At 56.2% G+C, this 57,671-nt stretch carries 54 protein-coding genes (1 of these 54 running past the window's edge); 18 read left to right on the top strand and 36 right to left on the bottom strand.

Annotated elements, in window-relative coordinates:
- The 15 genes from ABFX35_RS04615 to ABFX35_RS04545 form a co-directional block, all read right to left on the bottom strand.
- Positions 1–1,241: the 5' portion of an aminotransferase-like domain-containing protein gene (locus ABFX35_RS04615; protein WP_346079456.1), read on the bottom strand. 166 nt of this gene lie to the left of the window's left edge; the window shows 1,241 of its 1,407 coding nt (coding positions 1–1,241); its start codon is at positions 1,239–1,241; the stop codon falls past the left edge of the window.
- 313 nt (positions 1,242–1,554) lie between these two features.
- Positions 1,555–2,427, bottom strand: coding sequence for a LysR family transcriptional regulator (locus tag ABFX35_RS04610; RefSeq protein ID WP_346079454.1), 873 nt, complete (start codon positions 2,425–2,427; stop codon positions 1,555–1,557).
- A 66-nt stretch (positions 2,428–2,493) separates the two neighbouring features.
- Positions 2,494–3,210 (bottom strand): DUF554 domain-containing protein, encoded by a 717-nt coding sequence (locus tag ABFX35_RS04605; protein ID WP_279026094.1) that lies wholly within the window; start codon positions 3,208–3,210, stop codon positions 2,494–2,496.
- A gap of 20 nt (positions 3,211–3,230) precedes the next feature.
- Positions 3,231–3,809, bottom strand: a complete 579-nt coding sequence (locus ABFX35_RS04600) for a UbiX family flavin prenyltransferase (protein ID WP_121554132.1) — start codon at positions 3,807–3,809, stop codon at positions 3,231–3,233.
- Positions 3,810–3,820: 11 nt separating this feature from the next.
- The gene (locus tag ABFX35_RS04595; RefSeq protein ID WP_279026097.1) at positions 3,821–5,302 is read right to left on the bottom strand and encodes a UbiD family decarboxylase; all 1,482 of its coding nucleotides are present in this window, start codon (positions 5,300–5,302) and stop codon (positions 3,821–3,823) included.
- A gap of 199 nt (positions 5,303–5,501) precedes the next feature.
- Entirely contained in the window at positions 5,502–6,044 is a 543-nt protein-coding gene (locus ABFX35_RS04590; RefSeq protein WP_279026099.1) for a PadR family transcriptional regulator, read from the bottom strand.
- A 78-nt stretch (positions 6,045–6,122) separates the two neighbouring features.
- Entirely contained in the window at positions 6,123–6,917 is a 795-nt protein-coding gene (locus ABFX35_RS04585; RefSeq protein WP_346079451.1) for a siderophore-interacting protein, read from the bottom strand.
- A gap of 23 nt (positions 6,918–6,940) precedes the next feature.
- A complete protein-coding gene (locus tag ABFX35_RS04580) occupies positions 6,941–7,669 on the bottom strand; it encodes an SDR family oxidoreductase (protein ID WP_346079449.1) in 729 nt (242 codons plus the stop codon).
- A 14-nt stretch (positions 7,670–7,683) separates the two neighbouring features.
- A complete protein-coding gene (locus ABFX35_RS04575; protein WP_121554136.1) occupies positions 7,684–8,127 on the bottom strand; it encodes a GlcG/HbpS family heme-binding protein in 444 nt (147 codons plus the stop codon).
- A 122-nt stretch (positions 8,128–8,249) separates the two neighbouring features.
- Positions 8,250–8,489, bottom strand: a complete 240-nt coding sequence (locus ABFX35_RS04570) for a hypothetical protein (RefSeq protein WP_346079447.1) — start codon at positions 8,487–8,489, stop codon at positions 8,250–8,252.
- Between the two features lie 61 nt (positions 8,490–8,550).
- On the bottom strand, positions 8,551–9,669 hold the full coding sequence (locus ABFX35_RS04565) for a succinylglutamate desuccinylase/aspartoacylase family protein (RefSeq protein ID WP_346079445.1): 1,119 nt from the start codon (positions 9,667–9,669) through the stop codon (positions 8,551–8,553).
- Positions 9,670–9,743: 74 nt separating this feature from the next.
- Positions 9,744–10,541 carry an ABC transporter substrate-binding protein gene (locus ABFX35_RS04560; RefSeq protein ID WP_095845069.1) on the bottom strand — a complete coding sequence of 266 codons (798 nt, stop codon included), beginning with the start codon at positions 10,539–10,541 and terminating at the stop codon, positions 9,744–9,746.
- 117 nt (positions 10,542–10,658) lie between these two features.
- A complete protein-coding gene (locus ABFX35_RS04555) occupies positions 10,659–11,600 on the bottom strand; it encodes a diguanylate cyclase domain-containing protein (RefSeq protein WP_346079442.1) in 942 nt (313 codons plus the stop codon).
- 603 nt (positions 11,601–12,203) lie between these two features.
- Positions 12,204–13,232, bottom strand: a complete 1,029-nt coding sequence (locus tag ABFX35_RS04550) for a hemin-degrading factor (RefSeq protein WP_279026113.1) — start codon at positions 13,230–13,232, stop codon at positions 12,204–12,206.
- Between the two features lie 64 nt (positions 13,233–13,296).
- On the bottom strand, positions 13,297–15,684 hold the full coding sequence (locus tag ABFX35_RS04545) for a TonB-dependent receptor domain-containing protein (protein WP_346079440.1): 2,388 nt from the start codon (positions 15,682–15,684) through the stop codon (positions 13,297–13,299).
- Between the two features lie 735 nt (positions 15,685–16,419).
- Between ABFX35_RS04545 and ABFX35_RS04540 the strand changes: the two genes are divergently transcribed.
- Positions 16,420–17,742, top strand: coding sequence for an APC family permease (locus tag ABFX35_RS04540; RefSeq protein ID WP_346079438.1), 1,323 nt, complete (start codon positions 16,420–16,422; stop codon positions 17,740–17,742).
- A 143-nt stretch (positions 17,743–17,885) separates the two neighbouring features.
- Here the strand turns inward: ABFX35_RS04540 and ygjG are convergent, their stop codons facing one another.
- The 3 genes from ygjG to ABFX35_RS04525 form a co-directional block, all read right to left on the bottom strand.
- Positions 17,886–19,304 (bottom strand): putrescine aminotransferase, encoded by a 1,419-nt coding sequence (gene ygjG, locus ABFX35_RS04535; RefSeq protein ID WP_346079436.1) that lies wholly within the window; start codon positions 19,302–19,304, stop codon positions 17,886–17,888.
- Between the two features lie 397 nt (positions 19,305–19,701).
- Complete coding sequence (locus ABFX35_RS04530) at positions 19,702–20,307, bottom strand: response regulator transcription factor (RefSeq protein WP_346079434.1); 606 nt, start codon at positions 20,305–20,307, stop codon at positions 19,702–19,704.
- Positions 20,308–20,310: 3 nt separating this feature from the next.
- Entirely contained in the window at positions 20,311–20,700 is a 390-nt protein-coding gene (locus ABFX35_RS04525; RefSeq protein WP_346079432.1) for a winged helix-turn-helix domain-containing protein, read from the bottom strand.
- A 703-nt stretch (positions 20,701–21,403) separates the two neighbouring features.
- Here ABFX35_RS04525 and ABFX35_RS24145 point away from each other — a divergent pair.
- Both ABFX35_RS24145 and ABFX35_RS04520 read left to right on the top strand, forming a co-directional pair.
- Entirely contained in the window at positions 21,404–21,592 is a 189-nt protein-coding gene (locus tag ABFX35_RS24145; RefSeq protein ID WP_428832180.1) for a winged helix-turn-helix domain-containing protein, read from the top strand.
- A gap of 78 nt (positions 21,593–21,670) precedes the next feature.
- Positions 21,671–21,970, top strand: coding sequence for a hypothetical protein (locus ABFX35_RS04520; RefSeq protein ID WP_279028655.1), 300 nt, complete (start codon positions 21,671–21,673; stop codon positions 21,968–21,970).
- Between the two features lie 87 nt (positions 21,971–22,057).
- Here the strand turns inward: ABFX35_RS04520 and ABFX35_RS04515 are convergent, their stop codons facing one another.
- The 8 genes from ABFX35_RS04515 to purU all read right to left on the bottom strand — a co-directional run bounded on the left by ABFX35_RS04515 (position 22,058) and on the right by purU (position 30,575).
- A complete protein-coding gene (locus ABFX35_RS04515) occupies positions 22,058–22,672 on the bottom strand; it encodes a helix-turn-helix domain-containing protein (protein ID WP_279028654.1) in 615 nt (204 codons plus the stop codon).
- 5 nt (positions 22,673–22,677) lie between these two features.
- Complete coding sequence (locus tag ABFX35_RS04510; protein WP_346079429.1) at positions 22,678–23,472, bottom strand: IclR family transcriptional regulator; 795 nt, start codon at positions 23,470–23,472, stop codon at positions 22,678–22,680.
- Between the two features lie 152 nt (positions 23,473–23,624).
- Positions 23,625–24,239: a sarcosine oxidase subunit gamma gene (locus ABFX35_RS04505; RefSeq protein ID WP_279028650.1), complete on the bottom strand. Its 615-nt coding sequence runs from the start codon at positions 24,237–24,239 to the stop codon at positions 23,625–23,627.
- A gap of 1 nt (position 24,240) precedes the next feature.
- The gene (locus tag ABFX35_RS04500) at positions 24,241–27,195 is read right to left on the bottom strand and encodes a glycine cleavage T C-terminal barrel domain-containing protein (protein WP_279028647.1); all 2,955 of its coding nucleotides are present in this window, start codon (positions 27,193–27,195) and stop codon (positions 24,241–24,243) included.
- Positions 27,192–27,530 (bottom strand): sarcosine oxidase subunit delta, encoded by a 339-nt coding sequence (locus ABFX35_RS04495; protein WP_346079426.1) that lies wholly within the window; start codon positions 27,528–27,530, stop codon positions 27,192–27,194. Before ABFX35_RS04495 ends, ABFX35_RS04500 begins: the two co-directional genes overlap by 4 nt.
- 12 nt (positions 27,531–27,542) lie before the next feature.
- Entirely contained in the window at positions 27,543–28,784 is a 1,242-nt protein-coding gene (locus ABFX35_RS04490) for an FAD-dependent oxidoreductase (protein WP_279028641.1), read from the bottom strand.
- Positions 28,785–28,800: 16 nt separating this feature from the next.
- Positions 28,801–29,712, bottom strand: a complete 912-nt coding sequence (gene folD, locus ABFX35_RS04485) for a bifunctional methylenetetrahydrofolate dehydrogenase/methenyltetrahydrofolate cyclohydrolase FolD (RefSeq protein ID WP_279028638.1) — start codon at positions 29,710–29,712, stop codon at positions 28,801–28,803.
- Positions 29,709–30,575, bottom strand: a complete 867-nt coding sequence (gene purU / locus ABFX35_RS04480; RefSeq protein ID WP_279028635.1) for a formyltetrahydrofolate deformylase — start codon at positions 30,573–30,575, stop codon at positions 29,709–29,711. The genes folD and purU overlap by 4 nt, the downstream gene beginning before the upstream one ends.
- Before the next feature lie 569 nt (positions 30,576–31,144).
- Between purU and glnT the strand changes: the two genes are divergently transcribed.
- The 5 genes from glnT (at position 31,145) to ABFX35_RS04455 (ending at position 36,839) form a co-directional block, all read left to right on the top strand.
- Positions 31,145–32,479, top strand: coding sequence for a type III glutamate--ammonia ligase (gene glnT / locus ABFX35_RS04475; RefSeq protein WP_279027471.1), 1,335 nt, complete (start codon positions 31,145–31,147; stop codon positions 32,477–32,479).
- Between the two features lie 31 nt (positions 32,480–32,510).
- The gene (locus tag ABFX35_RS04470) at positions 32,511–33,434 is read left to right on the top strand and encodes a class II glutamine amidotransferase (RefSeq protein ID WP_279027469.1); all 924 of its coding nucleotides are present in this window, start codon (positions 32,511–32,513) and stop codon (positions 33,432–33,434) included.
- Complete coding sequence (locus tag ABFX35_RS04465; protein WP_279027466.1) at positions 33,431–34,114, top strand: protein glxC; 684 nt, start codon at positions 33,431–33,433, stop codon at positions 34,112–34,114. Before ABFX35_RS04470 ends, ABFX35_RS04465 begins: the two co-directional genes overlap by 4 nt.
- A gap of 12 nt (positions 34,115–34,126) precedes the next feature.
- Positions 34,127–35,449: an FMN-binding glutamate synthase family protein gene (locus ABFX35_RS04460; RefSeq protein WP_279027464.1), complete on the top strand. Its 1,323-nt coding sequence runs from the start codon at positions 34,127–34,129 to the stop codon at positions 35,447–35,449.
- A 70-nt stretch (positions 35,450–35,519) separates the two neighbouring features.
- Positions 35,520–36,839 (top strand): ammonium transporter, encoded by a 1,320-nt coding sequence (locus ABFX35_RS04455; RefSeq protein ID WP_279027463.1) that lies wholly within the window; start codon positions 35,520–35,522, stop codon positions 36,837–36,839.
- 31 nt (positions 36,840–36,870) lie between these two features.
- Here the strand turns inward: ABFX35_RS04455 and ABFX35_RS04450 are convergent, their stop codons facing one another.
- The 5 genes from ABFX35_RS04450 to ABFX35_RS04430 form a co-directional block, all read right to left on the bottom strand.
- Positions 36,871–37,611 (bottom strand): GntR family transcriptional regulator, encoded by a 741-nt coding sequence (locus ABFX35_RS04450; RefSeq protein WP_346079422.1) that lies wholly within the window; start codon positions 37,609–37,611, stop codon positions 36,871–36,873.
- A 240-nt stretch (positions 37,612–37,851) separates the two neighbouring features.
- Positions 37,852–39,333, bottom strand: coding sequence for an aldehyde dehydrogenase (locus ABFX35_RS04445; protein ID WP_279027460.1), 1,482 nt, complete (start codon positions 39,331–39,333; stop codon positions 37,852–37,854).
- The gene (locus ABFX35_RS04440) at positions 39,330–40,184 is read right to left on the bottom strand and encodes an alpha/beta fold hydrolase (RefSeq protein WP_346079420.1); all 855 of its coding nucleotides are present in this window, start codon (positions 40,182–40,184) and stop codon (positions 39,330–39,332) included. Before ABFX35_RS04440 ends, ABFX35_RS04445 begins: the two co-directional genes overlap by 4 nt.
- Positions 40,184–40,780, bottom strand: a complete 597-nt coding sequence (locus ABFX35_RS04435; protein WP_346079418.1) for an amino acid synthesis family protein — start codon at positions 40,778–40,780, stop codon at positions 40,184–40,186. Before ABFX35_RS04435 ends, ABFX35_RS04440 begins: the two co-directional genes overlap by 1 nt.
- Before the next feature lie 151 nt (positions 40,781–40,931).
- A complete protein-coding gene (locus ABFX35_RS04430; RefSeq protein WP_279027455.1) occupies positions 40,932–41,219 on the bottom strand; it encodes a DUF1330 domain-containing protein in 288 nt (95 codons plus the stop codon).
- Positions 41,220–41,687: 468 nt separating this feature from the next.
- Here ABFX35_RS04430 and ABFX35_RS04425 point away from each other — a divergent pair, with 468 nt between their 5' ends.
- The 6 genes from ABFX35_RS04425 to ABFX35_RS04400 all read left to right on the top strand — a co-directional run bounded on the left by ABFX35_RS04425 (position 41,688) and on the right by ABFX35_RS04400 (position 47,339).
- Positions 41,688–42,713 (top strand): polyamine ABC transporter substrate-binding protein, encoded by a 1,026-nt coding sequence (locus ABFX35_RS04425; protein ID WP_346079416.1) that lies wholly within the window; start codon positions 41,688–41,690, stop codon positions 42,711–42,713.
- Complete coding sequence (locus ABFX35_RS04420) at positions 42,698–43,621, top strand: ABC transporter permease (RefSeq protein WP_279027453.1); 924 nt, start codon at positions 42,698–42,700, stop codon at positions 43,619–43,621. The genes ABFX35_RS04425 and ABFX35_RS04420 overlap by 16 nt, the downstream gene beginning before the upstream one ends.
- Positions 43,622–43,631: 10 nt before the next feature.
- Positions 43,632–44,441 (top strand): ABC transporter permease, encoded by an 810-nt coding sequence (locus ABFX35_RS04415; protein WP_346079413.1) that lies wholly within the window; start codon positions 43,632–43,634, stop codon positions 44,439–44,441.
- Positions 44,442–44,454: 13 nt separating this feature from the next.
- Positions 44,455–45,612: an ABC transporter ATP-binding protein gene (locus ABFX35_RS04410; protein WP_279027448.1), complete on the top strand. Its 1,158-nt coding sequence runs from the start codon at positions 44,455–44,457 to the stop codon at positions 45,610–45,612.
- A gap of 131 nt (positions 45,613–45,743) precedes the next feature.
- Complete coding sequence (locus ABFX35_RS04405) at positions 45,744–46,229, top strand: flavin reductase family protein (protein WP_346079411.1); 486 nt, start codon at positions 45,744–45,746, stop codon at positions 46,227–46,229.
- 60 nt (positions 46,230–46,289) lie between these two features.
- Positions 46,290–47,339 (top strand): LLM class flavin-dependent oxidoreductase, encoded by a 1,050-nt coding sequence (locus ABFX35_RS04400; protein WP_346079409.1) that lies wholly within the window; start codon positions 46,290–46,292, stop codon positions 47,337–47,339.
- A gap of 87 nt (positions 47,340–47,426) precedes the next feature.
- On the opposite strand, the gene ABFX35_RS04395 is transcribed toward ABFX35_RS04400, so the two are convergent.
- On the bottom strand, positions 47,427–48,818 hold the full coding sequence (locus ABFX35_RS04395) for an NAD-dependent succinate-semialdehyde dehydrogenase (protein WP_121555292.1): 1,392 nt from the start codon (positions 48,816–48,818) through the stop codon (positions 47,427–47,429).
- A gap of 240 nt (positions 48,819–49,058) precedes the next feature.
- Here ABFX35_RS04395 and ABFX35_RS04390 point away from each other — a divergent pair, with 240 nt between their 5' ends.
- Positions 49,059–49,793, top strand: coding sequence for an IclR family transcriptional regulator (locus tag ABFX35_RS04390; RefSeq protein ID WP_346079407.1), 735 nt, complete (start codon positions 49,059–49,061; stop codon positions 49,791–49,793).
- A gap of 86 nt (positions 49,794–49,879) precedes the next feature.
- On the opposite strand, the gene ABFX35_RS04385 is transcribed toward ABFX35_RS04390, so the two are convergent.
- Positions 49,880–50,812, bottom strand: coding sequence for a carbon-nitrogen hydrolase family protein (locus ABFX35_RS04385; protein WP_095845080.1), 933 nt, complete (start codon positions 50,810–50,812; stop codon positions 49,880–49,882).
- A gap of 84 nt (positions 50,813–50,896) precedes the next feature.
- On the opposite strand from ABFX35_RS04385, the gene ABFX35_RS04380 reads away from it, so the two are divergent.
- Complete coding sequence (locus tag ABFX35_RS04380; protein WP_279024935.1) at positions 50,897–51,838, top strand: LysR family transcriptional regulator; 942 nt, start codon at positions 50,897–50,899, stop codon at positions 51,836–51,838.
- Here the strand turns inward: ABFX35_RS04380 and ABFX35_RS04375 are convergent.
- Positions 51,835–52,923 carry an oxidoreductase gene (locus ABFX35_RS04375; RefSeq protein WP_346079405.1) on the bottom strand — a complete coding sequence of 363 codons (1,089 nt, stop codon included), beginning with the start codon at positions 52,921–52,923 and terminating at the stop codon, positions 51,835–51,837. The two genes, ABFX35_RS04380 and ABFX35_RS04375, sit on opposite strands and share 4 nt — an antisense overlap.
- Before the next feature lie 390 nt (positions 52,924–53,313).
- Here ABFX35_RS04375 and ABFX35_RS04370 point away from each other — a divergent pair, with 390 nt between their 5' ends.
- Positions 53,314–54,387: a sugar ABC transporter substrate-binding protein gene (locus ABFX35_RS04370; RefSeq protein WP_346079404.1), complete on the top strand. Its 1,074-nt coding sequence runs from the start codon at positions 53,314–53,316 to the stop codon at positions 54,385–54,387.
- Between the two features lie 9 nt (positions 54,388–54,396).
- The gene (locus tag ABFX35_RS04365; protein WP_279024943.1) at positions 54,397–55,647 is read left to right on the top strand and encodes an LVIVD repeat-containing protein; all 1,251 of its coding nucleotides are present in this window, start codon (positions 54,397–54,399) and stop codon (positions 55,645–55,647) included.
- Between the two features lie 8 nt (positions 55,648–55,655).
- On the opposite strand, the gene cuyB is transcribed toward ABFX35_RS04365, so the two are convergent.
- Entirely contained in the window at positions 55,656–56,399 is a 744-nt protein-coding gene (gene cuyB, locus ABFX35_RS04360; RefSeq protein ID WP_346079401.1) for a cysteate racemase, read from the bottom strand.
- Complete coding sequence (cuyA, locus tag ABFX35_RS04355) at positions 56,396–57,406, bottom strand: D-cysteate sulfo-lyase (protein WP_346079400.1); 1,011 nt, start codon at positions 57,404–57,406, stop codon at positions 56,396–56,398. Before cuyA ends, cuyB begins: the two co-directional genes overlap by 4 nt.
- Positions 57,407–57,671: the final 265 nt, after the last annotated feature.

Raw genomic sequence — 57,671 nt, 5'->3', positions numbered from 1 at the left:
GACAGCTCATGCGCCGGCAGGCAGCCCGCCGGCAGTTCCACCCACAGCACATAGCCCCCCTGCGGCGTTGAAACGCGCGTGCCGGGCGGGAAATGCCGCATCACCCCGGCGCGCAGAGCGGCAACCTGCCGCGCCAGCTCCCGCCGCAGCTTGCGCAGGTGTGCGTCGTAGCCGCCGTTTTTCAGCAGTTCCGCCACCGCGGCCTGCGGCAACAGGCTGGTGCCGAGCGTTGAGGTGTACTTCAGCGCAGCGATTTTTCTGCTCCACTTGCCGCCGCTCAACCAACCCACGCGCAGGCCGGGCGCGATGGTTTTGGAAAAACCGCTGCACAAAATCACATTTTCGCTGAACGCGCGCAGCGGGAAAGGGCGCGCCGCGCTAAAGGCGGTATCGCCAAAGGCATCGTCTTCGATGATGGTGACGCCGTGCTGCTCCGCCGACTGGGCCAAGAAGGCTTTGGTTTCATCCCCCATGGTGGTGCCCACCGGGTTGTTCACATTGGCCAACGCCACCCAGGCGGTGACCACCCGTTGCTGGAACAACGCGGCCAATTGCCCGGCGTCGGTAACGCCATCTTCGCTACGCCCCACTTCCACCACCCGCAGCCCCAAATGGCGCAGCATCTGCAGCAGCACAAAATAACAGGGGGAATCCACCGCCACACTGTCGCCCGGCTGGGTCACCGCGCGCAGCGCCAGCGCCAGCGCTTCAATGCAACCATTGGTCACCATGATCTCGCCGGCTTCCAGGCTGCAACCATAGTCCAGCGCCCGGCGGGCAATTTCGGTTTGCAAAGGCGGGTAGCCCGCTCCCTTGATGGCGTTGCCCAACAGCTGCGGCTTGCGGTAGCTAAGCTGGCGCATCAGCAGGCTGATTTTGCGGATCGGGTATAGGCTGCCGGCGCCGTTCGCCAAATCCAGCCGCACGCGGCAATCGCTGCCCAACATGGCCAGATGCAGTTCCGTTTGCGCATCCAGCGGCGCAATCTCCACCGGCCGCAGCGACGCTGCTGACGCCTGTTCGGGCAACACCGCATAAAAACCGGACTTCGGCCTGGCCTGGGCGTAGTGCTCATCCTCCAGCGTGCGCAAGGCTTTGAGCGTGGTGGTCATGCTGGCGCCGTACTGCGTAGCCAGCTTTCTCACCGAAGGGAGTTTGCGCCCGGCCGGCAGCACACCGTTGATGATTGCCCGTTTTAGCTGCTCCGCGATCTCACGGTAGCGGCATATCTGTTCTGCCATCTGTTCTGCCTTGTATCGCACCGAACTGTGCACATCGCCCGGCCGGTTTTGACGGTACTTTTCCCTGCACGCCACAGGATTAAAGGTAAATAAAGATGAGGATCAATCGATTAACATACACCCTGCCGGCCGCAGAGGGGCAAAGCACGGTGAAAACCAGGCTGATGAGTATGAATCAATAACAACAAAACGGGAATAAAAAAGGAACTTTCAACGCGCGATCCGCAGATTGCGACGCTGACGCTGTGCGCGCGCTTTCTGGTTTATCGGCCGCTGCCCTAGCCTACCTGCGCCAGCGGTAAAGGGCGCGGGGCTACTCTTCCGCCGGCATCGCCCAGAGTTGGCGATCCTGCGTGGTGCTCAGCGTCACCATCGCGGGTTTGTAAATCGCAAAGCTTTCCGCCAGCGGGCAACTGATGTATTTGCCCTGCGGGCTGGGCACGAACTCGGAGCGGGGAATAAATGCGGCGCCGGCAAACCCCTGCTCCATCATTTCAAGAATCAGCTTGGGTTCGGAAACCTTAATACTGATATTCACCTGTTCAATTTTCTCATACAGTTTGTTGCGCAGAATTTCATAGGTGCCTTCCCCGCCGATCCGGTGCAGCAGGATTAACGGCACGCCGCTCAGATCGGTAAAATGCAGCGCCTTGCCGGCAAACATGGCGGCGTAATGCGCAGAAACAACGGCGATAGTGTCGACGGCTTCCAGCTCGCGGATGAACCACGGCTGTTTGTCCGCCGGGGATTGCATCAGAGCGATATCAATCGCCTGGCCAATCAGCATCTCTTCCAGATGGCTGGAGTCAGACACCACCACGTTGATATCCCAGTCCGGCCGGTTGTGGTAATAATCCAGCAGCATTTGGTTGAAATAGCGCAGATAAAGGTAGGAAATGCCGATGTTCACCACGTGTTTTTTACGGGTGGCGATCATGATGGTCTGCCGTTTCAGGCTATTGATTCTGCTCAGGACAGTGCATGCCTGGCGGTAGAGAAAGGTGCCGGCTTCGGTCAGTTGCATTTTTCGCGGCGTGCGGATAAACAGCGGCGAGCCAATCTCTTCTTCCAACTCCTGCAGGCGCTTGCTTAACGGCGGTTGGGCGATGTTCAATAGCTTTGCGGCTTTACTGATCGAGCCCTGTTCCGCTATTGAGCAAAAATACTGCAATCTTTTAAGGTCCATGCTTCCTCCGCTCTGCTTCCACACACCGCGATTGTAACATGGCCCGCCAACCGCCTGTTAAACCCTTTAGTGGATATACAACGTCCACAAATATGATACCGGCAGCACCAGCACCAGCGCCGGCAACATATTGGCCACCGGGAAGGATTTGATCCCCGCAATACGGAAACCGGCGGCCAGCATCACAAACCCACCGGCAGCGGTAAAGTCATTCATCATCGCCGGGGTGGTGTGCGGCATAATCAGCACCGCGGAGAAGGCCAGCAACAGTTGAATAATCAACTGCGGGATGGCAATCACCGCAACGGCATAGCCCAGCACCGTCGCGAAAATCGCGGCGGTAAAGATATCCATGATCGATTTCACGAACAGGATGTTGGGATCGTGCGTCATGCCTTCGGTCATTGCGCCGATGATACCGGTGCCGCTGGCGCAAAACAGTACCAGGATCGCCACGTATTTCTCGGTAAATGCCTTCGGATCCAGCCCGGTATCGTCGGTCTGGAAGCGGCTCACCAGGCCTTTCGCCAGGTTGCCCAGCCGGCCGATCTTCTCTTCCAGGAACACCCATTCCCCCAGCGCCGCACCGATAATCAGCGCCAACACCACCGCCGGCAGGCTATGGATTTTGCCAATCAATACAATGCCCAACCCCATAGAGGAAAGGCCGAAAGTCATCGGCAGAGCAGCCCGCAAGCGCTCCGGAACTTTATTCCCCAGGTATGCGCCAACCAGGCCGCCAATCAGCACGGCGCTCCCGTTGACAAAAGGGCCCACTACCATGGTTTACTCCTTAATGATTGTTATTGTTCGTTGTGTTTCTCACCCCAGCGGTTAAGGCCCCCAACATCCAGCTCAAACAGATCGAGCGCGCGGGCCACGCTGTGGCGGACAATGTCATCAACCGACTGTGGTTGTTGGTAAAAGGCGGGTACGGGCGGATAGATAATCCCGCCCATTTCGGTCACCAGATGCATATTTTTGATATGCGTGAGGTTAAGCGGCGTTTCCCGCACCATCAGTACCAGGCGGCGGCGTTCTTTGAGGATCACGTCCGCCGCCCGGGTGAGCAGGTTGCTGGTCAACCCATGGGCAATGGACGCCAGCGTATTCATTGAGCAGGGGGCGATAATCATGCCAAGGGTCTTGAATGAACCGCTTGAAATCGACGCGCCCAGGTTGGCAACGTTGTGCACCTCATCGGCCAGTACGGTAATATCCTGGCGCTGCCATTGGGTTTCCATCGCGCGCGTCACCTCCGCGCCTTTGGTCACCACCAGGTGCACTTCAATGTCCTGATCGCGCAGCAGCTCCAGCGCCTTCATGCCGTATTGGAAACCGGATGCGCCGCTGATGCCCACGATAATGCGCCTTCTGCTCACAACAACCTCACTTATTCAAAATCGGGAAGAAAACGTTTCACATCGACTTTTTTGAACTTCGAGCGTTCAAAGTCGGCTTTCAGGTGCCACGGCACGGTGCAGTCGAAGATGGTCTTGCAGGTAACCCCCTGCTGCGAAATGCTTGGGCTGTATTCCGGGATTTGCGAAGGATCGAGCGGATGGCAGCGCACGCCGGGAATAAAGACGGTATCGACATCGCCCTGATAGCGGGTCTGCATCGCCCACAGGATGTCGTCGGTATCAAAGATATCCACGTCTTCATCCACCAGGATCACGTGCTTAAGCTCGGAGAACGCAGAGAAGGCAATCAACGCCGCCTGGCGCTGGCGCCCTTCATCCACCGGCGAGGCTTTCCTGAACTGCAGCACCGCCAGCAGCTTGCCGCCGCCGGAAGTGTGTGCATTGACGTTCAGCACACGGCCCGGCATGGCGCGTTCCAGCATGTCGAGGATGCTGGCTTCGGTTGGGATCCCGGCCATGCTGACGTGCTCGCCGCTGGGGCCAAGGGTGGTTTGCAGAATCGGGTTCTTACGGTGCGTGACCGCCTTCACCTTGATGACCGGCAGCGCCGCTTTGGCTTCACCGGTGTAGCCTGGGAATTCCGGCATGGCTTTACCGGTGTTGGTATTCTGATCCTCACGCACACGCACGTTCGGCAGCAGTTCGCCTTCGATCACGATTTCTGCGTGGGCCAGTGCGCGTTCGTTGATGGTCAGGCACTGCGCCAGCTCAACCGGCTGGCCGCGCAGCGCGCCGGCGATGCTGAGTTCATTAAAGCCCAACGGCGTGGTCGGTGGCTCAAAACAAGCGGCGATTTCTATCGCCGGATCGACGCCGATACTGATGGAAATCGGCAACGGTTTGCCGGCTTTCTCTGCTTTTTCGCGGAACGCGTCAATGTGGCGGCCTGGAGTCAGCCACATGGAAAGCTCATCGCGGCTTTGAATGCACAAGCGGTGAATGGTGATGTCGGACTCGTGGGTGTCCGGATCCGAGGCGTAGCACATGCCCATCGTGAAATACGGGCCGGCGTCCTCTTCGGTATTGGTGGGCGCAGGCAGCAGCGTGCGCAAGTCAAAGGCCGGATCGTCCGCATAATGCACCACTTGCTGGCATTCGGGCGCCTGTTCGGCCAACACCGGCGCCACCGCATGGTGTACCGCGTCTTTGAGCAGAAAGCCCAGTTTTTCCGGTGGGCAATCAAGCAAATGGCCCACACGCTCACGGGTAGACATCAGGCCGGTCACCACGCGCACGCCGGGGAACCCTTTGACGTTGTTAAACATCATCGCCGGGCCTTTGCGCGTTGGACGTTCGCAAGTGCCACCAGCACCGACGTAACGATAGACGCCGGAGAGCTCCGCATGGGGATCCACTTCGGTATCGGTGCTGACGAACTCGCCTTTAATATTCTTCAGCAATTCAATGGCTGAACGTAAGTCATGAACAGCGGTAGCTTTTTTCTCTGACATATTCTCTCCGATTAATATCGTAAGACGGACTAACTGTCAGGGAATATAGCGCCGGGAATATTGTAAGTTAAAATACCGTTTATATTACCCACCTATATCTTTTTGGTATAGGCAATAAAATCAACATGATTTACTATAAAAATTAAAACACGTTACACATTAATTAAATGAAACAAGACCAATTAAAAAACGTGTAAAATCAGCTACGTTCTATTTTTTTTGCTGCTTCATCCATCGCATCAATAATTGCATGCAAGGACTGCTGGGAAATATTTTCCTGCGACAGGCGGGAATTGAGCGCCGTTTTCATATTGTGAATGGCGCGCTCAACTTCGGGAATAGAGCGATTGTTAACCAATATCGCCAATGATGTTAAACGCTCAAGAATAACCAGCAAATTATCACGCTGCTCCTGCAGCAATAATCGGCCTTTTTCTTCCAGCGAATAGGCTTTACGCGTTTCCTGATCGTCCATCACCTGGATATAACCCGCCTCTTCCAACTGGGTCAGGTTCGGGTAAATGATGCCGGGGCTGGGCGCGTATTCGCCCTTGGAAAGATCTTCGATCGATTTGATCAGCTCATAGCCGTGCGCCGCCCCCAGCGCCAGAAAGTGCAGGATCAGCAGACGAATATCACTGGCATCCAGCATTTTTTCGCGGCGCTTTTTACGCACCTTGGCGCAGGCGGCGCGCTTGTCTTTGTCTGCTTGCCATGTGGGGAAAGGTTGCTGAGGTTTCATCGCCGGTCTGAGCTAAAAGATAAGGGGGTTGATAGTAGACTGCCGCCTGGCAAAATTCAACACAGGCGGCAGCGGGCGCTATTTCTGGTGCCAGTATGCCACGGCGCGCACGAAAGCGGCGTCCCGTTTACGCTGCTCGATGAAATAGTCGCTCAAGGTCTTAACCGCCGCCCCTTCCCCGGTCAGCCAGATAAAGTAATCGTCGGCTGGCACAGCAAGCTGATCCAGTTCAGCCATCAGCCCGGCCAGGTTTGCCGCTTGCATGTTGCCGCTGCCCAACCAGCATGCCTGCACCCCGTCAAGTTCCCCCAGATAGGCGCGGCCAACCGCTTCATCAGTAAAGGCGAATAGCTTCGCTGTGCTGGCCTGCATATCTTGCAGGCGGCGTTTCACCGCCGGCAGGCCGGTTTCATCGCACACATACAGCTGGAAGGCGTAATCGGCCGGGACAATCAGCGAGCCGCGCGGGCCGCCGAACAACAGCGTGTCGCCAGGCACGGCGCGCGCCGCCCAATCGCTGGCGATGCCGCCCGGGTGGATGTAGAAATCGATTGTCAGGCGGTTTTGCTGCGCATCAAACGCCAGCGGCGTGTAATCACGCCCCGCTGGGCGCACGCCTTCAGGCCAAACGATACCCTGCTCGGTTATTTCCGGCAGATGCAGCTCACCGCCGGCAGGATCGGGAAAGAACACTTTGATATGGTCGTCAAACCCCTGTGAGCTAAAGCCCGCCAGCGCTGCGCCGCCAAACTCGATACGGTAAAAACTGCCGGCAATCTGCTGCTTGGCGATCACTTCAACCTGGCGAAAACGCAGTTCATTGCGCACCCGCTGCGGCGCACGGCCGTTATCTTGTTGCTTACTGTTATGCAAAATCGTTCTCCTTGGATCAAGGCTTAGCCCAGCATGATGCCGCCGTCCACCGCCAGTTGCTGCCCGGTAATAAAATCGTTTTTCATTAAAAATACATAGGCGGAAGCCAGTTCATCCAGCGTCGCCGTACGCCCCAACGGAATAACCTCGGCAAAATGCCGGCGCGTCTGTTCTACGTTTTCCGGCGCTTGATGGCGCCAGAACGGGGTGACGGTCCAGGTGGGCGCCACGGTGTTTACGCGGATGTTTGGCGCCAGTTCGGCGGCCAGCCCTTCTGCCAGCGCTTTAATGCCCAGATTGCCGACATAGCTGGCGCAGGCATGCTGCGGTTTGCCGCCGGTGCCGGAGGTAAACAGGATGCTGCCGCCGCGGCGCACCTTATCGGCCGCCAGCTTGCCGATCAGCACATTGGTGAGGAATTTGGAATACATCACTTGCTCAATCACCGCCATTTCGGCGCTCACAAAGCCGCCGCCCATGGCATCCCCCACCATCGAAACCAGGTGATCGCAGGGTTCAATCTGTGCAAACAGCGCCGTGAGCGCCGCATGGTCGTGCGCATCCACCTGCAGGGTAGCCTTAACCTGCCCCCCCTGCGCGGCCAGCTTTTCTTTCGCCGCCGCCAGGCGTTGTGGATCGCGGCCAACGAGTGTTAAAACCGCGCCTTCGGCCGCCGCCTGCTGCGCAATGGTGAAACCAATGCCAGAACTGCCGCCGATGATCACCAGATGTTTGTTGTTTAATGCAGCCATCGCCAACTCCTCACTCACGCACTGACCGCCGCCGCGGCGGTTTCAGCAACCAAAGAATCATTGGCGCCGTGGGCGCCGCTCACGCCAACCGCACCAATCACCACCCCGTCCAGCAACACAGGCACCCCGCCTTCCAGCGGCGTCACGCCGGGCGTGGCGAGAAAACTGGGCTGGCCGCCGTTGATAAAGGTTTCGAATGCTTTTGACGGCGCTTCCAGTAAGGCCGCCGTGCGCGCCTTACCCAGGGCAACATTGGGGCTGATGCCGATCGCCGTATCGCAACGCTCCAGCGCCACCAGTTCACCCGCGCGATCGACCACCGCAACACTGATGTGCCAACCATTTTCTGCCGCTACCTGTTGCGCGGCGGCGATTGCCTTGCGCGCGCCCACCAGGGTAATCGTCAGTTTTTTCTGCGCGACGGCCAGGACGGCACGCTCATCGGTTTGTCTGTCCATATACTCTCCTCACCACAGGGGATAACAAGGCACCGCCGCCGAAACGGCAAGCGTACCCAGCAATGTGGCGCGCAACGCGCCGCCGAACGCCCATTGTTGACGCCAGGCGCCGACAAAGCCAATCAGTAATCATTCTCATCGGCCTGTGAAAATATATTCATGATATATCTTGGTTGCAAGTGAAGAATCATGCGCCAGCGCGCGAAAGGCCGCACAAGACTCACAAAAAAGAGATCGGGAAAAGGGGCTACAGGCAGGCGGCGCAAGGGTGAAAGGCTCTGCGGCGGGTTACGTGGATTTACATATTTACTTACATTCACGCGCTCAATCATCACATTGGCGCGGCGGCGCGCTAAACCCACCGGGTTATCCCTTAAGCGGCAGACAACCCGGTGCGTTTGCGCGTTAACCTTTCCCGCAGCGTCAGGGAACCAACAACGCCCCTTCCCGACCAGCATCTTCCCCGGCCAGGCGGGTGATCAGCATGCCGGCGGTAGCATAACGCATCCAGTGGCGGGCATAGAGCAGCCCGCCGTATTGCGCCACCAGCGGCGTCAGCCGATCGGTCAACGGATCGAGAATTTCAGCCACCGCTTCGCCGGGATGAATCCATTCCCCCAGTTCGCGCAGGTGCAATATCACCCCGGCGTGTGGGCAGGTGATGTATTCACACCCGGCCAGCGGCGTGGCGGGGTGGCGCAATGCAGGCAACGGCGGCGCTTCGCCACGGATATAGCCGGCGTGGATCAGGGCATGAATAATGGCGTCGGCATCCTGCTCGGCCTGCGGCAGCGAAACATCACGCACACCACGCAGTTCCAGCGTCACCGGCTGCGGCCCTTCCGGCATCGGGAAGCGATCGCCAAAGGCCTGCTGCAAATAGCGCCACGGCTCGCCGCAGGATTCGTCGAAAGGCTCCCCGCCCGAGACATCGGCCAGCAGTTGCACGTCGCTGCCCAAATAGCGCGCCAGCGGTTCGATATCCGGCCAGGCGCGGGGGGTGGTGTAAAGATGCGCCACTGCTTCCCAGTCGCAGTGCAGATCCAGCATCAGATCGGCCTGACAGGCCATGCGCATCAGCACCAGGCGCTGCGACTCCAGCTCTGTTTGGGGCTGCTGCTGGTCAAAATAGCGCGCCAGCGCCCGGCGGATAACCCGGCGGTTGGCCGCACAGTCCGCCCCTAAATCAGGCGCCACCATCGGCGCCACCGCCGCGCCGGGCGACGGGAAGCGGCGATTAAAATCCTGCCCGGAATCGGTCTCGAAGCGGCCAAGATGGCTGCCATGCCAGTGCTGATTCAGGGCGATCGGGTTGGCGACGGGCACCAGCGTAATCTGCGCCTGCAGGAAGCCATGTTGCTCCAACTGCTGCAGTTTGTGCTTAAGCACCCATGCCGCCACCATGCCGGGCAGTTCATCGCCGTGCAGGCTGGCCTGGATATAGACCTGGCGTTCGGCGTTGGCGGGGCCGTAGTGGTAACTGATAATCTCGCGCTGTGTCCCCAGAGAGGGGGAAAATAAAGGATGGCGTTGTTGTTGCATAAGCGATCACTGTCCAAAAGAAAACATGCCGGGCAAAGCCCGGCATCAGGTTAGGCTGAGCGGCCAAATCCCTCTTATTGCTTGATGGAAATATCCGTCTCGAAATATTTCTTCTGCAAGGTATCGAAGGTGCCGTTTTTCTTCAGTTCGGCAAAAGCGGTATCCAAGGCGTTTTTCAGTTCGGTGTCGCCTTTGCGCAGGCCAATCGCCGTGCCAGGGCCAATAATAGGATCTTCCACCATCGGGCCGGCCAGTTCAAAATCCTGCCCCTGCGGCTGTTTCAGGAAGCCGATAGCAGCCTGTGCGGCGTCGGTAAATGAGGCGTCAAGGCGGCCGGAAACCAGATCGCTTTCCACCTGGCTCTGATCGGCATACGAGATCACGTTAACACCAAAAGGCTGCCACTTGGCATGAGCATAGCGTTCCTGCACCGTGCCCTGCGCCACCCCGATGTTTTTCCCTTTCAGGGATTCCGCCGTCGGCAGCAGGTTCATGCCCTTGCGCGCCAAAAGCTGGGTCTTGGTGTCGTACAGCGGCACGGTGAAGTCGATCTGTTTCAGGCGCTCTTCGGTGATGCCCATATCGGAAAGAATAGCGTCGAATTTACGCGCCTTCAGGCCGGGGATCATGCCATCAAACTGGCCTTCCACCCAGGTGCATTTCACCTGCATCTGCGCACAAAGCGCGTTGCCCAAATCGATATCAAAACCCACCAGTTGGCCCTGTGGGTTTTTGGATTCAAACGGCGGATAGGTTGGATCGACCACAAAGCGGACGTGATCGATTTTGGCCTGGGCGCTAAAAGCCAACCCGGCGACCAGGCTAAACAGAATTCCCTTGCGAAGGCGTGATGCGAACGTTGTGTTTTTCATGAATTATCGTCTTATTGTGTTGTGGGATTTAAAAGACTAACCACTTCACCGCCGGATGTGAAGCCGGAAGCGAAACAACGCGCCATCGCCGCCATGCAGAGCCTGCCAAAACCAGCGTTATTTCGGCGGGGCAAACCAGGCCCAGCCGCCTTTTCGCGAACGTTTAAGGCGGTACAGAGCCTGATCGGCTTTTTTGAACAGCTCGCGCAGGCTGGAGGCCTGTTCGGGATACAGGCTGATGCCGATGCTGGCGCCAAGCGAAAGGCTATGCTCACCGACGATGAACGGCGTGGTGAACGCCGCTTCAATATCGCGGCAGATTTTTTCCACCTCGGCCGTATCGCTGAAGTCCGAGAGCAAAATCAGAAACTCATCGCCGCCCAGGCGGCAGACGAAATCCTGTTGGCGACAGCACCGCTTTAACTCCTCGGCGACAATAATCAGCAAGCCATCGCCCACATCGTGGCCATAGCGATCGTTAACCTGTTTAAACCCGTCCAGATCGAACAGCAACAGCGCCTGCCGTTTGGGCGGCTCGGCCACCTTACCCGCATGCATGGCGTCCCAATGCATTTGCAACGCATGGCGGTTAGCCAACCCGGTTAGCGCGTCTTCATAGGCGATGCGCTGCAGATAACTCTCGGCAAGCTTGCGGGCGGTAATGTCTTCAAAGATCGCAATGCCGATGTTGATATCATGCAGGATAATCCCGCGGTGCTGAACGGACAGCACCGTGCCATAGGCGGTTTTCACCTGAATGTCGAACGGCGCGACTTCAGATACCCCGGTTGATTGCGGTATCCACAGTTTTTTCCAATGGTTGATGGCAAGCCGGCGCTCGTTTTCATTAATATAAGTGCTTTCAACCCAATCAGTCACTTCAGTGAATTGATTGTCTGCATAACCGAATATTTTTTTGAAAGCGCGGTTGGTGAATTGTATTTTTCCATCCGGTAGGGTAGCCCATGAAATGGGCAGCGGTAGGGCATCCAGGATGATAAGCAGATCTTGATGAGATTGGATCCCCCCGTCTTTCTCCCGCTCAAATAATTCTTTCATCCATCACACTCCCTGGGGTTAAATTTGCCGTTGATAAACCACCTCAACCACAAAAATGTCTAACGCAATTATAAACACTTACCTTGCGGCAGTGCGCCGCCCGCCGTCTGCTAATTTTTATTTATGATATTCTGCCTCACGATCCAATTAAGCAAAAGCGTTACTGTATTTTATTCTGGCGAAACCCCGGTGACACAGGGATGACGAAGCCGGCGCCAGCACAGGCGCAGTGCGGTTGTTGGCATCAGCGCTTCCCTTCGCAAGGAACCGTTGCCAATAAGGATAGGTGAAAAGCATTCGCTATGGAGAATAACACCGCACAGTATGAATCTATTCAATAGATTCGAATATAAAAACCACGTGTAATTACCGTGCTACATAACTTGCGGATGACAAAGGGAAATTTTCGAGGTTGTGCAAATACATACGCTAATAATGCAGATGACGCCATGGACGTGAAGCCTCTGGACGGGCTGGGAAACACAGCCAAAACACATGCGGGCTGATATATGAAAGGTATTTATTGATTTAAATAGGCGCCAAATAATATATCTGGCGCACTGTTCTTACACCGTTTTATCGCTTGCAGAGGGATAAAACGGCTTAGGCGGCACCCACTGCGCGGAGTGCGGTAACCTGCTTACGCCACTTCTCTTGTTCCGGCTGCCCTTCGCTACGCTGGCCGTACAGCTGGGCAATTTGCGTGCCGTCGGCGGCAAACAGCTCCAGGCTGGTGACAAAACCGTCCGCGGTCGGTTTACGCGTGATCCAGCTTTCAACAATGCAATCTTCACGCAGGTGCAGGGTAAACTGTGGATTAAACACGTTAATCCATTGCTCCATCGTCACCACTTTCTCAATCACGCCGGTGAAAATCTGCACGCAGCCGCGGTTGCCGACAAAGACCATCATTTCATTGCCTTCCTGCTGTGCGCTTTCCAGCACCTGGCGCAACGCCTGGTTGCTTACCTGCCAGGCCAGATCGCTGCTCACGGCGCGGAACGCCTGCTGACGCGAAATATTATGCTGCTTGAGCAACACAAAGAACTGGTGCACATCGGTCATTGCCCGCCACTGTTGCTCAATCGCGGCGGCATCGGGCTGGGCCTGATACTGCGGTGCTGCCACTGGCGCCAGCGCCAGGCTTTCTGGTGCGGATTGGGTGAAACGTGCAATCAACGCGGCCCAGGCGGCCATATCGGTATTTTCCGTGGCGTAGACTTTCAGCACGGCATCGCCGTGGCGATCAAAGAATTGCAGGCTCTGGCGTTCACCGCGGGCAGTCTGCTCGGTGAGTGCAAATGCGCTGTGCCACAGGTGCGGGAACAGGCGCAAATCCAGTGCACGCGGGTTCAGCACCAGGCCGGCATGCTGGCCCAGCTTCAGATTGCTGTATGCGCCAACCTGCTCGTGCACCGCATACTCATTGCGGGTAATGTTTTTGGTTTCCCCCACGCTTTCCAGCGCATGCAGGATGTCACTGAAATCCGGCTTCAGGGCGATGGCGTCGGCGGCGGTGCGCGCCAACGTCAGTTCGGCTTCACTGATCCCCATCAGCGCAGCCAGATCTCGGGCGTATTTTTTAGGGTGTTCGGCTTTTAATGCCAAATAATGTTGGTAACGGCTGCTCATTTATTTTTTACTCATGAAAATGCCCTGGGCAATGCCCAGGGCGGGTTGTTATTGACGATCAAAATCAGAAATCAACGTTCACGCCTAACTGGAAGGTGCGGCCTGGTTGTACCGCCAGAGCCTGATCGTTCAGATCCTGGTTGGTTGAGGTTTCGATATCACGGCTGCTGAGATAATCCCAGTATTTACGGTCGGTAATGTTGTAAACGCCGCCGCTAACCTTCACGTTTTTGGTCACGCGGTAGTAAGCGGTGAAGTCAAGCAGGCCATAGCCAGGCACTTTCATGTATTCCGTGGTGGAATCAGTGATTGCCGTACCGGTGTTGTTGTAACTTTCACGGTTGGTGGCCGTCGCGCGTTTACCCTTGTTGAAGGTTGCGGTCAGCGCAGCGCCGTATACCTGGCCCGGATCGTCATACGCAACGCCCACAATCGCACGCATTGGCGCAACGCTCTCCAGATCAACGTATTTATCGCCCAGGTAGCTGGATTTCGCCGCCCCTTCGGCCATGCCATACGCCAGACGTGCGCTCAGGCCGTCAACCTGTTGGAACCAGGTGCCGAAGTTGAACTTGGCACTGATCTCGCCGCCGTAGATATACGCCTTGTCGCGGTTTTCAGCCTGATAGGCAATATAGATATTGCTTGGGATATTGGTGAACCGCTCTGGATTCGCTGCACGCGTATAGCGCGAGTAATCAATAAAGTTTTTATAGCTGTTGTAGAACGCCGCCGTGCTGATGGTGATCCCTTCAACCGCTTCGCCTTTCAAACCCCATTCGAAGTTGTTGCTGGTTTCCGTTTTCAGATCGGCGTTGCCGATCAGCGCATACTGGCTGCTGCCCGCATAGCTGGAGCTCAGGTTCCATGAGCCATACAACTGGCTGGCGTTCGGGAACTGGGCGCCGCGCTTATATTGAATATAGGTGGTCAGCTTTGGCGTAATATCATACAGGAAACTCAAAGACGGCAGCACCTGCGTATCGCTGGTTGAACCGTACAGCGTTTGCAATTCGGATTCGGTCAGAGAACCGCTGGCCAGCGTGGAAAGATCGTCCGGTTTGGTTTTCTGGTAAGCCACGCGCACCGCCGGCACCACCGAGAAGTTGTGGCCGGCCAAATCCCAAGTCATGGTGTCCTGTGCAAACGCGCCAAGGTTGTAGCTTTCACTGTTGGCTTCAGGTTGCATGATATAGGTGTAGGAGCTCTGTGTCGGATCCTGGTTGAATGGGCGCTCGGTTTTGCTGGTGCGGGCATTCAGGCCCCAACGGAACTGATGAATGCCCCAGTCTTTCGCCATCTTGGTTTCAAAACCATAGGTTTTGGTGTCGTAGTTCGAATAGGTGGTGACCAGGCTGCTGCCGGTAGAGTTGGGCCCGTAGGTGCGGTCATGCGCTTCGGTGCTTTGATAGAAGATTTTGCTGTCGATCACATCAATCCAGCTCGCATCCGGCGTCCAGAGATCCTCCAGGCTGGCGGCCCAGCGGCGGGTTTTGCTGGTCTGCTCGTTGGTGCCAATGGTCGCGCTGCCGGCGGTATTCCAGGCATCGTAATGCGTGTGATTGGTTTTGTTGTAGTAATCGAAAGTACCGGTCAATTGGTGGGCGTCGTTAATCCGCCAGATGCCCGAAGCCAAAAACGCGTCGGAGTGCCAGTTCGCCGGGTTGGCGTCTACCGTGCCGCTGTTATTGCGGGTTTCCTGGCCGTCGCGGCGGCTGTAAGCCACCAGGCCGCGCAACGTTTCATCGCCGCCTGCGGCGGTGAAGCCATTGTGCCAGCTACGATTGGATGAATCATAATCGCTCTGGTAACCAAAGTATGTGGATTTGGTCGGCGACAGGTAATCGTCGGCAGATTTTGGACGGAATGAAACCGCCCCGCCAAGGGCTTGGTTAGCGTTAGCGGCTTCGGTTGCGCCCGGGGCAATATCCACCGAACCGTACATGTACGGATCGATATAGTCACGGCCAATGCCAAAGGTGCCGGTGCCGGCACGGCTAACATAGCTACGCCCGGTGGCGCTGGGCAGTTCAACCCCGTCAACATCGATGGAAACCCGGTTGGCCTCCAGACCGCGGATGTTATAACCGGTATAGCCGCTGCGATCGAAACCACTCTTGCCAGTGCCGGAACCGCCGGCCGCGCCGGTAGCCGTTACCAGCGGCTGGTAACGCATAATGGTGCCGAAGTCGTTACCGCCTTCCTGTTGCATTTGCGCAGCGGTAATCGTTGTTTTGCTGCCTGCCTCTTTTGGCAATGGCGTAGCAGTTACCGTAATATCCGCATCGGTATTAGCGGTTTTTTTTGCTGTGGTAGTTTGGTCTTGTGTATTGCTGCCAGTACTGGCGACAGTTGCGGCATAGCCGCACGCACAGTGAATAGCTGCGGCCAAAACCGCCAATTTCATCAGCCTCTGCTTTGTATATCCCTGATATTTCGTGGATGTGAGCATCTTATAACCCTTGACTCGTTATTAGTATTTGCTCACACATTGCTTCCAAAAAAGACGAACTGTTTAAATAAACTGCACTAGATTAATGTATGTTTTTATAGGGTGTTAGTACGCGGTGGATTTTAATTTGAATGATAAGCTTTATCAACAAAATATCATCCCCAAGATAACAAAGCGCCAAACCCACATTATTTATAATGCTTTACCTCGCATTAAATCGAACACATAAAAATAAATCTTATTAAAACGCTTACAATAAAAACATTATTTTTTCATTATTGTGCTTAAAGACAACGTATTACTGACAATATAATTTTCGTTAATCCGCTTAAGCGCGCCCACAGCGCAACCACTTCCGGCTATCTTTGCATCGCCTGAACAGCCGCATAAAAACCAATAAAAATTTTTATATTTGCAACTTCCCAGCATATTCCTCTTAGGGAAGAATGCGCCGCGATGTGGCAGAAAGGCAATAGCCGCATACGACAAGGGCAATTACCATTACAAACCACATGGATAACCATTCGCTGGCAGTGTTCCACAACCCATTAGAATATCGGCATTTGATGTATAGGCCCACGATGCAAGCCGTGCCCGCTATCACTCAGGGTACCATTTCCGCGGCCAGCGCCGGTTCGTTCGGCAACCCCGTGTTTAATTCTGTTTTTTAACCAGAAGGCACAATTATTGCTTAAAAACTTATGTGCTCGTTTTTTAGATGGGGTGGAGAAAAATATGGCTGAAGAAATAACAGACAAAAGAAAGCTGGGGCTATGGCAGGTGGTGATTATTGGGGTAGCCTATATGACCCCAATGACTGTGTTTGATACGTTTGGCATCGTCTCCGGCATCACCGCCGGGCGGGTGCCGCTGGCCTATCTGCTGGCATTGGTTGCGGTATTGCTGACGGCGCTCAGCTACGGAAGAATGGTCAGGGCGTTTCCCGAAGCGGGCTCCGCCTATACCTATACACGTAAAACCTGCGGCAACCATGCCGGCTTCATGGTTGGCTGGGCTTCCCTGCTGGACTATATGCTATTACCGATGATCAATGCCTTGTTGGCGGGCATCTACCTGAAATCGCTGTTCCCGCAGTTGCCGCCCTGGCTTTGGATCGTGCTGTTTACCACGCTGGTCACCTGGATCAACAGCCGCAATATCAAGCTGCTGGCGAACCTTAACTTCTTATTTGTCGGTGCGCCGGTGCTGCTGATGTGCGTCTTTGTGCTGCTGGTGATCCAGGGCGTCAGCCACCAGGCGGGCAGCGATGCGCTCTGGACGCTGAAGCCACTGTTGAACGGCAATAGCAGTATTATTCCGTTAATCAGCGGCGCCGCCGTGCTGTGCTTTTCTTTCCTGGGGTTTGATGCGGTTACCACGCTTTCCGATGAAACCCATGAGCCACGGCACGTCATTCCCCGCGCGGTATTTTTAACCGCATTGGTCGGCGGCGCCATTTTCTTTATCGCCTCATGGTTTATCCAACTCTATTTCCCTACCAATGCAGCGTTCAAAAACCCTTCGGAAGCCATGCCGGAAATCGTGCTCTATGTGGGCGGCGCCTTCTTCCAATCGGTTTTTCTGGTTGCCATTCTGGTGAATACCTTGGCTTCAGGGCTGGCCTCCCATGCCAGCGCCGCGCGGTTGCTGCATATCATGGGGCGCGACGGTATCTTCCCCGGCGCATTTTTCAGCTATATCCACCCGCGCCTGGGCAGCCCGCTGTATTGCGTACTGTTCGTGGGCGGCCTGGCGATGAGCGCCGTCTTCTTTGGCCTGGATACCGCCGTGTCGCTGATAAGCTTTGGCGCACTGGTGGCCTTTACCGCGGTTAACGTCTCAGTGATTGCGCTGTTTGCCATCAGAAACCGCAAGCTCACCAACGCCAGGGAGTACCTGTACAACCTGCTGTTGCCGCTGCTGGGGATTATCAGCGTGGGAGGGATGTGGATTAATCTGGACAAGGACGCAATGCTCCTGGGCCTGGTATGGTCCGCCATCGGCCTGGGCTGGGTGGTCTGGTTCTGGATCACCAAAAGAGAGCTGGTGTTTTCATAACCACCGGCGGTTCCCCCTTGCCGGCGCCCCTTCGGGCGCTGGCAAGGGCGTCAACGCAGCGCCTCCTCTAGTCAATTCCCACGATAAAAAAAGCCAGCTCGATAATCGAACTGGCTTTTTAAGACGCATTACCGAAGCCTAAATTACAGCATCTCCTCGGTAACGGAAGCCGATGCCTCTTCAACGCCCTTTTCTCGTTGCGCCTGTAGCTTGGCCAACACTTGTTCCACCGTCAACAATACGTGGCCGCATTGCTCACGGGTAATGGTCAGCGGCGGCTCGATGCGCACCGATTTCGCATTGTTCAGCGTGCCGGCCACCAATATCCGCTGGCGGAACAGCTCGCTGGCAAAGGTATAACCGATTTCATTTTCCTGGAACTCGATCGCCTGCAACAGCCCCATGCCGCGGGCCTCTACGATCAGCTCAGGATAATTGGCCGCCAGTTTCTTCAGGCCATTGAGCAAGAAGGTACCGTTTTCGGCGGCCTTTTCGGGCAATTGATCGCGCAACAGAACGTTCACCGTCGCTAACGCCGCTGCACAGGCCAGCGGGTTACCGCCAAAGGTCGTGGTATGCAGGAAGGGGTTTTCAAATAAGACAGAGAACACTTCTTCCGTCGCCACCGTGGCGCCAATAGGCATCACACCACCGCCCAACGCTTTTGCAAGACAAAGAATATCCGGCTGAACCCCATAATGCTCGCAGGCAAACATTTTACCCGTACGCCCCATGCCGGTTTGTACTTCATCCAGAATCAGCAACGCGCCGATTTCGTCACACAGGGCGCGCACTGCCGGCAGATACTGCTCTGGCGGCAGGATCACCCCGCCTTCACCCTGAATAGGTTCCAGGATAACCGCAGCGATGCCCTCACCATTTTTATGGCACTGCTTAACCTTTTTCTTCATTGCTTCGATATCACCAAATGGCACATGGTGGAAACCGGGCAGCAATGGCATAAAAGGCTTACGAAATGCCGGTTTGGCGGTGGCGGAAAGCGCGCCCAAAGACTTGCCGTGGAATGCGCCGTGCGTGGCGATAAAACTGAATTTGCCGCGAGGGAATTGATATGCTTTGGCTAATTTCAGTGCGGCTTCAACCGATTCCGTACCGCTATTACCAAAGAAACTGTATTTCAGCTTGCCGGGTGTAATGGCTGCCAGCGTTTTAGCCAACATGGCGCGCAGCGGATCCAGCAGCTCCTGGCTGTGCAAGGGTTGTTTGCTTAACTGCTTTTCAACCGCTGCCAGCACCGTAGGGTTACGGTGACCAACGCTAAAAATGCCATAACCACCCAGGCAATCAAGATATTCGTTGCCTTGCGTATCCAACAGCGTGTTCGGGCTGTTGGCTCGCCACTCTACGGCGCCGTAACTGCCGCCGGTCGTGACGGATTTTCTGTACTCTAAAAACCCAGGGTTAACATAGTCGCGAAAAGCATCGAGCGTTTCTTTATTTAACGCTGCAACATCTTCCGCAGACAGGGTATCACTCATAATCCATTTTAATGCCTGCTGAGAACACTCTAGCGGGTTGAGATGGTTAGGCTGTCTGGACAAAATGCGCTCCTTGTTTGTTGGCACCACATGATGCCAATTTAAGTAAAGCACAAAGCACGCCAGAAAATTATCAAGGTACTAAATAAAGATCTTCAGCTAAAAATAAAGAATTTTGAAGTATAAAGTAAAATATAACCCTGACAGTTGTGCGAGAAAAATAACCTATGGGCAGCGCCCGACAGCATAGCGCTCCGCCCCACGATGGGGCTGTTTGCCCCATTGTGGGGCATTTGGGCGGCACCTCAGGTTGCGCTGGTTTCGCGAAACTAAGGAAAACGGGTGTTGCCCCGGCCTGGGCGACAACGCGCAGCGATGTTAGCGGGTGGCCATAAGGCCACGCCGTAGTAAAGAAGCACACCGGCGCTAACAACACGCCAGCTCGCCGCCCTTGCCGATACTAAGCACCATGACAATAATCACTGTTCCAATAGTATCTGGAGCAAATCAATACATTGAGCTTGTAAATAATATCATTGCAATAAAACATGGATAACCCATTCATTTTATCCACAATTCCCAGTTTCTTTAACGCATTGGTTTTATGCGTCGAAATCGTTTTTACCGAAATATTTAACCGGCGGGAAATCATGTGCGGCGCATACCCCTTGGCCAATTCGCTGATCACCGCTAACTCCCTGGATGTGAGTGGATATTTTATTATTTCATTCCAATTCACGTATCTTTCCAGCGTCGCCAGCAACGTTTTAACAGACACCTTTTTTGAGATAAAACCGTACGTAGAATCAGGCAGAAAACTCATATTAGACATAAATACAACCCTCACACCTCGAGGTATTTTCTCTATTAACTCATGCAATTTTTCAGGGGTAACCACATCTATAACAACGATATTGTTACGGCCAGATACAGGATGGTACGACAGGCATCCGTTACTGACATGTTGCGCATATAATTTATATTTTTTGGTATCAATAATATGCGAGAGGCCAAAGATAAAATAAAAATCCTCTGATAAAACATACAGATTAATAGTATTATCCATTATTTATTCTTTGTTTGTTTTTTCACAGATGAAATAATATGGTCTGATAAGATCACTCTTTAATGTGTACCCTTTTCCATTAAACCCTTCCACCCGCATAATGAAATCATGCGGAGCGCCTAATGCTATCATTTTTATTTTTAGCTGCTGCATGACTTGCCATAAACGTTGGCTCGATGATTTCAAACCATGCTGATCCCAAACATGGAATAAAATATCCTCGTTGCATACAATCCCTCCATTAGCATTTTTCAAAAGATAAACAAAAAGGCGCATCATGGTGTCGCGCAGTATATATTCTTGCCCTTTAAATTTAATTGAAGATAATTTACGATGTTCTAACTCAAAACGAATATCATGGCCTATATAATAACCGGCTAACACTCTTTCCATTAGAAATAGACTCCTGTCTTATTTAAACCCATAGCTAAATTACACTATGGCTATATCCCGCTAGAAATATAACCTTCAAGAACAGCAAAACCAATACAAATCAATCGCCCCTAAAAAATCAAAAAATCACACAGCATTAACGGCAAAGTAAAGAATAAAACACCAACAAAACAACAAAAACCAACATTACATTTCAAAATAAAAATAAAACGGCATACACAAGCTTAAAACCACACACAAAAAACAATAAAAATAAACAATCATATTTAAACAAAATTCCAGAACTAAACACTAATAACTATAAATACTTACACCAATCGAACAACTCATTACCTATAGATAATAAAAAGCATTTTACTCAATAAAAAGACAAAACAGTTTATTAAGGATTTTTTTCACTTAAGATTCTTAAATTAATTAAATGTCATTTCAATCAACTAGTTATATAAAATAATTAAAGCTTAGTTAATAATACGGTGATACAACCTGCACTTATCGGGCGTCCATTTAACAAAAAAAAACATTCCATAAATGAAAGCAAGATCTTTCTTATCAATTTATTTTTTTATGATAGGATTTCGATAAAATATTTACTTACCAACAGGCCATATACTACTAAATAGGTAATAAGTTATGACTAATAAATTTATTATCAATGACAATGTCATATTCATACCTAACGAAAACAGAATTTTAAGTAAGGATAACCACAGAAAAAATAGCACTAACAACCCCAGCAAGCCGTTGCCTGCAGTTGTTGCTGGAAAAACAAGCACTGGTCTCACAGAAGGAGCTCTATGAGTTTGCATGGGGAATGAAAAGCCAGGAGGTTACCCCTAATAATCTATATCAAAATATATCCATACTTAGAAAAGCCTTTAATGCCGTATAGGCAGATGGTAAAAAAACTGATAATCACTGTTCCCAGGCAAGGCTTTTATTTCGACAAAACGGTAAAAAAAGAAAAGTCATGTTTAAGACAGAAGCAAAGCCAATAACTAGAGGATTAATAACAGGAAAAGTCAGGAAAAGATCCTTCGTCATTTCTGCCTTACTGACGGTGATAATCGCTGTAACGCTCATCACCAATAAAGCCATATCCAGTAATCCATATGATTCACATCATGAATTCGTAGAAAGCGTGGCCGCTCGCCAGGCGGACAGAAAGCCGAGTATTGATATTCCCAATAACAGTAAAGGCCAATACAACACGGTTTATCCTTATGAACATCTCACAGCAATATCGAAAGCGCCTACACTTTCTTACTGAAATCCGTTTTTCGTGAACAATCAGGCATCCGCATTCTATTGTTATAAAGAGTATGAGCTATAAAAACAACGCCGATGCTTGTCCCCTTTATTCTTCATTCTCATCGTAATGAATAATCGAGAGTAAGCGAATTGGCACCTGCAGTAGCTTTTCCGGGCCATGGGGCACCGCCCCGTCAAAGGATAAGCTGTCGCCGGGATCCATGTCATAAAAACGTTCACCGTGGCGATAAATCAGCTTGCCTTCCAGCAAGTAGAGAAACTCATGGCCAGGATGGCAAAAATTGGGGAAGACTTCGCTGGCATCATCCATCGTAACCAGAAATGGCTCATAACGCTTTTTAGGGCCATGCTGATAGCTAAGAAGATGGTAGGTGTGGCCCACTTCAGTACCGGTGCGCACCACCTCCATAGCATCCCCGGCTTTCACCAACTGCGCACCGCGCCCTACCAGATCGTAATCACTAAACAGCTTGGACACCGGCAGGCCGATCGCCGCACAAAGCCGGCTTAGGGTATCCAGACTGGTAGATACCTGTGCATTCTCGACCTTGCTGACCATACCTGGGCTGATACCGGCGATGCGCGCTACGTCAGAAATTTTAAACCCCTGCGACAGACGTTTTTGCTTAATGGCGCGCGCAATATGTTGCTCCAGGCTTAACCGCGTCGCCTGCTTTTCCGTGGTAATGGGCCTGCTCATGCGGGTTATTCCTGATTATTGGCTCGGTGGCTGTTGCCAAGCTCAAATGAGATAGCCTGCGCGGTGTTCAGCAACGCCTCGCGGATCGCCGCTTTCTGCCGTTCTTCCACCATAATAGCATCCGGCCCGGAAACATTAATGGCGGCGACGATCTGATTATGGTGGTTTCGCAGGCCGGTGGCGAACGCGGTGGCAAAATCGGAACGATGCTCAACCCAGCCAGTGAGGCGATCCTGCGCAACAGTTTGTTTCAACTCTGGCAAGGTGCGTGGTGCCGCCACCGCATAGCCATCCAACCGTGCGTGCTGATACAGCGCATCAAGTTCACTCTCATTCAGTTCGGTCAGCAATATCCGCCCCATTGCGCTGCAATGACAAGGGATGCGCGTGCCGATCGGCACGTTCACCGAAAGCCGCTGTGAAGCAAACGAACGGTAGATATAGACCGTATCCTGCCCTTCACGGATCCCCAAATGGCACGACATCGAAATGCGGTTTCGCAGAGCATTGAGGTGCGGCATAGCGATATCCACTACATCACGGCTGGCCAGATAGCTAAAACCATTGGAGATAACCTGCGGCCCAAGTTGATAGGTGTTTTTCGCCACCTTTTCCAGATAGTTCATCTCCGTCAGCGTCGTAATAATACGGTAAATGGCCGAGGTGGTGACCCCAAGCGCGTCGGCGAAATCCTGCACGGTGAGAATGCGCCGCTCGCTGCTAAACATTTCCAGGATTTTCAACCCGCGGAATAAACCGGGGACGGTGTAATCATTCTCCGATGACATTTCTGCTGCCATATCTGCCTTCATCCAAAAGAGGTAACTCGCCCAACACCTGACACGCTGCCGGGCATAATACGAAGTATTAAAAGGGATACAATGCCAATCAGTTAAGCAAAATCAGGCATAACAATAAAGCGAATAGGTAAATCCTGCGCTACGAGGGCAATCTAAAGTATACGCACCGTCTGGCCTGCAAACTCCGCCATAGCATCCTGCAGCACACCCCAAAAATAGCAAGCGGCAGTGCTGTCCATCAGTAGCCAGTACCGTGTTTCGCCTGAGAGGCCGGTGTTAATGATGATCGCGTTGCTGCGCGCCACCGAGGTTTGCGCCACGCAGCCCGGCGCAAAGGCGGCAGGGCTCAGGTTGACGCCACACAGCTTGGCCAACACCGCGTGCGCATGTGGCCCGGCCAGAGCCAACCAGGCGTGAGTATCCTGGCGCGGTAACAGGTAACACGCCTGCTCGCCCAACTGCCAATCGGCTTCTTCCTGGCGCATACGCGCGCCGCCATCAGCCAGCGCGCCCAGCAGCAGGAATTCGCTGGCGGACAAACGCACCACCAGACTGCCATCATCCTGCCAAAGCGTCTGATTCGGGCGATCGGGCAAACGATAGCCACGCGCCGTCAGCCAGACGGGCGCCTGCCGCCCGCGAAACCCCACCCGACCGACTCGCGAGCAATCGGCCAACGTCGTCTGTTCAGCATGCTCTGGGCCCAATAACGGCGGTTCAGGTAGGTGATCGAGCGGCATACGCGCAAAAGCCAGTGCTGATATCATGTCACATCTCCTGTCTGCGATTATCTTTGTCATAAAATGGCAAGGCGACCACCGTGGCCAGAACCTCTGCCCCATTTTCAACGCGAATGGTCACGGTTGCCCCTGCTTCGGCATGCTCAGGCGCCGCATAGGCCAGGCCGATAATCGCCTTAAGGGTTGCTGAATATTCGCACGAGGTGACATTGCCGCAGATCTGTCCGCTTTTCAGCACCAGTTGCCCCTCGAGAGGTTGCGGGCTGCCCGCCGGCAGCGTAAAGGCCACCAGGCGACGCACCGGTGGTTGTGCTTCGAGAATATCAATGGCCCGGCGACCGACAAACCCCGGTTTGCTACGGTTAACCGCCCAGCCTAACCCGACCTCAGCCGGGTGGCTCATACCGTCGGTATCCTGGCCGATAATCACATGGCCCTTCTCCAGCCGCAGCAGGCGCTGTGCCTCAACGCCAAACGGGCGGATCCCTAGTGCCTGACCCGCAGCCATCAGGATTTCCCATAGGGCGGCGCCATAGCGCGCCGGCACATGGATCTCATACCCCAACTCACCGACAAACCCCACCCGCAATACTCGCGCTGGGATGTCGGCGACATGCCCTTGGCGATACCCCAGATAAGGGAAATCCTCTGCGGCAAGATCGATATCGCTGCACAACGCTTGCAGCACCGCGCGCGCCTGCGGCCCAGCCAGGTTGATCGCCGCCCAGCCAGCGGTAACATTGGCAATATCCACATCCAGCCGCCATTGGGTGTTCCACTTCAACATCTCCTGATAGACGCGCGCCACGCCCCCGGTAGTTGCCGTCACATAAAAATGGTTTTCCGCCAGGCGACAAGCCACGCCATCGTCAATCACCACCCCCTGCTCGTTGGTCATCACCGCGTAGCGGGTGCGGCCTACCGGCTGTTTGAGAAAGGCAAAAGTATACATACGGTTCATCAGTTCAGCGGCATCCGGCCCGCGAAGTTCGATGGCCCCCAACGTGGAAACATCAATCAGACCAACATTACTACGTACGTTGAGCGCTTCCTGCTGGACTGTCTCAGCCTTACTGAGGCCTTCCACCGTATAATAACCCGGGCGTAACCAATTACCGGCCGGCATCAGCACGGCCCCCAGCGCCAAATGGTATTGATGCAATGGGGTGATGCGGTAGGGATCAAAACTGCGCCCGGCCAGGTGCGCCAGTGTTTCACCGCTAAACGGCGGCCGGGCGGTTGTTACCCCGGTTTCGCTGACACTGCGGTTGGTCGCCTGAGCCACCAGCCGCGCCGTCGGCAGCGCCGAATGACGCCCCTGCGAAGGCCCCATACCGACGGTGGAAAAACGCTTCACCAGTTGTATATCGCGATAACCATGGCGTGTGGCGTTGATGATGTCTTTGATCTGTAGATCTTCATCAAAATCCACAAATTCTTTGCCTTTCGGGTGCGGGAAGATCGGCCAGGGGTAATTACCCGTAGGCGCCCCTTCGCTCTTCGGCGGTTCGGCGGCAGCCAGACCAAGCTGACGCAACGCGTTAAACGCCGCCCGCCGGCCGTCGCTGAGTACATCAGTCAGCACCTGCCAGCCATTAATCGAGCCGGCAGTCACCACCCCGGCAGGCAGTTTGCCGATGGTGAACGTTGCCGTGTCATCATCATAGTTGAGCTTGCCGCCGGCCTGGCACGGCAACTGCCAGGCCGGCATATAACCGGCGGACATGCACAGCAAATCACAGTGAATACGCTCTCCCTGTGCCGCCACTTGTCCTTTGCCAGTAATCGAACGGATCTCTGCCCCGATCACCCGGTGCAGCGAAGCGTCATGCAGTGCTTCATAGACCGTGGCGCCCATGAATTGGCGGATGCCCAACCCGGCCACGCTGGCCGCCAGCTGCGCATCCGCCGCCTGGGCGCGCAGATCAACCACCGCCGCCACCTCGACGCCCTGTTCATGCAGTTCCAATGCCGCCAGCCAGCCGTCGTCATTGCCGGTCAGCACCACTGCGCGCCGGCCTGGCCGCACCGCATAGTGGCGCATCAACCGCTGGGCGGCACTGGTCAACATCACGCCGGGCAAATCGTTATTACGGAAGATCACCGGCTGATCATAAGCCCCTGTCGCCATCACACAGGCCCGGGCGCGGACTTTATACATCCGTTTTCCCTGGATCACCGGCAGGTAGTTATCCTGGAACCAACCGTTGCAGGTAGCGGAAGCCAACACCCGAATATTCGGGTGTTGGCTAACTCGCTGGCAAAGCTGGTGCAACAGTTGTTCCGCAGGTGCCCTGTCGGTAGCAAAGCGCGCCCAGGTCAGCGCGCCCCCCAACAACGCTAGCTGCTCGACCAGCAGCACATCGGCCCCGGCTTCGGCGGCGCTGAGCGCCGCCTGCAGTCCGGCTGGCCCGGCCCCGACGACCATGACGTCCGTGAACAGATAAGCCTTATCATAATATTCCGCCGTGGCGTGCAGGTTCATCACTCCCAGCCCGGCCTTGCGGCGTATTAGCGGCTCCCAGCGTTTCCACATGCCCTGTGGTTTGTAGAAGGCACGGTAATAAAAACCCACCGGCATAAAGCGCGAAAAGGCGCCCAGTTTCATATCACGATCCTGGTCCAAAGCGCCGTTATAGTTTTGCCCACTAACCGTCAGGCCATCGCTGATGGTTTGCATGTCGGCCAAGACATTCGGTTCATCGGCCAGTTGCACCAACGTATTAGCATCCTGTCCGGCCAGGGTGAGAATGCCGCGCGGACGATGGTATTTGAACGAACGCGACAGCAAATAGCGCCCGCCGGCCGTTAAAGCGCTGGCGATCGAATCCCCCTGCAAACCAACCCAGCGCTGCCCTTCAAAAGTAAACGTTACCGGCCGGGTGCGATCGATCATGACCCCCAATGGTGCCGGCAGGCGGTTTTCCAGCGTGTTAATCGCCGCTGCGGATGCCTTGCCGGCGTTCAGAGTCGTCTCGCTCATTTTATTTCCACCCCCTGCTTAGCCGTGGCCGGAATCGCAAACGCTGTTGTGGGCGCCCCTTCCCGCCCTGGCGGATGGGGGAAGCGTTCGGCTGGATCGTAAGTTCTGATGATTTCATCGGTAACGGTATTGCGCTCAGCCAGAAACCAATAGCTTGAGGCTGCATGCATCCACCATTCGGTCACGATCCCAGCGGTGTTATCGCTGTAGAACACGTAACTGGCCCATTCACGATCGCTGCAGTTGAGCGGATCTGGCATAGGTTTCAATTCACCACCGTAAATAAATTCGCTGATATTTCGCAGCCCATTTAGCGGGCACGGCATTAATTTCATCACGATCCCCTATTAATGGCTGGCGGCGGTGGCGCCCATCTCATTGACCTGCTGGAAATGGGCAAAACGCTCCAGGCGGAACGGTGCAATAAGCGCCGGGGTCTTCCCGCCGCTGGCCACCATTTCCGCCATGGTCTTACCGCAGATAGGCGTTGCCTTGAAGCCCCAGGTGCCCCACCCCGCATCCAGGTAGTAGTTCTGCACCGGGCTTTCCCCCATGATCGGGCTGTAGTCCGGCGTCATATCCGTGATCCCGGCCCACTGCCGCATCAGGCGTGCTTTGGCCAGGAATGGGAACATTTCAATACCGTGAGCAATTAGACTTTCTTTCAGATCAAGCGTGGAACGGGTGTTATACAGCGGGTAAGGATCGGAGCCACCGCCAAATACCACCTCGCCGCGGCTGGTCTGCTGCACGTAGCAATGCAGCGCCGATGAGCTGACCAGTGGATCCAAAAACGGTTTCACCGGTTGCGTTACCATTGCCTGCAACGGGTAACTGACCACCGGCAGCCTGAAGCCAGCCTTTTGCGCCAACAGCGAACTGTGGCCGGCAACCGCCTGCACCGCGCAGCCGCATCCGATGGTGCCGCGGTTGGTTTTCACCGCGCTGATCTTACCGCCGACGATCACCAGATCCTGCACTTCGGTCAGTTGATGAATCTCCACGCCGCGTTTGGCCGCCGTCTTGGCGTAGCCCCACGCCACCGCATCGTGGCGCGCCGTAGCGCCGTCGATATGCCACAGCCCGGCGATGACGGGCAGATGACCGGGATCAAGATTCAATGTGGGGACCAACGCTTTGATCTGCTGACGATCGAGCATTTCCGTGCGGCCACCAAAATGTTTATTCACCTCGGCACGCTGGCGGAAGGCCCGCACCGCAGCGTCAGTGTGCGCCAGCGTCAATTGGCCGCGCTCCGAATACATGATGTTGAAATCAAACTCATTGGATAACCCCTGGAACAGCTTCACCGATTCGCTGTAAAACCGTACCCCTTCCGCGGTCAGGTAGTTGGAACGGATCACCGCAGTGTTGCGTGCGGTGTTGCCGCCCGCCAGGTAACCCTTTTCCAGCACGGCCACGTTGGTAATACCGTGGTATTTCGCCAGATAGTAGGCAATCGCCAGCCCGTGGCCGCCGCCGCCGATAATCACCACGTCATAGTGAGCTTTCAGATCGCGCGGCGGGGGGATATCCACCTCGGCGGGGTAGTTGGCGGACAGGCCATATTTCAGCAAGGCAAAAGGCATAGCATGAGTCTCCCGGTCAGCTTACGGTAGGCAACAGCGCGGCTTGCAGTTGAAGCCGGGTTGCCGTTACGGTGTTTTGCATCAGGCAAGCGATAGTCATTGGCCCCACGCCGCCCGGCACCGGCGTAATCGCCCCCGCCACCCGGCTCGCACTGGCGAAATCCACATCCCCCACCAGCCGGGTGCCGCCTTCCGGCGGCGCCCAGCGGTTAATCCCCACGTCGATCACCACCGCGCCGGGCTTGATCCACTCTGCGTCCACCATGTTGGCCCGGCCGACGGCAACCACCAGAATATCGGCCTGGCTAGCCAATTGCCGGGCATTGGCGCTGCGCGAATGCAGCACGGTGACGGAACAATGCGCCTGCAGTAACAGTGCAGCCATTGGTTTGCCGACAATATTGGAGCGGCCAATCACCACCGCATGTTTGCCGTCAAGATCCGGGCACGCGGCCTGCAGCAGTCGCATACAACCGAGCGGCGTACAAGGTGTGAGCACCTCACAGCCCTGTACCAGCCCGCCCACGTTCTCATGGTGAAAACCATCGACATCCTTCAGCGGACTGATTGCACGGATCACCGCGTGTTCATTGATCTGCGGCGGTAACGGCAGTTGAACCAAAATGCCATTAACCGCCGGATCCTGGTTCAACCGGGCGATGGTCGCCAGCAACTCCGCCTGCGGCAGCGCTGTGTTAAAGCGGTATTCATGAGAGGTAATGCCGGCGTTTTCCGCCTGGCGGATTTTATTGCGCACATAAACGGCGCTTGCGGGATCGTCCCCCACCAGGATCACCGCCAGCGCGGGGTGAATACCCTGTTCGCGCAGCACAGTCACCTCTTTGGCTACGGTGTTTAACAGCGCCTGAGCACAGGCTTTGCCATCAATGATTTGCGCACGAGCTTGTGCCGAAGGAAGCAGACTCATTTGAAAATTACCGTTTTGTGTTCATCCAGGAAGATACGGCGCTCAATGTGGTATTTAACCGCCCTGGAGAGTGCGATAGTTTCGGTATTGCGGCCCACCACCACCAGATCATCCGGGCGGTAGGTGTGATCCACCCGCTGCACTTCCTGTTCGATGATCGGCCCTTCGTCCAGCTCGGCAGTAACATAGTGCGCCGTTGCGCCGATCAGTTTCACCCCACGGCTATGGGCCTGATGATAGGGCATTGCGCCTTTGAAGCCGGGCAAGAACGAGTGGTGGATATTAATCGCCCGGCCTTTCAGCCGTTGGCACAAATCATCGGAAAGGATCTGCATATAACGCGCCAGCACCACCAGTTCGGTACCCGTTTCCTCCACTATCTGCAACAGCGCCGCTTCCTGTTGGGCTTTGTTTTCTTTATTCACCGGCAAATAAACAAAACGGATCCCTTGCCGCTCCGCCATCGGGCGTAAATCCAGATGGTTGGAAACAATAGCGGTAATACGCATATCCAATTCTCCCTTGCCGTGGCGATATAACAAATCGTTCAGACAGTGATCGAATTTGCTGACCATTAACAGCACGCGCATCGGTTCAGCAATGTCATGGATTTGCCAAGCCATCTCAAAGCAGTTGGCGACACTGGAGAAGCTACGGCGCACGCTGTCAATATCGCCGTTCATCCCTTCATTAAAACGAAAGCGAGCACGTAAAAAGAAGCGCCCCAACTGCTCATCATCGTACTGAGCCAACTCACTGATATAGCATTGGTTATCGCTTAAATACGTGGTGACGGCCGCAATAATGCCGGAGGTGGCGGCACAGGATGCGGTGATGATATAAGAATCCTGATTGGTCTTCATTTAAATCTCCACATACAAACATTAAATTTTACATATGAATATTTACGGTAATTATTTGCATGTAACAGGCCTGAAATCGTTGCTCTGCAATACGTCTACTTCAAAAAAAAATTCTTGTCGAGATTTTTTGTCTCACATGGCTAAAAATAACCAAAATAATTCACATACAAATAAATATAATTATATATAAAAAATAAAAGGTAGATTATGCTAAATATCCACACATGTTGTTTGTTTTTAACAAAAAAAATTAAAATTCATCCACACCAATACCGCAACATATGCACCAAAAAAGTCACATTTCGCACTTAATTAGTGCACCGCACACACTTAACACCATTAAAAATAACATTCATATATGAATTAATGTTTTAAGGAATTTCAAGGCACTGATTCTCATTAGCAATTTATTTTCCCCGCTTAAATATTAGGCCGTACGGCGATCTTGGCACGCTGCCTGCATTTTACTTTTAAGAAAAAAAAATTCCCTACAGGAATTAAAAATCACCGGCGTAGCCGCACCTGCTTAGGCCGCGCAACATCGCAACCCTGCTGTTGAAGGAGAGATCATGTCCCCTGAAGAAGCTGTGAAATTTCTGCAAGACAATGAGATACGTTACATCCTGGCGCAGTTCGTCGACATTCATGGCGTAGCAAAAACCAAGTCGGTGCCCGCCGGTTGCCTGATGGACATTGTGGAGAAAGGCGCAGGATTTGCCGGCTTCGCTATTTCAGGGATGGGCATGCAGCCACAAGGGCCGGATTATATGGCCCGGGCCGATCTCGCTACCCTGTCGCTGGTACCTTGGCAGCCCGGTTATGCCCGCGTGGCCTGCAGCGGTTATGTCAATAACGCCCCCCACCCTTACGATAGCCGCGTCGTGTTGATCAGGCAGCTCAAGCGCCTGCAGGAAAAGCGTTGGACGCTGAACAGCGGCCTGGAACCGGAATTTTCGCTGTTCAAACGCGGCGAGCGCGGTGAACTGTTGCCAGCGGACTATAGCGATACTCTCGCCAAACCCTGCTACGACTACAAAGGGTTGTCGCGGGTGCGTGAGTTTCTGGAGCAACTCTGCGAATCACTGATGACCGTGGGTTTCGACGTTTACCAAATAGACCATGAAGACGCCAACGGTCAGTTTGAGATTAACTACGCTTACAGCGATGCCCTTACCTCGGCCGATCGCTTCACCTTTGTGCGCATGGCGGCCGGGGAAATCGCTTACGATCTGGGTTTAGTCTGTTCCTTTATGCCCAAACCCTTTGCCGACAAACCCGGCAACGGCATGCACTTCCACCTTTCGATCGCCGACGAGCACGGCCGCAACGTGTTCGGCGATGACAGCGATCCGCAAAATCTGGGGTTATCCCGTACCGCCTATCACTTTATCGGCGGCCTGCTACACCATGCCAAAGCGCTGTGCGCCTTCGCCGCGCCGACGGTGAACTCCTATAAACGTCTGGTCAGCGGTGGTTCCAACAGCGGCGCCACGTGGGCGCCGGTCTTCATTGCCTATGGCGACAATAACCGCTCGGCGATGGTGCGCATCCCCTACGGCCGCCTGGAATTCCGCCTGCCAGACACCAGTGCCAATCCTTATCTGGTGCACGCGGCCATCATCGCCGCCGGGCTGGACGGTGTGCAGCGCGAGATCGATCCCGGCAAGGCCTGCAACCTTAACCTTTACCAATTGACCGGCGAACAGTGTCGGGAACAGGGGATCGACAAACTACCGGAAAATCTGAAAGAGGCGATCGACGCGCTGTCAGACGACACCGTGCTACGCGAGGCGCTCGGCAATGAGATTGTCGACGAATTTATCCAGGTTAAACGCCAGGAATGGCATGAATACCACCGTCACGTCAGCGAGTGGGAATCCCGCCGTTACAGCGAAATGTTCTAAACCTTTTATGGCCTAAAACAGAGGAAAGTATATGTGTGGAATTGTGGGTCTGTACTTTAAAAAAGCCGAACTGGAAAACCAGCTCGGCGCGCTGTTTGCCCCGATGTTGATCTCAATGACCGAGCGTGGGCCAGACAGCGCAGGCTTTGCGGTTTACGGCGATGACTACGATCAGGGCGTTAAGCTGACGTTGCGCAGCAGCACTGACAACTACGACTGGCAGGCCTTGGCCGAACGGCTGGGCGGCGCGTTCGGCAGCGTGGATACCTGGTTCCAAAACGCCAGCGTCGCGGTTTATAAACTGCCGGCGGATGAAACTGCCGCGCTGAACTGGCTGGCGCAGTACGCCCCAGATGTAGACGTATTGAGCGCGGGCCATAGCATCGAGATCCTTAAAGGCGTCGGGTTGCCCGCCACGGTGGCCGAGCGCTTTAACCTTCCAGCGATGAAAGGCAGCCATGCCATTGGCCACACCCGCCTGGCGACGGAAAGTGCAGTTACCCTGCAGGGGAGCCACCCTTTTTCTACCGGGCTGGATCTGTGCCTGGTGCACAATGGCTCCCTCTCCAACCACAATCGCCTGCGCGAAAAGCTCAAACGCGCCGGCATTGTGTTCAAAACCGAAAACGACTCCGAAGTAGCGGCCGGATATCTCACTTGGCGCATGAGCCAGGGCGATAGCCTTAACCAAGCGCTGACCCATGCGCTCAAGGATCTGGACGGTTTCTTTACCTTCGCCGTCGGCACCCGCGATGGTTTTGCCGTTGTGCGTGACCCAATCGCCTGTAAACCGGCCGTGATCGCCGAAACTGATGATTATGTCGCCATGGCTTCAGAATACCGGGCGCTGGCGAATCTGCCCGGCATCAAAAACGCTAAAGTTTGGGAGCCGGAACCGGCGAAAATTTACCTGTGGCAACGTGGCGAGGAAAGCCACGTGGAGGCAGTGCAATGAAAACCTACAATCTGAACGCGGGCCTGCGCGAACTGAACCAAGCACTGCACGATAGCCAGATTACCGCACAAGAAAAAGCATGGCGCGTAATTCAACCCAACGGCGCGCACAACATCGCTTGCGGCGTTAACGCCGATATCAGCATCGATATCGATGGCCACGCCGGGTACTACTGCGCCGGGATGAACCAGCAAGCCACGATAACCGTACACGGCAACGTGGGCGTTGGCGTAGCGGAAAATATGATGTCCGGCAGCGTGCGGGTCAAAGGCGACGCCTCACAATCCGCCGGCGCCACTGGCAACGGCGGCCTGCTGGTGATCGAAGGCAACGCCTCTGCGCGCTGCGGAATCTCGATGAAAGGCATCGACATCGTGGTGAAAGGCAATATCGGCGCCATGAGCGCATTTATGGGCCAGGCGGGCTGCCTGGTGGTATGCGGCGATGCCGGCGAAGCGCTGGGAGATTCGCTGTATGAGGTACATATCTACGTCAAGGGCAAAGTGGCGTCGCTCGGCGCCGACTGCGTGCAAAAAGAGATGCGTGCCGAGCACTATCAAGAGCTGAGCGAACTGCTCAAACAGGCCGGTTTTGACGACGAATCGCCGGAGGCGTTCACCCGCTACGGTTCGGCGCGCCAGCTGTACCACTTTAAAGTTGATAATTCCTCAGCATACTGACAGGAGCCGAAAATGAGCGATAAATTCAATCCTACGCTGAGAGAGTCAGCAACTTATGGCCGCGACGTCATTGCCGAAATCCAGCGCGCCGCCGAAACCGGCATCTACGATATCCGCGGCTGGGGCGCCAAACGCAAAGTCCCCCACTTTGACGACCTGCTGTTTCTTGGCGCCAGCATGTCCCGATATCCGCTGGAAGGCTACCGGGAAAAATGCGGTACGGAAGTGACACTGGGCACCCGCTATGCGAAAAAGCCACTGGTGATCAGCACCCCGGTGACCATCGCCGGAATGAGTTTCGGCGCACTGTCGGCGCAGGCCAAAGAGGCGCTTGGGCGCGGCGCGTCGGCAGTAGGCACCTCGACCACCACCGGAGACGGCGGCATGACGCCGGAAGAACGCGGCCAGTCGTCAAAACTGGTTTATCAATATCTGCCTTCACGCTACGGCATGAACCCAGACGATCTGCGCAAAGCCGATGCCATTGAAGTGGTGCTTGGCCAGGGGGCCAAGCCGGGCGGCGGCGGTATGCTGCTGGGGCAGAAAATCTCCGAACGCGTTGCGGGCATGCGCTGCTTGCCGCAAGGGATCGACCAACGCAGCGCCTGCCGCCACCCGGACTGGACCGGCCCGGACGATCTGGCGATCAAGATTGCCGAGCTGCGTGAAATCACCGACTGGCAGGTGCCGATTTACGTCAAGGTAGGCGCCACACGTACCTACTATGACGTCAAGCTGGCAGTACACGCCGGCGCCGATGTGGTAGTGGTGGACGGTATGCAGGGCGGCACCGCGGCCACCCAGGAAGTCTTTATCGAACATGTGGGTATCCCCACGCTGGCGGCCATTCCCCAGGCGGTTCAGGCACTGCAGGAGCTGGGCGTCCACCGTGAAGTACAGTTGATCGTCTCCGGCGGTATCCGCAATGGCGCCGATGTGGCGAAAGCCATTGCGCTCGGCGCCGATGCCGTCGCCATTGGCACCGCCGCACTGATTGCACTGGGCGATAACCACCCGCGTTTTGAAGCGGAATACCAAAAGTTGGGTTCCGCCGCCGGCTTCTACGATGATTTTCAGGACGGCAAAGACCCCGCCGGCATCACCACCCAGGATCCGGAACTGAGCCAACGCCTCGATCCGGTTGCCGCCGGCAAACGACTGGCGAACTACCTACGGGTGCTAACGCTGGAAGCACAAACGCTGGCGCGCGCCTGCGGCAAATCTCACCTGCATAATCTGGAACCGGAAGATCTGGTGGCGCTGAACGTGGAGGCCGCGGCGATGGCGCGGGTGCCATTGGCGGGCACCTCGTGGATCCCGGGGCAAAAAATCTAACCCTTACTCCACTGGGGGCCTGGCCCCCTGTTTCCCCATGCCGAATAATCAACCGCAGTCGAGGTTAATCATGAAGTCAGTTTCTTTACGGTGGAAAGTGCTGGCCGGCGCATGCTGCCTGCTGTTCGCCCAACACGCCGGCGCAGCGGTGCCAACGGTGGTCATGAGCGGCGCTGATACCGCGTTTGTCTTTACCTGTTCGCTGGCGGTGCTGTTGATGACGCTCCCTGGCCTGGCACTGTACTACGGCGGCCTGGCCCAGACCAAAAACGTGCTGTCGGTGCTGATGCAAGTGTTTAGCGTGGCCGCGCTGATGAGCCTGCTATTCGCCATTTACGGCTATAGTCTGGCATTTTCCGACGGCGGCGGCCTGCAAACCTTCATCGGCGGCATTGACAAGCTGTTCCTGCGCAACATCACCACTGACTCACTGGTGGGCACCCTGCCGGAATACCTGTACGTACTGTTTATGATGCTGTTCGCCGCCATTACCCCCTGCCTGATCGCCGGATCGTTCGCCGAGCGGATCAAGTTTTCGGCGGTGATGATATTTATGGCGATCTGGCTGACCATCGACTATATCCCGCTGGCCCATATGGCCTGGGGCGGCGGTTGGATCTTGAACTGGACGGATCAGGATTTTGCCGGCGGCAATGTGGTGCATGTGAATGCCGGTATCGCCGCGCTGATTGGCGCCTTACTGATTGGCCCACGCCGCGGTTTTGGCCATGCCATACTGCCGCCGCACAACATGACCATGACGCTTACCGGCGGCTGTTTGCTATGGGTGGGCTGGTTTGGTTTCTGCGGCGGCTGCGCGCTGGCCGCCAACGGCTACTCAATGCTGGTGGTGCTCAACACGATGTTGGCAAGCTGCGCCGGGGCAATATGCTGGCTGCTGATTGAATGGAAGCTCCAACGTAAACCCAGCCTGTTGGGGGCAATAACCGGCGCCATCGCGGGGCTGGTCGCCATCACACCGGCCTGTGGTTATGTCGGCCCAATGGGGGCGATCGCGCTGGGTTTTATCATATCGCCAATCTGCATGTATGCCGTGATCCGCCTCAAAGCGCGTATGAAGCTGGACGATGCCTTTGACGTATTTGCGATTCACGGCATCGGCGGCATCGTCGGCGGTGTGCTAACGCCGGTGTTTGCCCTGCCGTGGCTGGGCGGCCAGGGCTTTATCGAAGGCAGAAGCTTTATCGAACAGTTGGGGGTAAACGTGGCTTCGATGCTGTTTTGTATCGTCTGGGCCGCCGTCGCCAGTGGGATCGCCTATAAGGCCGCGGCGCTATTATGCGGCGGGCTGCGGGTGGATGACGAACAGGAGATCGACGGGCTGGATCTTTCCAGCCATGGCGAAGTCGGCTACCGTACGGTGAACTAGCGGCCGCCGGCTAGTGGGGACAAGGCGCGGGTTATTTCCCCGCGTAGACTTCGGCGGCAATGATTTTCTGCGCCTGACCCTTCTCTGGCGTACGGGACTTCAGGTATTCCAACGCCACTGCCGCCGCAGCCAGTACGTGATCGACGCAGGCCTGGTACGCTTTGTGTGGATCGCCGCTTTTTATCGCCGCCACCAGCCGTTCCATCTCCAGGTTACTGTGCCGGCGCCGATCGCCCTGCGAAACCGTCGTGGCGCGCAGGTAGCTGATACGAGCCTGCAGTTGGCGCAGCTGTTGGGCAGCAATCCGGTTGCCGGCGCCCGCCATTAACACGTCGTAAAAATCCTGCACCGATTTCAGAATCTGCGGCAGTTCCCCCTTTTCCAGCATGATGCGGTTGGTTGCCAGCGCAATTTCCAGCTCCTGCAGCTGTTTTTGTGTCGCGCGCAGGGTAAACAGTTGGACAATCATCCCCTCCAGCACGCAGCGCAACTCATACAATTCGCAGGCATCCTCCAGGGTGATCACCGCTACGCGCGGGCCTTTGGCACCGGCGTACTCCACCAATCCTTCGGATTCCAGGTGCCTTAACGCCTCGCGCACCGACGTGCGGCTAACGCCAAGCCGCTCGCACAGATCGCGCTCCACCAACCTGTCGCCCGGCAGCAATTGGAAGTTTAAAATCGCACTGCGTAGTTTATCCAGCACGATCTCACGCAGCGTGACCTGATTGCGTTTAACTTTAAAACCATCGTCGAAAGGAAGGCGTTCCATAAATAAGCTCTGTTTATCCAATAACATTGGCCCAGCGGGCATCGCGGCCGGGCGCAAAAAACACTGATACTTTAAATAACACGAATTGCAGGCCAAAACGGCAAAAGCGTTTCTGAACAGCGCCTGCGCGGGTTCCCGAGTAATTCGGCTGCCGGCAGCCTCCCATCGTGGCGAGGCCAGGGTTCGGCCGAGTAATCGCACCGGCGCACATGCAACCTAAAGCATGACGAGTCTATCAAACTAACGCATCACAAAAGGATCGGGCATCGGCTGCTGCGACAGGTTGATCCACACCGTTTTACACTCAGTATAGGCCAGCAGCGAATCAATCCCGCCTTCCCGGCCATAGCCGCTTTGCCCAAAGCCGCCGATCGGCGCCATCGCCGACACCGCGCGATAGGTATTCACCCAGATAATCCCGGCACGGGTATCACGCGCCATACGGTGCGCACGGCCGATATCGCGCGTCCAGATGCCGGCTGCCAGGCCATATTGGCTGTCATTGGCCAGCGCCAGCGCCTGAGCTTCATCCTGAAAACGGATGATAGCGGCAACCGGGCCAAACACCTCATCCTGCATGATTTCAAGCGCTGAATCATTGCATTCAAGCAATGTTGGCGCATAAAACCACCCACCCGCCGGCAGCGTCAGGTGGCCGCCGCCGAAACATAACCGTGCGCCTTGCTGCTGCGCGCGCGCCACCATACGCTCCACTACTGCCAACTGCTGTTTGGTAGCCATTGGCCCCATATGGGTGTTCTCATCCTGCGGCGACCCAATGTTAATGCGTTTTACCCGCTCATGCAGGCGAGCGACAAAGGCATCATAGATCTCATCCTGCACCAACAGGCGCGAACCGGCGACGCAGCTTTGGCCGGAGGCGGCATACACGCCGGCCACCACGCCATTAACCGCATCATCCAGATTAGCATCGGCAAAAATAATGTTGGGAGATTTGCCGCCCAGTTCCAGTGACAGGCTGGCGAAGTTTTCAGCACTATTGCGGATCACTTGCTGCGCCGTGGCGCCGCCGCCGGTAAACGCAATGCGGCGTACCAGTGGGTGGCAGGTTAATGCCGCGCCGGCGGCCGGCCCGTCGCCGGTGACCACGTTGATCACCCCAGGCGGGAAGCCAACCTCTTCCACCAACCGTGCTAGCGCCAAAATAGAAGCCGAGGCGTGCTCGGACGGTTTCAATACCAGCGTATTACCGGCGGCCAGCGCCGGGGCGATTTTAATGGCGGTCAGATAAAGCGGGCTGTTCCACGGGATCAGGCAGGCGACCACCCCCAGGGCTTCGCGCACCGTGTAGGTGAACAGATCGGGCTTATCCATCGGCAAGGTGCCGCCTTCCAACTTATCGGCTAACCCGGCCATGTAATAAAAGAACTCTGGCAGGTAGGCCACCTGGCCGCGCGTTTCACGAATCAGCTTGCCGTTGTCGCGGCTCTCTAACTGAGCCAGCGGTTCCTGATGCGCAGCAATGGCATCCCCCAACTTGTGCAGTAATTTTCCCCGCTGAGTGGCGTTAATCCCACGCCACGCAGTGGCGTTGAAAGCCTGGTGCGCGGCCCTGACGGCCCGATCGACATCCACCGCCGCCGCCGCCGGGAACGTGGCCCAGGCTTCCCCGGTTGCCGGATTATAGCTGGGGAAGGTCTGGCCGCTTTGCGCTGCGACCCACTCGCCGCCAATCAGCATGCTGAAACGTTCGGTTGTCATCGCCGCAGTTCCTCTGTGTGTTGGTGATTGAAAAATGCATCCTGCAGGAAGGCCAACAGCAGCGCATTTACTTGCTCCATCGCCTCCAGCACCATCATATGCTTTTGCCCCGGCACAATGGCCACGCGGGCGCCAGGTATTTTGCCGGCCAGCGCCTTGCTCATCGCCGGGGTCGAGCCGCTGTCGTATTCGCCGGTGGCGACCAGCACCGGTACGCGAATGCTGCCCAGTTGCTCGCTCAGATACCGATCTTCGCGGGCGAACAGCCGATAACTGGTCAGGTAGCCAAACTTGTCGTTGTTCAGCAACGTTTGCCGCAGCGCCGCCAACTGCGCGGCGTGCGTGCGGCGGTACTCATCACTGAACCAACGCTGCAACGCCGCTTCGACGTTGGCCGCCGGGCCATCCAGCGCAACCTGATGGGCACGCGCTACCACTGCGGCCTGCTGCTGCGGCGTACGTTCATAAACGCTGTTGAGGATCGCCAAACCGGCGGCGGCGGCGGGGTAATGCAGCGCAAACGCACGCGCCACCAACCCGCCCATGGAAAAACCAATCACCAGCGCCCGTTTGATATGCAACGCCGCCAACAGCGCATGCAGTTGATCGGCATAGGTCTTCAGCGATGCATCCGCCGGCGGCGGCGGGCTACGCCCATGCCCCAGCATGTCATAAGTGATCACTTGGTAATATTGGCTCAGGCAGGCGACCTGCTGCGCCCACATATGCTGATCCAGCCCTACGCCATGAATCAATACCACCGGGCACCCGCGGCCGGTGACCTGATAGCAGGTGCCTTGCGCGCTAAAGGCTGGCGCAACGGCCGCAACCGCAGAGTTTGTTTCATTCATCAGGCTTGCTCCGCTTGTTCCTTCGCCAGCGCTTCCAGATCCAGATAGCGGTTGCCAATACGCGGGTGCAAACGGCCGCCGTCGGCAGCGCCGAGCACCACGACGATCTCATCTGCGCGTGGCGCGTCTTCAATCTGCATTTCCAGGGTGACATAATGGGAACGCAAACCGCCATCATCCTTGTGCATCATCGGGATCTGGATAGATGTGCCAGCCCCGCCGCGCTTATTGGTGAAGCTTAAGTAGCTCTTTGCATTGACTGCATCACGGTAATGGTTGCCGAAACGCAGGGTGTGGATCACCGCCGACGCGTGTTCGATTTCACCGTCAACCCCCACTACCGCCGCTTTACCATAGGCTTCGATATTGCCGGCGCCACCGATCAGCCGGCATAGGCGTTCGACCATCATCATCCCCAGCGCCGAGCAGTTGGCCTTGATGATCGGTTGCAGATCCTCAACGAAGCCTTTGCCCGCCCAAGGGTTAAGCATGACTACCGCCAGCCCCACCATGGTGACCGGTTTTTCCGCCGCCTTGCCGCCTTCAATCAACGTCTCTTCCGTGTAACTGACGATTTTTCTGATCTCGAATCCCATACGCACGCCCTCAGTAAGATTTAACTTATGGTATACCATAATACATATAGGCCGCGCATATTCTCCAAGTCAATCAAATATTTTATTAACACTGGATAAAATAAAATTGAAAATAATAAAAAACCGCGCGGTAATATATAATTATTTGAAATTACACCCCTTCAACAACAATAATTTCCACAAACGCCACGCCCATTCTTTCCGCCATCGCTTGTTGATACTGTTGTGAATGGTAACAGCGCAACGCATCATCAAAAGAATCAAACTCAATCACCACGCTGCGCTCAGGCCGCATAACCCCTTCCAGCACCTGTGTCTTACCGCCCCGGGCTAAAAAACGGGCCCCGTAGCGTGCAAAGGCCGCCGGGGCCAGGGCGGTGTATTTCGTATACTGCTGTGGGTCTTTCACCACAACGTGAGCAATCCAATAAGCGGCCATTTGATGGTTACCGAATGAGCAAAGATAAACAGTATTAACAGAGATAGCATAGCCGGTGAATTATTTTCAATGACTATAAGAAAATGCTTTATCAAAAAGTCCGCCTTTAAAGCTGAGCATTTTCGACTATTTACCTCAACACAATGATATAAAATAAAAAAATAGCCTTTATTTATTTATGAAAATCAAATTTGATATACAAACGCCACAAAAAACGATATTAGTCGTTAAAAATCATTTAATTAAACCCATATCAGCCCTATAAGATTTTCATATTGATGAATTATTGAAAAAAGTTTGGAATACCATAATATGATTTACCAGAACCACAGCATGTACCGGTAGTGCCGGTTTAAGAGTAAGGCTGCGGCCATCGGCAGATTTTTCGTTACAAGGTTGGTGATTAGCGCAATAAAACACTGGACGCAGGCTCCGGCCCGTCTCCCTGACATCCTCAAGGATCCCACTATGAAATTGACACAGTTTTCACGTTGTGCCATCACGCTTGGGCTACTGGGCCTGACCAGTTTTTACGCCACGGCAAACGACACCATGAGTTTCATCAGTTGGGGCGGCACCACACAGGATGCGCAGAAAGAAGCCTGGGTGGCGCCATTCAGTAAGCAAACCAACGTCAAAGTGATTTCTGACGGCCCCACCGATTACGGCAAGTTCAAAGCAATGGTCGACAGCGGCAACGTCTCCTGGGATGTGGTGGATGTTGAGGCGGATTTCGCGCAGCGCGCCGCCGCGGCCGGCCTGCTGGAACCGTTGGATTTCAAGGTCATTAAGCGCGAACGCATCGACCCGCGCTTCGTTTCCGAACACGGCGTCGGTTCCTTCTTTTACTCTTTCGTGCTGGCCTATAACCAGGGGGCAACCGGCGGCGCCACGCCGGAAGATTGGTCGGCACTGTTCGACACGAAAAAATACCCCGGCAAACGCGCCCTCTACAAATGGCCTGGCCCCGGTGTGCTGGAATTGGCGCTGTTGGCAGACGGCGTACCGGCGGAAAAGCTTTATCCACTGGATCTCGATCGCGCGTTTAAAAAACTCGACACGATCAAACAGGATATTGTCTGGTGGGGTAACGGCGCGCAATCTCAGCAGCTCTTGGCCTCCGGCGAAGCGGCACTGGGGCAGTTTTGGAATGGCCGGGTATACGCGCTGCAAAAAGACGGCGCGCCGGTCGGCATCAGTTGGCGGCAGAACCTGGTGATGGCGGATATCCTGGTGGTGCCGAAGGGCGCCAAAAACAAAGACGCCGCCATGAAGTTCATCAGTTATGCCAGCAGCGCCACAGGGCAGGCCGACTTCGCCAATCTCACCGCCTATTCCCCGGTTAATCTCGACAGTGTGAAAAACATCACGCCGGAACTTGCCAGCAGCCTCTCCACCGCCCATGAGAAAGATCAGGTTTCCCTGGATTACGTTTACTGGGCCCAGCATGGAGATGAAATCGCCGCCCGCTGGAATGAATGGTTGGTGAAATAATGGTTTCGCTCTCACGTTCGGAACAGACTGCCAGCCAGGTATCCCCACTTGGCACAGCGCGCTCTGCCAACCTGATACGGCTGCGCAACTGGCAGGGCGCCTGGAAACTGGTGCCGGCACTGCTGTTCCTGCTGTTGTTTTTCCTGGTTCCGCTGTGCAGTTTACTGGCGCGCAGCCTGCTGGAACCGGCACCAGGCTTGGCGAACTACAGCGCACTGTTCGCCAATGCCGCTTATCCGCAGATACTGCTTAACACCTTTACGGTCAGTATCCTGGTGACTGGCATCAGCCTGCTGATCGCCTTTCCGCTCAGTTGGGTGATCACGCTGATGCCCAGCGGCTGGGGCCGCTGGATACTGAATATTATCCTGCTCTCCATGTGGACCAGCCTGCTGGCCAGGAGCTACTCCTGGCTGGTGCTGCTGCAAACCACCGGGGTGATCAATAAAACGCTGATGGCGCTAGGCCTCATCAGCCAGCCGCTGGCGCTGGTGCACAACCTGACGGGGGTAGTGATCGGCATGACCTATATCATGATCCCGTTTGTGGTGCTGCCGCTGGTCACCACTATGCGCAATATCGATCCGATGATCCTGCAGGCGGCGTCAATTTGCGGCGCCGGCCCCTTTAGCAACTTCTTTCAGGTGTTTTTACCGCTGTGCCGCTCCGGCCTGTTCTCCGGCGGGTTGATGGTGTTTGTCATGTCGCTGGGTTACTACGTTACGCCGGCGCTGTTGGGCGGTGCGCAAAATATGATGCTGCCGGAATTCATCGCCCAGCAGGTGCAGTCCTTCCTTAACTGGAACTTCGCCAGCGCAGCCGCCACGTTGCTTATCGTGCTGACCCTGCTGCTGTTTTACTTTTATCTGAAACTACAGCCGGAATCGCCGGTTGGCTCCCCTCGGTAAGGAGGAAACTATGTTGCTTTCCCCACACGCGATTGGCTGGAGGCTGCGGTTTTCCCTGTATGTCGTCACCGGGTTGGCTGCCGTTTTCCTGCTGTTGCCCATCGTGTTTATTGTGCTGCTTTCCTTTGGCTCTTCACAGTGGCTGGTGTTTCCGCCCCCGGCCTGGACGACCAAATGGTATGTCGCATTCTTCGCCAACCCGGAGTGGATGACTTCGGTATCCACCAGCGTCAAAATCGCACTGCTGACCACCGGATTTTCCATTGCGCTCGGCGTGCCCAGCGCCTTCAGTCTGGTTCGCGGGCGCTTCCCAGGCCGCACCTTTCTCTACACCCTATTTACGCTACCGATGATCGTGCCGCTGGTGATCATCGCCATCGCCCTTTACGCCCTGTTCCTCAAACTTGGGATGATTGGTTCACTGTTCGCCTTTGTGGTCGCCCATGTACTGGTGGCACTGCCGTTTTCTATCATCCTGATCGTCAACGCGCTGAAACAGTTTGATAAATCAGTGGAGGACGCGGCGGTGATTTGCGGCGCATCCCGCCTGCAGGCGATTTATAAAGTCACTCTGCCGGCGCTGCGCGGCAGCATCATCGCCAGTGCGCTGTTCGCGTTTTTGTCCTCCTGGGATGAAGTGGTGCTTAGCATCATGATGGCCAGCCCCACCTTACAAACGTTGCCGGTAAAAATGTGGTCCACATTGCAGCAGGATCTTACCCCGGTTATTGCCGTGGCGTCCTCCCTGCTGATTATGCTCACGCTGATTTTCATGGCGATAGCCGCACTGGTGCGTAAGAAAAATCCGTTCAGTCTCTGACCTGGAGAACATAATGCAACATAGCGATAATACCCTGGCCCCACGCACGCCTGCGCGCACGCTGATGAGCCTGAACAACCTGAATAAACACTACGGCGACTTTGCCGCCGTGGACAATATCTCGCTCAATATCCGGGACGGCGAATTCCTGACCTTTCTCGGCTCCAGTGGCTCCGGCAAAAGCACCACCCTATCGATGCTGGCCGGCTTTGAAGAACCCACTTCCGGGCAGATCCTGCTGGATGGCAAATCAATGCTGCATGTACCGCCGCATAAACGCGATATTGGTATGGTGTTCCAGCGTTATTCGCTATTCCCGCACATGAACGTCAGCAACAACGTGGCGTTCCCACTCACCATGCGTAAAATTGACGCCAGCGAACGCACGCGCCGGGTTAAAGAGATGCTGGAATTGGTGCAGTTGGAAAATTTTGCCCACCGCTTCCCGGCACAGCTCTCCGGCGGGCAGCAGCAACGCGTCGCCATCGCTCGTGCACTGGTTTACAAACCGCGCATCCTGCTGATGGACGAACCGCTGGGTGCGCTGGATAAAAAGCTGCGCGAGGATATTCAGCAAAAGCTGCGAGAAATTCACCGTGAGCTGGGCATTTCCATTATCTACGTCACCCACGATCAGGAAGAGGCGCTGCGCCTTTCGCAACGCATTGCCATCTTTAACCACGGCAAGATCGTCGGGCTGGGCACCGGGTACGATCTCTACCAGGCGCCGCCGGATGCCTTTGTCGCTTCGTTTCTGGGCAACTCGAATTTTCTGCAGGTTACCGTTCAGGATCGCCAGCACGCCTTGCTGGCCAACAAGAGGCTGTGTATCAAACCCGGGGGCGATCTCAGCCCCAATCAACAAGTGCTGCTGATGCTGCGCCCGGAAAAACTCCAACCGCTGTCGTTGGCTCAGGCGCAAACCACGCCGCTGGCTAACGGCTGCAATGAAATCGATGGCGTGCTCATCGATAAAGTGTTCCTCGGCGATAACCTCAACCTGCAGGTCAGCTTGCCGGACGGCACGCAGGTGACCACCAAAACCCGTCCAGAGTTGGGGGGCGTTTTCTCACCTGGCGATCGCCTGGCTCTGCGTTGGCACCAGGACGACGCCTGCCTTTACAGCCAGTGGAATGACAGCGATCTGGCGCAAAGCAAGGGCAAAGCATGAAAACCAGCGGCGCAGGCAAATGGGGTACGGGGAGCTGCCCCTATTTTTTCAGTGAGAATATCTGGCGGGGCCTATCGCTCTCAGCGGGTGATTAACGGTTTTTATCCCTTAATTCTGACGAGAGACCCACCATGATTGACATCGCAACGTTTAAACAGGCCATGAGTTCGTTTCCTTCCGGCGTGACGGTGATTACCGTGCTCAATGAACAGGGCAAGCTTACCGGCATGACCGTCAGTGCATTCAGCTCGCTTTCGCTAGAGCCGCCGCTCGTGCTGTTTTGCCCCGACTACCGCGCTAACTCCTATCCGGTATTAATGCAGCAGAAAAAATTCGCCATCCATATTCTGGCCGCTGAACAGGAGCAAGAAGCCTGGGCGTTCGCCAGCAAAAGCAGTGATAAAAGCCAGGGGATTAACTGGCAGCTCAGCGCATTGGGCAACCCACTGCTGGAAAACGCACTCACCACAATCGAATGCGAACTGTGGCGCGAATACGCCGGCGGCGATCACGCTATTGTGGTCGGCGAGGTCAAAAACATCCTGTTTTCGCCCTATCGTACAGACCCGATGATCTATTGCCGCGGAAAAATATTGGCGCCGGCACAGCCGGCATAACGCCACCGACAACGGCCGCTGGCGTCTGCCCGGCCTGTTCAGCACATTTTCGGAGTCACCATGAAATTTTCATTGTTTGTCCATATGGAACGCTACGACGAGCGGACTAGCCACCGCCAGATGTTTGAAGAACTCACCGAGCTGGCGCTGATGGCGGAAGAAGGCGGCTTTAAAACCGTGTGGATTGGCGAGCACCACGCGATGGATTACACCTGTTCGCCCAGCCCGATGCCGTTGCTCTCCTGGCTGGCGGCGAAAACCACTACCATCCGACTGGGAGCTGGCACCATTATTGCTCCATTCTGGCATCCGATCCGTGTGGCCGGGGAATGTGCGCTGCTGGACGTCATCAGCAACGGCCGGATGGAAGTAGGGCTGGCGCGCGGCGCCTATCAGTTTGAGTTTGATCGCATGGCTGGCGGTATCCCCGCGTCATCCGGCGGCAAGCATCTGCGAGAGATGTTGCCGGCGGTTAAGGCGTTGTGGCAGGGTGACTATACTCACCAGGGGGAGATTTGGTCATTCCCCACCGCCACCGCTTCGCCGCGCCCACTGCAAACGCCCTGCCCACCAGTGTGGATCGCCGCGCGCGATCCTGATTCGCATAATTTTGCGGTGAAGAACGGCTGCAACGTGATGGTGACGCCGCTGATGAAAGGCGATCCGGAAGTGGCCGATCTGAAAGCGAAATTTGACAACGCGCTACAGCTGAACCCGCAGGCGACACGGCCGGACTTTATGGTGCTCATGCATACCTATGTGCATGAGGCCACGCAGCCGGAGGGCTGGATCACCGGCGCCAACGCTATCTCACGTTTCTACCGTACCTTTGACGCCTGGTTTGGCAATAAGGCCACCCCGGTCAACGGTCTGCTGCCACCCAGCCCGCCGGAAAAATTTGCCGATCGCCCCGAGTTCCAGTTGGAGAACCTGCGCGCCAATATGCTGATCGGTACGCCGCAGCAGATTATCGATCGGCTGAAAAACTACCAGGCATTGGGGGTGGATGAGTTCAGCTTCTGGAGCGACAACAGCCTGCCGTTTGCCGAGAAGAAAAAGTCGCTGGCGTTATTTATCAAACACGTCATTCCTGCGTTTAACGCGCAGTAGGGGGCGTTGCGGCATAAAAAAGCCTGGATATTGCGTATCCAGGCTTTTTTCTCATGCTAATCGGCGGCCTAAAGTAGGCCGCTGTGATTAGAACTCGGCGTCAATATCCACAATGGAAATCAGCTTGTGGTTAACAAACTCTTTGATGCCCAGGCCGATCAGCTCGCGGCCGTAGCCGGAACGGCGGATACCGCCAAACGGCAAATCGGCCTTCACGCGGGTTGGGTGGTTAACGTACACCATACCGGTGGAGATGCGCGCCGCCACCGCTGCGCCATGCTGCGGATCGCCGCTGAACACGGAGCCGCCCAGGCCAAACGGAGAATCGTTGGCAATGCGTACCGCATCGTCTTCGTCAGCAGCGCGGAACAGCATGGATACCGGGCCAAAGAACTCCATGTGGTAAGCCGGGTTTTCCGGCGTAACGTTGGTCAGAATGGTCGGCTGAACAAAGGCGCCTTTTGACGGCACGGCTTCACCCACTTCCACCGCATGCGCGCCGTGGCTGACGGCCAGCTCAATTTTTTCTTTCACTTCGTCGGCGGCCCCCTGTGAAGACAGCGGCGCCAACGTGGTTTGCTCATCGAGCGGATCGCCGGCACGCAGTTCAGCTACAGCTGCGCTGTAACGCTTGACGAATTCGTCATACAGGCTGTCGACGATGATCATGCGTTTGGAGGAGACGCAAACCTGGCCGCCGTTCCAGTGGCGGCCGAATACCGCCCACTTCACGGTTTTATCCAGATCGGCATCGTCCAGCACCACGAATGCATCCGCGCCGCCCAGTTCCAGCGTGGATTTTTTCAGCGCCTTGGCCGCCTGCTGTGCGATAACCGCACCGGCGCCTTCGGAACCGGTCAGCGCAACGCCGTGCACGCGCGGATCGTTCAGAATGGTTTCGATCTGGCTACGGGTGGCATACAGGTTTTTGAATGCGCCGGCCGGCAGGCCGGCTTCTTTCATCAGTTGCTCAAAGATGGCTGCACTTTGCGGCACGTTGGACGCATGCTTCAGCAGGATGGTGTTGCCGGCAGACAGCTGCGGCGCAATGATGCGGGCAATCTGGTAGTACGGGAAGTTCCAGGGTTCGATGGCCAACAGAATACCCAAAGGCTCATGCACCACTTTTGCCGTTGCTTCTTCAGGGTTGGCAACCGGCAGTTCTTCCGGCTCCAGCAGCTTTTCTGCATTGCGGGCGTAGTATTCGAAAATCTGCGCGGAAAGCTCCACCTCGGCGCGCGCTTCCACGATCAGTTTCCCCATTTCCAGCGTTAACAGGCGGGCAAACTCTTCGGAACGCTGGCGCAGGATATCAGCGGCTTTCTGCATCACCGCACTGCGCGCGGCAAACGGCGTTTCACGCCAGGAAAGGAAAGCCTGATGGGCGTTGTCGATGGCCGCAGAAACTTCAGCATCGGTCGCTTCCGGGAAGGTTTTGATCAATTCACCGGTGTAGGGATTTGTTGTTGCATATGCCATTTGGTTTCTCCTGAGGAACAAAAGCTCCCGACCAACAACCGCGAAAATCGTTTATGCCATACCGTGATCAGTCATACTGCAGTGGTTGTTGTGCCAGGTAGCCAAGCTAAAAATCTACGCATGGTCACGGTCTGTAACTTATACAGTTATCATACTTACCTATACAGCTATCATACGCATAGGAAAAAACAATACAATAATAACCGGATGGCGGTACATTTCCTTACAGGAGGTATGGACATGAAAAAGCAGCAAAACATTCAGGTTATTTCACGGGCGATCGGCATCCTGCGGGTTCTTGGCCACGAAGGGATCAGCCTGGGTGAAGTTGCGCGCTTGACCGGGCTGCCGCGCTCAACAGTGCAGCGCATCGTCGATACGCTGGCGACGGATAACCTGGTTGAGGCGGGTGAATGCGGCGTCCGGCTCGGGTGGGGCATTAACGAACTGGCGAAAAGAAACTACTCCAGCGTGGCCGCCCGGCTGCGCTATCCGTTGGAAATATTGTTCGAGCTCACCCGCGAAACCGTGGATATCGCCACCCATCATGGCCATGAAGTGATTTTTTTGGATCGCATTATCTGCGATCAGGCGGTGCGCGTCGTGCCGTTGCACGACAGGCCGCGCCCGCTGTACGCCATGGCAAACGGCAAGGCCATGTTATCAATGATGGCCGATGAAGAGATTAAAGGGCTGCTGCACGCTGGAATGGCGCCAATGACCGAGCACACCATCGTCAGCCCGCAAAAACTGCTACGCCAGATTAGCGAGGTACGGGAAACCGGCTTTGCGTTTGATCTCGAAGAACACGCCGAGGGCGTGTGTGGCGTGAGCATCACACTGCCCATCCCGCAACAGCCGCCGCACGCCCTTTCTGTGATGCTGCCGTCATACCGTTTTAAAACCCGGCTGGCGGTCATGCAGGAGGCATTGAAACAGGTGCAGCAGGAGTGCGTGAAGATTTTTTCTGCCTAGCATCCCTCATTCCCCCGCACCCGCCGGCATGGGATGGCTCGCCCGCCATTCTCCCCCTGGCGAGAGAATAGCGGATAAAGCGTGTGCTACGGCTTACCTGGCGTAAACGCGACGGTGTTTTTTTCACGTTCATCGACCGTCAGCGAAAACACATCCGGGCGTGAATAGTGCCCAACCACGTCCAGATCGTAACGCGCGCGCGCCAGCTCATCCAAATCGATATTCGCGATCAACAAGCCGCTTTCGTCTTGCATCGGCCCGGCAAGCACTTCGCCGAGCGGGCCAACGATGATGCTGTTGCCACGGATCAACGGGCGATCGGCATCCCAATGGGGCACATCGATACCCAGCTCGCGCGGGGAAGGCTGCACCTGGCAGGCGCTGATCACAAACAGCCGCCCTTCATGAGCGATGTGGCGCATTGATGCCTGCCAGATATCGCGTTCGTCAACGGTTGGTGCGCACCATACCTGCACGCCCTTGGCATACATCGCCATGCGCAGCAGCGGCATATGGTTCTCCCAGCAGATGGCCGCGCCGATCCGCCCGGCCGGCGTGTCCGCTACCGTCAGCGTGGAGCCATCCCCCTGCCCCCAAATCAGCCGCTCGGTGCCGGTCGGCATCAGCTTCCGGTGTTTGCCAACCAGACCGTCTTGCGGCGAAAAGAACAGCGCGGTGCAGTACAGCGTGCTGGCCGCGCGCTCAATCACCCCCACCACCAGGTGCGCGCCGGTACGTTGGGACAGCGCCGCCAGTTCATCGGTTTCCGCCCCCGGCACCTCCACGGCGTTGGCGAAATAGCGCGCATAGGCCTCGCGCCCTTCGGGCTGGCGATAGCCCAGATAGGTGCCGAATACTTCGCCCTTAGGGTAGCCGCCCAGCAGGGCTTCAGGCATCACCACCAGGCTAAGGTTATGCGCTTTGATTTGTTGCTCATAAGACAGAATATTTTCTAACGTGGCGGCTTTGCCAAGCGGCGAGCTGCCTATCTGCAGCGCAGCGATAGTGGATTGCGACATAGGGGATTACCTGTATGAAAAGGCCGTTGCATGACCATATCGCCGCTGGCAATATTCATCAATCACGTAAACAGGCTATCTGTTATGAACGAAATTAATTTCAGCAGCGCCGATCTCAACCTGCTTAAAGTGTTTGAAGCGCTATACGAAGAAGGCGGCGCCGGGCGAGCGGCTATCCGCCTTGGCCTGACCCAGTCCGCCGTCAGCGCAGCGCTGGGCCGGCTGCGCCAGTTATATGGCGATCATCTGTTTGTGCGCACCGGCCGCGGGCTGAGGCCCACCGCTAAAGCGCAGGAGCTGCGGCCGCTCATCGCCGACGCGCTGGACAAATGCCGGCAAAGCCTGGTATTGGCCGCCCCCAACAGCGCTAACGCGGTGGGGCGCACGCTGGCGCTGGGGCTTTCCGATGATTATGAGATTGCGCTGGGCGGCGCGCTTATCGCCGCCCTGCCGCACAGCGCGCCGGGGCTGCGCCTGATTCTGCGGCAAACCCACAGCCTGCTGGCGGGAGAGATGCTGATGGCGCGGGATATCGATCTTAGCCTGACCGCCGGCGGCGCAGCAATGCGCACACTGGGCCGCCAGGTGCTGGGCACCGGTGGCTACGCCTGTGTGCTCGACAGGCGCCATCCTGCCGCCGCCGGCACGCTCGGCCTGGATGACTACCTGCGCTACGCGCACATTTTGGTGTCTTCCGGCGGTTTCGTCGGCATCGTTGATGAAACGCTGGCCGCCATGGGCCGCCAGCGCAAAATCAGGGCATCGACCACCCACTTTGCGGCGCTGCCGCACCTGTTGGCGGGCAGCGACTGCCTGGCGACCTTACCCTGGCACGCAGCGCAGCAGTTGGCGGAAAACAGCGGGCTGCGCTGCATTGCCTGCCCGTTGGCGCTGCCTCCCTATTCCGTCGAGCTGGGCTGGCGCGCCGAAAGCGTACGCGATCCGGCGGTGCAGCAGTTAAAAGCATTGGTGATCGCGGCCGCCGGGCAACGGCTGGGCCTGGCCCCGCCGCAAAGCGCGCTTTAAGCCGCCAGCGATTCCACGTAGCTTAACGCTGCGCGCAACGTACCGTCGTTAAGCGGCACCGGCAGGAAATGAATAGACTCACCGGCCTGCAGCGTGCGGGCGATCAGCCGCTGGATCTGGGCTTCATCATGGATATCGACGTTCAACGCCGCCAGGCTGACCGGCAAATCCAACCGGCGGTACAACGCAATCAACTGATTGACCACATCATGTTGCCCCAGCAACGCGCTCTGCACCAGAATGCCATAGGCCACTTTGGTGCCATGCAGGAAGACATCGGTTTGCGGCAATGCCGTCAGGCCATTGTGCACCGAGTGCGCGGCCGCGATGCGCGTATAGCGATCGCCAAGGCCGCCCACCAACCCGCCGCCGGCGATAATCGCCTCCAGCACGTTGAGAAAGGCTTTGTTCAATTGCCCGTCGTCCTGCGCCTGTAGCGCCGCCTCACTTTCATCAAGCAGCACGTCGCGGATGGTCAGAGCGGTGTTGATGCCCAGTTGCACGCTGAGCGGCAACTGCGCCGGCTGCGGGCTGAGCACCACGGCTTCATACCATTTCGCCAGCGTGTCGCCGATCCCGGCCAACAGATACGCTTTCGGCGCGCGCAGGATAATTTCAGGCTCCACCAGGACCAGGTGGTTGGCGTCGTTGAAAATCTCATAGCGCAGCGCCTGGCCCTGATCGTTGTACCACACCGAAAGCGGCGTCCAGGCGGCGCAGGTGGCGGCAATGGTCGGAATAGCCACCACCGGCAGCCCCAGCCGGCGCGCAACCACTTTGGCGGTATCCAGCGCCGCACCGCCGCCCACACCGATCACCACCTGGCGCGCATCGCCGGCCTGGCGCACGATATCCTGTACCGTGGTTTCGCTGCAGTGGCTGTTGAACAGCACCCGGCAGGCCTCCGGCGCATCGAACGCCGCCGGCAAAAAGGGTTTGGCCGCCGCCAGCGCACGCTCGCCATAAATCCACAGCGCGTTTTGCAATTGTTGCGGTGAATAAAACTGCGACAGGCGGTCAATAGCACCGGGGAAAGCAAAATAGTTTGCCGGGCCGGCAACCACGCGAATGTCGGTATCACTCATGCTGAATTCCTTCTTTCTCTCTGATTATCGCCATCATAGGGGCAGCAAATGCTATGGCGAATACTTTTTTGTATTGGCTTATGACTTTTCGCTCATTGACATGGGTGAAGTGGCTAATTGATTAATCACAAAGACAATGTATCAGGCGAGTGGAGCACGGGTGTGGGAGCCATTGAAGGCGCCGAGTGGCAGGAAACGGTTCACCTCTTACAGCAACCACTCACGAATAGCCCCCGCCATGACCTGGCGCATGGCAGGGCGCGGCCCGGCGAATACAATTTATCATCCCTATCGTCATCCTGCGTTCGGAGCGATCGGGGAAATAATAACGCCATGCAACATGGCCAAATAACGTCCTTTTTTATCATTAACCATGCAGGGTAACTTTACATGAAGCTGTTCAAAACCTCGTTGCTGGCGCTTAGCCTGTTCTCGCTCACCCCGTGTTTCGCCGCCCCCGCAGCCGCCCCGGTGCCGGCTGCGATCGCCAATCACCAGGGCCAGATTCGCATTGCGGTGGTTCGCAATCTCGGCTCTGACGACAACACCACGCAGTTTCTTGCCGGCGCTATCCAGGAGGGCCGCAAACTGGGCTTTAAGGTCAGTACCTTTCTGACAAACGGCGACGATGCCAAATTCCAGGACTTCGTCAACCAGGCCATCAGCCAGAAATACGACGGCATCATTCTCTCCCAGGGGCGCGATCCCTACGCCACGGCGCTGATCAAACGCATTCGCGAAAGCGGGATCGCCGTGTCGGTCTACGATACCGCGGTTCAGGGCGACATCCCCGGCGTCACCGTCACCCAGCAGGACGACGCTTCGCTGAGCGAACTGTCTTTTGGCCAGTTGGTGAAAGACTTTAACGGCAAGGCCAACATCATCAAGCTGTGGGTCGCCGGCTTCCCGCCGATGGAGCGGCGCCAAGCGCAGTACCAAAAGATGCTGAAAGAACAGCCGGGGATCCACGAGCTTGAATCGATCGGCGCGGTGTCTTCCGACGTGCAGGGCGATACGGCCAACAAGATCGGCGCGATCCTGGCGAAATACCCGAAAGGCAAGATCGACGCGATCTGGGGCACCTGGGATCCGTTCAGCCTGGGCGCGTATAAAGCCCTGCAGGAAAACGGCCGCACGGAGATCAAGCTCTACAGTATCGATATCTCCAATCAGGTGTTAGCATTGATGCACGCCAAAGACAGCGCCTGGAAGATCAGCGTGGCGGTAGATCCGAAGCTTATCGGCGCGATGAACCTGCGCTTGATCGCCAACAAGATTGCCGGTGAACCAACCCCGCCGGTGTATGAGTTCAAAGCCGTCGCGATCCCCCAGGCGCTGGTGCAAAGCCATCCGGAAGCTACCAACGTCGCTTCGCTGGCGAAAATTATCCCAGGTTGGGGCCAGTCTGCCGATTTTGTTGCGCCCTGGTTCGCTACCCTTGAAGCACAACAGCCGAAAAAATAAGGAGTCATGATGGCGAAACCGCCTCTTCCACAGCCTGAATATAGCCGCAATATGCGCCTGATCGGCCATAGCGATCAGGGCGGCAAGCCAGACGGGGTGCAGGTGATGGTGCACCGTGGCTATGCCTATATCGGGCACATGGTTTCACAGGGCTTTTCCATCGTCGACGTGCGCGATGCCAAAAATCCCCGCCCGGCCGGCTTTATCCCGGCCCCGCCGGGCACCTGGAATATCCATTTGCAGGCCCATGACGATCTACTGCTGGTGGTCAACGCGCGCGATCTGTTCGCCGATACCCGCTTTGCCGACGAAAAAGTGTATTACACCAAGGCAATCAGCGAGACGGTTTCAGGCAATAACGCGGGGCGCGGCTGGAGCGCCGGTATGCGGGTTTTTGATATCTCCACGCCGGATAAACCGCGGGAAATCGGCTTTCTGGCGCTGGACGGCATCGGTGTGCACCGCATCTGGTACGTTGGCGGGCGCTGGGCGTATGTCTCGGCGCTGATCGACGGTTACAGCGACTACATCTTCCTGACGGTCGATCTGGCCGATCCGCGCAACCCACAGGTCGCCGGGCGCTGGTGGCTGCCGGGCATGCACAGTGCCGGCGGCGAAACGCCAGACTGGCCGGAAGGCAAACGCTACGCCCTGCACCATGCCATCATCAGCGGCGACACCGCCTATGCCAGTTGGCGTGACGGCGGCCTGACTTTACTGGATGTGAAAGATCGCAGCCAACCGCAGCTGATCGCCCACCGCAACTGGAGCCCGCCGTTCGGCGGCGGCACCCACACCGCGCTGCCGCTGCCGGACCGGGATCTGCTGGTGGTGCTGGATGAAGCGGTGCTGGATAACCAGGAGGACGGCGAAAAGTTGATCTGGCTGTTTGATATCCGTGAGCCAAGCAACCCGGTGAGCATCGCCACCTTGCCGCAGCCGGACGAACGGGACTATGTCAGCAAGGGCGCCCACTTCGGGCCGCACAACCTGCATGAAAACCGCCCGGGCAGCTTTATCAGCTCGTCGCTGATTTTCGCCACCTACCAAAACGCCGGTGTGCGCGCCTACGACATCAGTAACCCTTATCAGCCGAAGGAAACCGGCGCGCTGGTGCCCGCCAACCCGCAGGCCATGATGGATAAGCGGCCGGGGCGCCCACGGGTGATCCAATCCTGCGATGTGTTCGTTGATGCGCAAGGCATCATCTACAGCACCGACTATAACGCCGGGCTGTCGATCATCGAATATCAGGGATAGCGCGTAGTTCAGGTACGCCGTTCCAGCGCCGCATCCGCGTTGGAACGGCGTTGGCTTTCCTGCCAAAGGCGCACGCATTGGCGCGCCAGCGCGCGCGCAGGATCGAGGGCTAACGGCAGGCTGCGCGATTGTACGGCAGCCAGCGCCGGCGGTACTTCCGTGCAGGCCAGCACCAGCTTCTGCGCGCCGCGCGCCAACAGAGCGTTGGCCAGCTCATCCAGCAGCTCGCCGCCGCGCTGCAACTCGCCGCGCTTCACCGCATAACAGCCAGGCACAAACAGCCGTTCCAGCTCCGCCTGCGCCGGCAGCAACGCGGTGATGCCCTGCGCCGCCAACCGCTGCTGATACCAGCCCGCGGCCAGCGTCCCTGCCGTGGCGATAATCCCCACTTTATCCGGCGCCCCTGCCCGCAGCTCATCCGCGCAGGCATCGACAATATGCAACAGCGGCGCCGTGCTGGCCGCCGCCAGTTCGTCATACCAATGGTGGGCGGTATTGCAGGCGATCACAATGTGGCTGGCGCCAATCCGGTTGAGCCGCTCCACCGCCGCCAGCAACGCCGTCAGCGGCGAAGGCCCTTTACCGGCCAGGGCCAACTGGCGATCCGGGATCTGCGGCACGTTCCACGCCACCACCGGCACATGTTCCTGATCGCGCGCGGCGGGGGTTTCCTCGATAATCTTTTGCTGCAGATCCAGCGTGGCCAGCGGCCCCATGCCGCCAAGCACGCCGATCAATAGCTGCCCGCTCATTGCGCGCCCTGCTCCAGCCACTGGCGGTAGCCGAACAGGCCGGCAGCGCCGCCGGTATGGACAAACACCACATTATCCTCCTTGGCGAAATACCCTTTGCGCACCTGATCGATAAGCCCGGCCATGCCTTTACCGGTGTAAACCGGATCGAGCAAGATGCCCTCCAGCCGCGCCAGCAGCGTTAAGGCTTCGCGCACGCCATCTGTCGGCAGGCCGTAACCTTCGCCAACGTAGTCACCGTTGGCGACCACCGCACTGCGCGGCAGCTCCCCGGCAATGCCCAACAATTCGCGGGTGCGCTGCGCCAGATTCCACACGTTTTCTTCCTGTTTGGCCTTCGGCGCCCGCACGCTGATGCCAAGCACCGGGATACCGCTGTGGGTGGCGCTCAGCCCCGCCACCAGGCCGGCCTGCGTGCCGGTGCTGCCGGTGGCATGCACCACGTGATCGATGCGCAATTGCTGCTGGCTTGACTGCCAAAGCAGCTCTTCGGCGCAGGCCACATACCCCAGCGCCCCGATCGCGTTGGAGCCGCCGCCAGGGATGACATAAGGCTTATGCCCTTGGTCACGCAACTGCGCGGCCAGCGTTTCCAGGGCCTGCTGCATATCGGTGCCGCCCGGCAAATGATCGACAATCACGCCACCGAGCAAATCATCAAGCAGGATGTTGCCGGAGCGCTGGTACTCTTCACCGAAATCGTTCACGCGCCTTTCCAGCAACACCTGGGTTTTCAAGCCAAGCCTGGCCGCGCCGGCGATGGTCTGGCGCACATGGTTGGACTGCGTGGCGCCTTGGGTCAGCACCACATCGGCGCCCTGCTGCAAGGCATCGGCCAACAGGAACTCGAGCTTGCGGGTTTTATTGCCGCCGGTGGCAAGCCCGGTACAGTCATCGCGCTTGATCCAGATAGTCGGGCCGCCCAGCGCTTTCGATAGTTGGGGCAGCGGTTCCAGCGGGGTGGGGAAATGGCCGAGCCGAACGCGGGGGAAACGAGCGAGATGCATAATTTTTTCCTTTAATGAGGCGTTTCAAATAGGCGACTAGTATAAAAGCGAGGGTAAATTTTTATTTAGCAAAAATATGGCTATCGATAGTTAAAAAAAAGATATTGCATCCATAAGCAATAAAATAACGCCCATTAGCCAGCGTTAATGCATTAATCAGATATACAAAGAAAAACGGTTGCTATAGAAACGGCGACAAAAATACATATCCAACTGAAATTTATAGAATTAGTTTTTAATATTAAATATATCAAAAAAGAATTTA

Origin of the sequence: Gibbsiella dentisursi, assembly GCF_039539505.1 — a bacterium.
In the GTDB taxonomy this organism is placed as follows: domain Bacteria; phylum Pseudomonadota; class Gammaproteobacteria; order Enterobacterales; family Enterobacteriaceae; genus Gibbsiella; species Gibbsiella quercinecans.
Note: the sequence above shows the minus strand (reverse complement) of the source record. Positions and strands in the feature narration are given on the sequence as shown.

Excerpts from the sequence above, each read along its gene's own strand:
- ABFX35_RS04395 (WP_121555292.1), bottom strand. The coding sequence starts at position 48,818 with ATGGCATATGCAACAACAAATCCCTACACCGGTGAATTGATCAAAACC.
- ABFX35_RS04365 (WP_279024943.1), top strand. The coding sequence starts at position 54,397 with ATGGCGAAACCGCCTCTTCCACAGCCTGAATATAGCCGCAATATGCGC.
- ABFX35_RS04495 (WP_346079426.1), bottom strand. The coding sequence starts at position 27,530 with ATGAAATTAATGCCGTGCCCGCTAAATGGGCTGCGAAATATCAGCGAA.
- cuyB (WP_346079401.1), bottom strand. The coding sequence starts at position 56,399 with ATGAGCGGGCAGCTATTGATCGGCGTGCTTGGCGGCATGGGGCCGCTG.
- ABFX35_RS04605 (WP_279026094.1), bottom strand. The coding sequence starts at position 3,210 with ATGGTAGTGGGCCCTTTTGTCAACGGGAGCGCCGTGCTGATTGGCGGC.
- ABFX35_RS04470 (WP_279027469.1), top strand. The coding sequence starts at position 32,511 with ATGTGTGGAATTGTGGGTCTGTACTTTAAAAAAGCCGAACTGGAAAAC.
- ABFX35_RS04505 (WP_279028650.1), bottom strand. The coding sequence starts at position 24,239 with ATGATATCAGCACTGGCTTTTGCGCGTATGCCGCTCGATCACCTACCT.
- ABFX35_RS04370 (WP_346079404.1), top strand. The coding sequence starts at position 53,314 with ATGAAGCTGTTCAAAACCTCGTTGCTGGCGCTTAGCCTGTTCTCGCTC.
- ABFX35_RS04405 (WP_346079411.1), top strand. The coding sequence starts at position 45,744 with ATGATTGACATCGCAACGTTTAAACAGGCCATGAGTTCGTTTCCTTCC.
- ABFX35_RS04530 (WP_346079434.1), bottom strand. The coding sequence starts at position 20,307 with ATGGATAATACTATTAATCTGTATGTTTTATCAGAGGATTTTTATTTT.
- ABFX35_RS04500 (WP_279028647.1), bottom strand. The coding sequence starts at position 27,195 with ATGAGCGAGACGACTCTGAACGCCGGCAAGGCATCCGCAGCGGCGATT.
- ABFX35_RS04510 (WP_346079429.1), bottom strand. The coding sequence starts at position 23,472 with ATGGCAGCAGAAATGTCATCGGAGAATGATTACACCGTCCCCGGTTTA.
- ABFX35_RS04410 (WP_279027448.1), top strand. The coding sequence starts at position 44,455 with ATGCAACATAGCGATAATACCCTGGCCCCACGCACGCCTGCGCGCACG.
- ABFX35_RS04455 (WP_279027463.1), top strand. The coding sequence starts at position 35,520 with ATGAAGTCAGTTTCTTTACGGTGGAAAGTGCTGGCCGGCGCATGCTGC.
- purU (WP_279028635.1), bottom strand. The coding sequence starts at position 30,575 with ATGAAGACCAATCAGGATTCTTATATCATCACCGCATCCTGTGCCGCC.
- ABFX35_RS04540 (WP_346079438.1), top strand. The coding sequence starts at position 16,420 with ATGGCTGAAGAAATAACAGACAAAAGAAAGCTGGGGCTATGGCAGGTG.
- ABFX35_RS04515 (WP_279028654.1), bottom strand. The coding sequence starts at position 22,672 with ATGAGCAGGCCCATTACCACGGAAAAGCAGGCGACGCGGTTAAGCCTG.
- ABFX35_RS04440 (WP_346079420.1), bottom strand. The coding sequence starts at position 40,184 with ATGAATGAAACAAACTCTGCGGTTGCGGCCGTTGCGCCAGCCTTTAGC.
- ABFX35_RS04460 (WP_279027464.1), top strand. The coding sequence starts at position 34,127 with ATGAGCGATAAATTCAATCCTACGCTGAGAGAGTCAGCAACTTATGGC.
- ABFX35_RS04580 (WP_346079449.1), bottom strand. The coding sequence starts at position 7,669 with ATGGCTGCATTAAACAACAAACATCTGGTGATCATCGGCGGCAGTTCT.
- ABFX35_RS04425 (WP_346079416.1), top strand. The coding sequence starts at position 41,688 with ATGAAATTGACACAGTTTTCACGTTGTGCCATCACGCTTGGGCTACTG.
- folD (WP_279028638.1), bottom strand. The coding sequence starts at position 29,712 with ATGAGTCTGCTTCCTTCGGCACAAGCTCGTGCGCAAATCATTGATGGC.
- ABFX35_RS04575 (WP_121554136.1), bottom strand. The coding sequence starts at position 8,127 with ATGGACAGACAAACCGATGAGCGTGCCGTCCTGGCCGTCGCGCAGAAA.
- ABFX35_RS04525 (WP_346079432.1), bottom strand. The coding sequence starts at position 20,700 with ATGGAAAGAGTGTTAGCCGGTTATTATATAGGCCATGATATTCGTTTT.
- ABFX35_RS04430 (WP_279027455.1), bottom strand. The coding sequence starts at position 41,219 with ATGGCCGCTTATTGGATTGCTCACGTTGTGGTGAAAGACCCACAGCAG.
- ABFX35_RS04555 (WP_346079442.1), bottom strand. The coding sequence starts at position 11,600 with ATGAAAGAATTATTTGAGCGGGAGAAAGACGGGGGGATCCAATCTCAT.
- ABFX35_RS04465 (WP_279027466.1), top strand. The coding sequence starts at position 33,431 with ATGAAAACCTACAATCTGAACGCGGGCCTGCGCGAACTGAACCAAGCA.
- ABFX35_RS04490 (WP_279028641.1), bottom strand. The coding sequence starts at position 28,784 with ATGCCTTTTGCCTTGCTGAAATATGGCCTGTCCGCCAACTACCCCGCC.
- ABFX35_RS04445 (WP_279027460.1), bottom strand. The coding sequence starts at position 39,333 with ATGACAACCGAACGTTTCAGCATGCTGATTGGCGGCGAGTGGGTCGCA.
- ABFX35_RS04420 (WP_279027453.1), top strand. The coding sequence starts at position 42,698 with ATGGTTGGTGAAATAATGGTTTCGCTCTCACGTTCGGAACAGACTGCC.
- ABFX35_RS04565 (WP_346079445.1), bottom strand. The coding sequence starts at position 9,669 with ATGCAACAACAACGCCATCCTTTATTTTCCCCCTCTCTGGGGACACAG.
- ABFX35_RS04560 (WP_095845069.1), bottom strand. The coding sequence starts at position 10,541 with ATGAAAAACACAACGTTCGCATCACGCCTTCGCAAGGGAATTCTGTTT.
- ABFX35_RS04545 (WP_346079440.1), bottom strand. The coding sequence starts at position 15,684 with ATGCTCACATCCACGAAATATCAGGGATATACAAAGCAGAGGCTGATG.
- glnT (WP_279027471.1), top strand. The coding sequence starts at position 31,145 with ATGTCCCCTGAAGAAGCTGTGAAATTTCTGCAAGACAATGAGATACGT.
- ABFX35_RS04385 (WP_095845080.1), bottom strand. The coding sequence starts at position 50,812 with ATGTCGCAATCCACTATCGCTGCGCTGCAGATAGGCAGCTCGCCGCTT.
- ABFX35_RS04520 (WP_279028655.1), top strand. The coding sequence starts at position 21,671 with ATGTTTAAGACAGAAGCAAAGCCAATAACTAGAGGATTAATAACAGGA.
- ABFX35_RS04380 (WP_279024935.1), top strand. The coding sequence starts at position 50,897 with ATGAACGAAATTAATTTCAGCAGCGCCGATCTCAACCTGCTTAAAGTG.
- ABFX35_RS04610 (WP_346079454.1), bottom strand. The coding sequence starts at position 2,427 with ATGGACCTTAAAAGATTGCAGTATTTTTGCTCAATAGCGGAACAGGGC.
- ABFX35_RS04450 (WP_346079422.1), bottom strand. The coding sequence starts at position 37,611 with ATGGAACGCCTTCCTTTCGACGATGGTTTTAAAGTTAAACGCAATCAG.
- ABFX35_RS04400 (WP_346079409.1), top strand. The coding sequence starts at position 46,290 with ATGAAATTTTCATTGTTTGTCCATATGGAACGCTACGACGAGCGGACT.
- ABFX35_RS04415 (WP_346079413.1), top strand. The coding sequence starts at position 43,632 with ATGTTGCTTTCCCCACACGCGATTGGCTGGAGGCTGCGGTTTTCCCTG.
- ABFX35_RS04390 (WP_346079407.1), top strand. The coding sequence starts at position 49,059 with ATGAAAAAGCAGCAAAACATTCAGGTTATTTCACGGGCGATCGGCATC.
- ABFX35_RS04550 (WP_279026113.1), bottom strand. The coding sequence starts at position 13,232 with ATGAGCAGCCGTTACCAACATTATTTGGCATTAAAAGCCGAACACCCT.
- ABFX35_RS04375 (WP_346079405.1), bottom strand. The coding sequence starts at position 52,923 with ATGAGTGATACCGACATTCGCGTGGTTGCCGGCCCGGCAAACTATTTT.
- ABFX35_RS04590 (WP_279026099.1), bottom strand. The coding sequence starts at position 6,044 with ATGAAACCTCAGCAACCTTTCCCCACATGGCAAGCAGACAAAGACAAG.
- cuyA (WP_346079400.1), bottom strand. The coding sequence starts at position 57,406 with ATGCATCTCGCTCGTTTCCCCCGCGTTCGGCTCGGCCATTTCCCCACC.
- ABFX35_RS04595 (WP_279026097.1), bottom strand. The coding sequence starts at position 5,302 with ATGTCAGAGAAAAAAGCTACCGCTGTTCATGACTTACGTTCAGCCATT.
- ABFX35_RS04435 (WP_346079418.1), bottom strand. The coding sequence starts at position 40,780 with ATGGGATTCGAGATCAGAAAAATCGTCAGTTACACGGAAGAGACGTTG.